The organism is Nitrosospira sp. Nsp2, assembly GCF_003050965.1.
Taxonomy (GTDB): domain Bacteria; phylum Pseudomonadota; class Gammaproteobacteria; order Burkholderiales; family Nitrosomonadaceae; genus Nitrosospira.
Map to the genome: position 1 here is coordinate 860,052 of NZ_QAOU01000001.1, position 57,671 is coordinate 917,722.

General features: G+C 54.0%; 52 protein-coding genes (1 of these 52 only partly in view). 27 read left to right on the plus strand and 25 right to left on the minus strand.

What is annotated here, in order from left to right:
* Nucleotides 1-461: 461 nt before the first annotated feature.
* From C8R31_RS03925 to C8R31_RS03945, 4 genes are all read right to left on the minus strand, one after another.
* Nucleotides 462-1,193 (minus strand): PEP-CTERM sorting domain-containing protein, encoded by a 732-nt coding sequence (locus C8R31_RS03925; protein ID WP_107692713.1) that lies wholly within the window; start codon nucleotides 1,191-1,193, stop codon nucleotides 462-464.
* 1,797 nt (nucleotides 1,194-2,990) lie between these two features.
* A complete protein-coding gene (locus tag C8R31_RS03935; RefSeq protein ID WP_107692715.1) occupies nucleotides 2,991-4,850 on the minus strand; it encodes a bifunctional diguanylate cyclase/phosphodiesterase in 1,860 nt (619 codons plus the stop codon).
* Complete coding sequence (locus tag C8R31_RS03940; RefSeq protein WP_107692716.1) at nucleotides 4,850-6,337, minus strand: ATPase domain-containing protein; 1,488 nt, start codon at nucleotides 6,335-6,337, stop codon at nucleotides 4,850-4,852. Before C8R31_RS03940 ends, C8R31_RS03935 begins: the two co-directional genes overlap by 1 nt.
* A complete protein-coding gene (locus C8R31_RS03945; RefSeq protein WP_107692717.1) occupies nucleotides 6,334-6,753 on the minus strand; it encodes a hypothetical protein in 420 nt (139 codons plus the stop codon). Before C8R31_RS03945 ends, C8R31_RS03940 begins: the two co-directional genes overlap by 4 nt.
* Before the next feature lie 498 nt (nucleotides 6,754-7,251).
* Here C8R31_RS03945 and C8R31_RS03950 point away from each other — a divergent pair, with 498 nt between their 5' ends.
* Nucleotides 7,252-7,701, plus strand: coding sequence for a hypothetical protein (locus C8R31_RS03950; protein ID WP_107692718.1), 450 nt, complete (start codon nucleotides 7,252-7,254; stop codon nucleotides 7,699-7,701).
* 446 nt (nucleotides 7,702-8,147) lie between these two features.
* Nucleotides 8,148-10,721 (plus strand): TonB-dependent receptor, encoded by a 2,574-nt coding sequence (locus tag C8R31_RS03955; RefSeq protein WP_107692719.1) that lies wholly within the window; start codon nucleotides 8,148-8,150, stop codon nucleotides 10,719-10,721.
* A gap of 114 nt (nucleotides 10,722-10,835) precedes the next feature.
* On the opposite strand, the gene C8R31_RS03960 is transcribed toward C8R31_RS03955, so the two are convergent.
* The 3 genes from C8R31_RS03960 to C8R31_RS03970 form a co-directional block, all read right to left on the minus strand.
* Nucleotides 10,836-11,021 carry a CsbD family protein gene (locus C8R31_RS03960; RefSeq protein ID WP_107692720.1) on the minus strand — a complete coding sequence of 62 codons (186 nt, stop codon included), beginning with the start codon at nucleotides 11,019-11,021 and terminating at the stop codon, nucleotides 10,836-10,838.
* Between the two features lie 454 nt (nucleotides 11,022-11,475).
* Complete coding sequence (locus tag C8R31_RS03965; RefSeq protein WP_107692721.1) at nucleotides 11,476-11,769, minus strand: hypothetical protein; 294 nt, start codon at nucleotides 11,767-11,769, stop codon at nucleotides 11,476-11,478.
* A 231-nt stretch (nucleotides 11,770-12,000) separates the two neighbouring features.
* Nucleotides 12,001-12,501, minus strand: coding sequence for a thermonuclease family protein (locus tag C8R31_RS03970; protein ID WP_258192524.1), 501 nt, complete (start codon nucleotides 12,499-12,501; stop codon nucleotides 12,001-12,003).
* 431 nt (nucleotides 12,502-12,932) lie between these two features.
* Here C8R31_RS03970 and C8R31_RS03975 point away from each other — a divergent pair, with 431 nt between their 5' ends.
* Both C8R31_RS03975 and C8R31_RS03980 read left to right on the plus strand, forming a co-directional pair.
* Nucleotides 12,933-13,343: a nitrosocyanin gene (locus C8R31_RS03975; protein ID WP_258192525.1), complete on the plus strand. Its 411-nt coding sequence runs from the start codon at nucleotides 12,933-12,935 to the stop codon at nucleotides 13,341-13,343.
* Between the two features lie 479 nt (nucleotides 13,344-13,822).
* The gene (locus C8R31_RS03980; RefSeq protein WP_107692723.1) at nucleotides 13,823-14,023 is read left to right on the plus strand and encodes a hypothetical protein; all 201 of its coding nucleotides are present in this window, start codon (nucleotides 13,823-13,825) and stop codon (nucleotides 14,021-14,023) included.
* Between the two features lie 1,138 nt (nucleotides 14,024-15,161).
* Here the strand turns inward: C8R31_RS03980 and C8R31_RS03990 are convergent.
* Nucleotides 15,162-15,581 (minus strand): nuclear transport factor 2 family protein, encoded by a 420-nt coding sequence (locus tag C8R31_RS03990; protein ID WP_107692725.1) that lies wholly within the window; start codon nucleotides 15,579-15,581, stop codon nucleotides 15,162-15,164.
* Between the two features lie 344 nt (nucleotides 15,582-15,925).
* Complete coding sequence (locus tag C8R31_RS03995; RefSeq protein ID WP_107692726.1) at nucleotides 15,926-16,192, minus strand: SinR family protein; 267 nt, start codon at nucleotides 16,190-16,192, stop codon at nucleotides 15,926-15,928.
* Nucleotides 16,193-16,674: 482 nt separating this feature from the next.
* Here C8R31_RS03995 and C8R31_RS04000 point away from each other — a divergent pair, with 482 nt between their 5' ends.
* Together C8R31_RS04000 and C8R31_RS04005 are read left to right on the plus strand one after the other, a co-directional pair.
* Nucleotides 16,675-17,424 carry a Crp/Fnr family transcriptional regulator gene (locus C8R31_RS04000; RefSeq protein ID WP_107692727.1) on the plus strand — a complete coding sequence of 250 codons (750 nt, stop codon included), beginning with the start codon at nucleotides 16,675-16,677 and terminating at the stop codon, nucleotides 17,422-17,424.
* A 1,039-nt stretch (nucleotides 17,425-18,463) separates the two neighbouring features.
* Nucleotides 18,464-19,246, plus strand: coding sequence for a PEP-CTERM sorting domain-containing protein (locus C8R31_RS04005; protein WP_107692837.1), 783 nt, complete (start codon nucleotides 18,464-18,466; stop codon nucleotides 19,244-19,246).
* 135 nt (nucleotides 19,247-19,381) lie between these two features.
* Here C8R31_RS04005 and C8R31_RS04010 read toward each other — a convergent pair whose 3' ends face one another.
* Together C8R31_RS04010 and C8R31_RS16730 are read right to left on the minus strand one after the other, a co-directional pair.
* Complete coding sequence (locus tag C8R31_RS04010) at nucleotides 19,382-19,879, minus strand: DUF899 family protein (RefSeq protein ID WP_219907437.1); 498 nt, start codon at nucleotides 19,877-19,879, stop codon at nucleotides 19,382-19,384.
* Nucleotides 19,764-20,078, minus strand: a complete 315-nt coding sequence (locus tag C8R31_RS16730) for a DUF899 family protein (RefSeq protein WP_375136106.1) — start codon at nucleotides 20,076-20,078, stop codon at nucleotides 19,764-19,766. The genes C8R31_RS04010 and C8R31_RS16730 overlap by 116 nt, the downstream gene beginning before the upstream one ends.
* A gap of 286 nt (nucleotides 20,079-20,364) precedes the next feature.
* Here C8R31_RS16730 and C8R31_RS04015 point away from each other — a divergent pair, with 286 nt between their 5' ends.
* Nucleotides 20,365-21,627, plus strand: a complete 1,263-nt coding sequence (locus C8R31_RS04015) for an ATP-grasp domain-containing protein (RefSeq protein ID WP_181320400.1) — start codon at nucleotides 20,365-20,367, stop codon at nucleotides 21,625-21,627.
* Here C8R31_RS04015 and C8R31_RS04020 read toward each other — a convergent pair.
* Together C8R31_RS04020 and C8R31_RS04025 are read right to left on the minus strand one after the other, a co-directional pair.
* Nucleotides 21,599-21,811, minus strand: a complete 213-nt coding sequence (locus tag C8R31_RS04020; protein ID WP_107692729.1) for a hypothetical protein — start codon at nucleotides 21,809-21,811, stop codon at nucleotides 21,599-21,601. The genes C8R31_RS04015 and C8R31_RS04020 overlap by 29 nt on opposite strands.
* A 119-nt stretch (nucleotides 21,812-21,930) precedes the next feature.
* Complete coding sequence (locus C8R31_RS04025) at nucleotides 21,931-22,176, minus strand: hypothetical protein (protein ID WP_107692730.1); 246 nt, start codon at nucleotides 22,174-22,176, stop codon at nucleotides 21,931-21,933.
* Between the two features lie 251 nt (nucleotides 22,177-22,427).
* Between C8R31_RS04025 and C8R31_RS04030 the strand changes: the two genes are divergently transcribed.
* Nucleotides 22,428-24,269 (plus strand): alginate export family protein, encoded by a 1,842-nt coding sequence (locus tag C8R31_RS04030; RefSeq protein ID WP_258192526.1) that lies wholly within the window; start codon nucleotides 22,428-22,430, stop codon nucleotides 24,267-24,269.
* A 102-nt stretch (nucleotides 24,270-24,371) separates the two neighbouring features.
* Here the strand turns inward: C8R31_RS04030 and C8R31_RS04035 are convergent, their stop codons facing one another.
* The 4 genes from C8R31_RS04035 to C8R31_RS15805 all read right to left on the minus strand — a co-directional run bounded on the left by C8R31_RS04035 (nucleotide 24,372) and on the right by C8R31_RS15805 (nucleotide 26,994).
* Nucleotides 24,372-25,199, minus strand: a complete 828-nt coding sequence (locus C8R31_RS04035; RefSeq protein ID WP_258192527.1) for a carbonic anhydrase family protein — start codon at nucleotides 25,197-25,199, stop codon at nucleotides 24,372-24,374.
* A gap of 305 nt (nucleotides 25,200-25,504) precedes the next feature.
* The gene (locus C8R31_RS04040; RefSeq protein ID WP_107692731.1) at nucleotides 25,505-25,777 is read right to left on the minus strand and encodes a hypothetical protein; all 273 of its coding nucleotides are present in this window, start codon (nucleotides 25,775-25,777) and stop codon (nucleotides 25,505-25,507) included.
* 390 nt (nucleotides 25,778-26,167) lie between these two features.
* Nucleotides 26,168-26,617 carry a hypothetical protein gene (locus tag C8R31_RS04045; RefSeq protein WP_107692732.1) on the minus strand — a complete coding sequence of 150 codons (450 nt, stop codon included), beginning with the start codon at nucleotides 26,615-26,617 and terminating at the stop codon, nucleotides 26,168-26,170.
* On the minus strand, nucleotides 26,614-26,994 hold the full coding sequence (locus C8R31_RS15805; RefSeq protein WP_146164547.1) for a hypothetical protein: 381 nt from the start codon (nucleotides 26,992-26,994) through the stop codon (nucleotides 26,614-26,616). Before C8R31_RS15805 ends, C8R31_RS04045 begins: the two co-directional genes overlap by 4 nt.
* 27 nt (nucleotides 26,995-27,021) lie before the next feature.
* Here C8R31_RS15805 and C8R31_RS04050 point away from each other — a divergent pair, with 27 nt between their 5' ends.
* From C8R31_RS04050 to C8R31_RS04060, 3 genes are all read left to right on the plus strand, one after another.
* Nucleotides 27,022-28,800, plus strand: coding sequence for an AarF/ABC1/UbiB kinase family protein (locus tag C8R31_RS04050; protein ID WP_107692733.1), 1,779 nt, complete (start codon nucleotides 27,022-27,024; stop codon nucleotides 28,798-28,800).
* 138 nt (nucleotides 28,801-28,938) lie between these two features.
* The gene (locus C8R31_RS04055) at nucleotides 28,939-29,322 is read left to right on the plus strand and encodes a VOC family protein (protein ID WP_107692734.1); all 384 of its coding nucleotides are present in this window, start codon (nucleotides 28,939-28,941) and stop codon (nucleotides 29,320-29,322) included.
* 184 nt (nucleotides 29,323-29,506) lie between these two features.
* The gene (locus C8R31_RS04060) at nucleotides 29,507-29,938 is read left to right on the plus strand and encodes a toxin-antitoxin system YwqK family antitoxin (RefSeq protein ID WP_107692735.1); all 432 of its coding nucleotides are present in this window, start codon (nucleotides 29,507-29,509) and stop codon (nucleotides 29,936-29,938) included.
* Nucleotides 29,939-29,978: 40 nt separating this feature from the next.
* Here the strand turns inward: C8R31_RS04060 and C8R31_RS04065 are convergent, their stop codons facing one another.
* Nucleotides 29,979-30,791: a hypothetical protein gene (locus C8R31_RS04065; protein WP_107692736.1), complete on the minus strand. Its 813-nt coding sequence runs from the start codon at nucleotides 30,789-30,791 to the stop codon at nucleotides 29,979-29,981.
* 377 nt (nucleotides 30,792-31,168) lie between these two features.
* On the opposite strand from C8R31_RS04065, the gene C8R31_RS04070 reads away from it, so the two are divergent.
* The 7 genes from C8R31_RS04070 (at nucleotide 31,169) to C8R31_RS04100 (ending at nucleotide 39,715) form a co-directional block, all read left to right on the plus strand.
* Nucleotides 31,169-31,477, plus strand: coding sequence for a hypothetical protein (locus C8R31_RS04070; RefSeq protein WP_146164548.1), 309 nt, complete (start codon nucleotides 31,169-31,171; stop codon nucleotides 31,475-31,477).
* A gap of 54 nt (nucleotides 31,478-31,531) precedes the next feature.
* The gene (gene astB, locus C8R31_RS04075; protein WP_107692840.1) at nucleotides 31,532-32,881 is read left to right on the plus strand and encodes an N-succinylarginine dihydrolase; all 1,350 of its coding nucleotides are present in this window, start codon (nucleotides 31,532-31,534) and stop codon (nucleotides 32,879-32,881) included.
* Between the two features lie 292 nt (nucleotides 32,882-33,173).
* Nucleotides 33,174-33,704 carry an NlpC/P60 family protein gene (locus C8R31_RS04080; protein ID WP_107692738.1) on the plus strand — a complete coding sequence of 177 codons (531 nt, stop codon included), beginning with the start codon at nucleotides 33,174-33,176 and terminating at the stop codon, nucleotides 33,702-33,704.
* A gap of 473 nt (nucleotides 33,705-34,177) precedes the next feature.
* Nucleotides 34,178-37,237, plus strand: coding sequence for a monovalent cation/H+ antiporter subunit A (locus tag C8R31_RS04085; RefSeq protein WP_107692739.1), 3,060 nt, complete (start codon nucleotides 34,178-34,180; stop codon nucleotides 37,235-37,237).
* Nucleotides 37,237-37,581: a Na+/H+ antiporter subunit C gene (locus C8R31_RS04090; protein WP_107692740.1), complete on the plus strand. Its 345-nt coding sequence runs from the start codon at nucleotides 37,237-37,239 to the stop codon at nucleotides 37,579-37,581. The genes C8R31_RS04085 and C8R31_RS04090 overlap by 1 nt, the downstream gene beginning before the upstream one ends.
* Nucleotides 37,578-39,230: a monovalent cation/H+ antiporter subunit D gene (locus C8R31_RS04095; RefSeq protein ID WP_107692741.1), complete on the plus strand. Its 1,653-nt coding sequence runs from the start codon at nucleotides 37,578-37,580 to the stop codon at nucleotides 39,228-39,230. The genes C8R31_RS04090 and C8R31_RS04095 overlap by 4 nt, the downstream gene beginning before the upstream one ends.
* A complete protein-coding gene (locus tag C8R31_RS04100) occupies nucleotides 39,227-39,715 on the plus strand; it encodes a Na+/H+ antiporter subunit E (protein ID WP_107692742.1) in 489 nt (162 codons plus the stop codon). Before C8R31_RS04095 ends, C8R31_RS04100 begins: the two co-directional genes overlap by 4 nt.
* 272 nt (nucleotides 39,716-39,987) lie before the next feature.
* Here the strand turns inward: C8R31_RS04100 and C8R31_RS04105 are convergent, their stop codons facing one another.
* A complete protein-coding gene (locus C8R31_RS04105) occupies nucleotides 39,988-40,914 on the minus strand; it encodes a GGDEF domain-containing protein (RefSeq protein ID WP_107692743.1) in 927 nt (308 codons plus the stop codon).
* Between the two features lie 391 nt (nucleotides 40,915-41,305).
* Between C8R31_RS04105 and C8R31_RS04110 the strand changes: the two genes are divergently transcribed.
* Entirely contained in the window at nucleotides 41,306-41,719 is a 414-nt protein-coding gene (locus tag C8R31_RS04110) for a response regulator (protein ID WP_107692744.1), read from the plus strand.
* A gap of 108 nt (nucleotides 41,720-41,827) precedes the next feature.
* On the opposite strand, the gene C8R31_RS04115 is transcribed toward C8R31_RS04110, so the two are convergent.
* The gene (locus tag C8R31_RS04115; RefSeq protein ID WP_107692745.1) at nucleotides 41,828-42,997 is read right to left on the minus strand and encodes a sensor histidine kinase; all 1,170 of its coding nucleotides are present in this window, start codon (nucleotides 42,995-42,997) and stop codon (nucleotides 41,828-41,830) included.
* A 472-nt stretch (nucleotides 42,998-43,469) separates the two neighbouring features.
* On the opposite strand from C8R31_RS04115, the gene C8R31_RS04125 reads away from it, so the two are divergent.
* The 8 genes from C8R31_RS04125 (at nucleotide 43,470) to C8R31_RS04160 (ending at nucleotide 50,343) form a co-directional block, all read left to right on the plus strand.
* Nucleotides 43,470-43,931, plus strand: a complete 462-nt coding sequence (locus C8R31_RS04125; protein ID WP_146164549.1) for a hypothetical protein — start codon at nucleotides 43,470-43,472, stop codon at nucleotides 43,929-43,931.
* Nucleotides 43,901-44,074, plus strand: a complete 174-nt coding sequence (locus tag C8R31_RS16735) for a PEP-CTERM sorting domain-containing protein (RefSeq protein ID WP_107692748.1) — start codon at nucleotides 43,901-43,903, stop codon at nucleotides 44,072-44,074. Before C8R31_RS04125 ends, C8R31_RS16735 begins: the two co-directional genes overlap by 31 nt.
* A gap of 110 nt (nucleotides 44,075-44,184) precedes the next feature.
* Nucleotides 44,185-45,960: a tetratricopeptide repeat protein gene (locus tag C8R31_RS16640; RefSeq protein ID WP_219907439.1), complete on the plus strand. Its 1,776-nt coding sequence runs from the start codon at nucleotides 44,185-44,187 to the stop codon at nucleotides 45,958-45,960.
* 152 nt (nucleotides 45,961-46,112) lie between these two features.
* Nucleotides 46,113-46,253: a Na+/H+ antiporter subunit E gene (locus C8R31_RS04140; RefSeq protein WP_107692749.1), complete on the plus strand. Its 141-nt coding sequence runs from the start codon at nucleotides 46,113-46,115 to the stop codon at nucleotides 46,251-46,253.
* Entirely contained in the window at nucleotides 46,250-46,531 is a 282-nt protein-coding gene (locus tag C8R31_RS04145; protein ID WP_107692750.1) for a K+/H+ antiporter subunit F, read from the plus strand. Before C8R31_RS04140 ends, C8R31_RS04145 begins: the two co-directional genes overlap by 4 nt.
* Nucleotides 46,528-46,875, plus strand: a complete 348-nt coding sequence (gene mnhG / locus C8R31_RS04150) for a monovalent cation/H(+) antiporter subunit G (protein WP_107692751.1) — start codon at nucleotides 46,528-46,530, stop codon at nucleotides 46,873-46,875. Before C8R31_RS04145 ends, mnhG begins: the two co-directional genes overlap by 4 nt.
* Nucleotides 46,876-47,228: 353 nt before the next feature.
* Nucleotides 47,229-47,801 (plus strand): lipocalin family protein, encoded by a 573-nt coding sequence (locus tag C8R31_RS04155; protein WP_107692752.1) that lies wholly within the window; start codon nucleotides 47,229-47,231, stop codon nucleotides 47,799-47,801.
* 139 nt (nucleotides 47,802-47,940) lie between these two features.
* Nucleotides 47,941-50,343, plus strand: coding sequence for a Tex family protein (locus C8R31_RS04160; RefSeq protein ID WP_107692753.1), 2,403 nt, complete (start codon nucleotides 47,941-47,943; stop codon nucleotides 50,341-50,343).
* A gap of 120 nt (nucleotides 50,344-50,463) precedes the next feature.
* Here C8R31_RS04160 and C8R31_RS04165 read toward each other — a convergent pair whose 3' ends face one another.
* From C8R31_RS04165 to C8R31_RS04180, 5 genes are all read right to left on the minus strand, one after another.
* Entirely contained in the window at nucleotides 50,464-53,208 is a 2,745-nt protein-coding gene (locus tag C8R31_RS04165; RefSeq protein WP_181320404.1) for a bifunctional glycoside hydrolase 114/ polysaccharide deacetylase family protein, read from the minus strand.
* Between the two features lie 90 nt (nucleotides 53,209-53,298).
* Nucleotides 53,299-54,666 (minus strand): exopolysaccharide Pel transporter PelG, encoded by a 1,368-nt coding sequence (gene pelG / locus C8R31_RS04170; RefSeq protein ID WP_107692755.1) that lies wholly within the window; start codon nucleotides 54,664-54,666, stop codon nucleotides 53,299-53,301.
* 244 nt (nucleotides 54,667-54,910) lie between these two features.
* Complete coding sequence (gene pelF, locus C8R31_RS04175; RefSeq protein ID WP_181320406.1) at nucleotides 54,911-56,419, minus strand: GT4 family glycosyltransferase PelF; 1,509 nt, start codon at nucleotides 56,417-56,419, stop codon at nucleotides 54,911-54,913.
* Nucleotides 56,419-57,435, minus strand: a complete 1,017-nt coding sequence (locus tag C8R31_RS15985) for a lipopolysaccharide assembly protein LapB (RefSeq protein WP_181320408.1) — start codon at nucleotides 57,433-57,435, stop codon at nucleotides 56,419-56,421. Before C8R31_RS15985 ends, pelF begins: the two co-directional genes overlap by 1 nt.
* Nucleotides 57,410-57,671, minus strand: the end of a protein-coding gene (locus C8R31_RS04180) for a PelD GGDEF domain-containing protein (protein WP_107692756.1). The gene runs 1,130 nt beyond the window's last position; 262 of the gene's 1,392 nt are visible here — the last part of the coding sequence; its start codon lies beyond the right edge, outside the window; its stop codon occupies nucleotides 57,410-57,412. The genes C8R31_RS15985 and C8R31_RS04180 overlap by 26 nt, the downstream gene beginning before the upstream one ends.

The window sequence follows — 57,671 nt, forward strand, 5'->3', positions numbered from 1 at the left end:
AAGCTCTTCATATATATACGGATACAAAACGTCATCGGGGGAGTTATAAATGGCGAATGAAACCCTCTCCGTATAGCCTTCTGCGGTTCGGATGTACGGAACAAACCGGCACATAGGTAACCCATTTGATAGAGAGGGGATTCATTGTATCTAACGCCTTGTTGCGAATGCATCAAGTTTTCGTAAACTTTTATTACTTTTTTATAGGATATCGCCTCGATTTATGAGCTTATTGAATGATCAGATCAGAGAAAAGCATGCGCCCCGTCCATTGACCGGCAGCGCAAGTATTGAGCATACGAAGAGGAATATCCGGTGTGGAGCATCAGGACCGAAGCGCGATTCACTCGCCATTCCGCAAGGAGGCACGGCAGTAATGCGCCCCGTCACGGAGAGAATCCTCCACCTCCATGCGGGGCATCGGCAAAATTCTGCATCAACTGCTGTGGCTGGCCGTTGATTTACCTGCTTGATGTATTGCTGCGCGCGGCTATCCTGCCGACCAGAAGAAGCCCTGCCAAAAGCATGATGTAAGTATGGGGTTCCGGGACTACTGACACCTCTGCCGGTATCGCCAAATTGGTATTGAGAGCTACATTATCGATTTCAAATCCGTATTTGGTGCTCAAGGCCACTACCCGGTTAAATGCCGTATCCGAGGTAATGTTTACGTAAAACGTGCCGGCGGCACCCTGGTTTCCATTCGCAAGTGGGTCTACGTCAAGTCCCGTGTAACTGAAAAGCAGGTTGGCGCCATCGTAAAACGACAGCCTGTTGTAGTCGTCCACGGAGCCCCACAATAGGCCAAAATAATTATGGTATTGATCCAGTTGCAGGGTGACCTCTCCAATACCTGTGCTCAGATATTGACTGACGCCGAGACCATCCGCCTGGTTATTTCCAAACAGCGCCCCATTCCCTCCCATAATATAGGGCGAAGCGTATTTCCCTACGACTTGAGGAAGGGCAATGGCGCCCGCTCCAATCCCCCTAAAAGACACGGTAATGCCTCCGTCGACTGTACCGCCTGTTGCGGCCAGGCTATCAAAATTTACATACGGCCCTGTACCGACCGGTGTCCCGCCTACTGCAGCAGTGAGAGTCGTAGCCGCTATCGAAGAAGACGATATTGCAGCGGTGTTTAATATAAAAACCATCGTGGCGCCGATAAGCCGAGCCGTTTTATTTTCCATCGAAGTCTTCGTCCTTATCTGATTAAGTTGTATCGTTATTCTCAAAACAGGTATTTGTATGACTGGTTAATAATCAAGCAATTATTATGCCTATTTAAAATATCTTTAAAGAAGAACTACTTACAATACTTATGAAGGGATGATGCTCTTGGGGCGAAAATTTTTCGACACGACGAGTTTTGCCCGACGAGAAAGGGCGTGAAGGGCGAGGGGGAATTGAAAGGAAGGTGAAAAACGCGACCGGCTGACGAGTTATAGCTGAGGATTCGAAATCATCGACGAACCGCTGAATAAGCGGCTGGCGTGGTTATGCAAAGGACGGTGAAAACCTTTGAGCGAGGGCAGTTCATCGTTTCAAATAAACAGCCCCTCGAAAAGCATTCGGGCCAAAACTTCGGCAAATCAACTATGGGTCCCGGCACCGCCTTGACGCCTGATTCTTGAATGTCTGCATCGCCTTGGATATTGGCGTGGCTGTACGGGTAAAGAAAGCTACATCAGTGCCACAAGATCAGCAATGCGGGGTGGAGCGTGAGGCGGTGAGTACACAAAGCACGCGCGCCCGCGAATGAGCCTGTTCTGACTTACTGGCAGAGAACCCTGTGCGAGTTGCTGTCAGATGGAGAGTTCGCCAGGATGCGATTCAGAGAAGCATATGCGGCAGCTCGGGAATATGCGGCTATGGCGCGCTCAACATTGGTGTTCCGTGTTTACGATACCAATGGCTTTATTTCTACCCCACCCCTAACCCGGCGGGCTTTTTTATTTCGGTGTTGCTCAAGGCGGGCTCCAGGGCCTCGATGCCGGATGAGTCTGAGGAGGAGGCGCAAACAGGCGCTAAACCATTGCTGTGTCCCTTTTCATATATCCAGAAGACCTTCGATTCGGGCCAGCCCACGAGGGGGGCTTCATGAGCATATGGGCCTAATGGCCCTTTCCAGTCAAATAAGAAATGATCGCGCTGAATGCTTCCTTTCTTGGTTCGTGTATAGAACGCATAAATAGTCATCTCTTTCCTTTATTGCTACGGAGTTTTGAGTTTTTATAGAAACCGGCTGAAGCTGGACTCGACCGTCTTGTATGGATTACGACGTCTAATTCCACTTCCTGAATGTGGGCAATTTAATATATGCACCAGGTAGAGTTCAGTGCGGTACCGCTCTTATCAACCGCTTGGATGAAACGTATGTCCGTGAACCTCAAATGAAGAGGGTGGCTAACAGCGGGCCACGAGTTGTACCTTCAATTCGGCCTTACGGGACACGCCGCGCTCGGCAAGACAGTGGGCAAAAGGCGAGATTGAGACCTTGCTTTAACTGTGCCGGCGGGTAGAGCGGGGTTTTCCATCGACGACTGCGGCAACCCTTCTCGATCCGCTGGTTGCGCTATGGAGAACAAGGACTGGATGGCAAGCCGATTGCCGAGGAGGATTTCAGCAAGCTTTGGCTTACTGCAGGATTCTCGGCTCGATAATAATACGGCGAGCGGGGCGTCACCCCCATTTAATATGTCTAACCGTAACGGGTTATATTATTTCGGTGGGTGCGTTCCTAAAGACCTCCCGAGTCTTTCCCCTTCTCAACAGATCATTTCTTACACCAAGGCCGGCGAAAAGCGGATTGCCTTGCTCGAATGGAGTCCTTTAAGCTCGACCGCGAGATTCAGCGTCCGAGGAAATCACAGTAGCCGCTGAAGCAAATGAACCCGAAGGCAGCAAACACCACTCAGTTTAAGAAACTGATCGCTCAGCGTAAAAAACGCTTAGTCGGCGGTGCGTCGTGCAGCGAGAAGGCTGGATCATGAATGCTGAACAGTGGATGAAGTGCCCGTTTGAAGCAAGGTGGCGAACGCCTCTGCCACTACCGGGCGGCTGAAATAATAGCCCTGGCCCTCATCGCAGTGCTGGGCTATCAGAAATGCACACTGCTCTGCTGTTTCCACTCCCTCCGCGATAACGCGGAGCTTCAGGCTTTTACCCATGCCGATCACGGCACTGACAATCGCGGCATCCTCTGCGTTACTGGTCATCCGGTTGACGAATGATTTATCGATCTTGAGCGTATCAACTGGAAATTGTCGCAAGTAACTCAGACTGGAATAGCCGGTGCCGAAGTCATCGATTGCGAGCTTCACGCCCAGATCCGTGAGCGCATTCAGCACCGGATTTGTCACCGTCGCATCTTTCATAAGGACGCTTTCAGTCAGTTCGAGCTCCAGGTAGCGCGGCTCTAGGCACGTATCATTGAGCGTTGTGCCTACGTATTCCGTAAAGTCTGTTGCGCTGAACTCTCGCGCGGATGTGTTCACCGCGACGATGATCGGCGGCAGGCCAGCATCCAGCCACGCTCGAGCCTGAAGACAAGCTTCACGCAGTACCCAGCGGCCTATAGGAAGGATGAGGCCGGAGTCCTCGGCGACGGGTATAAACTCAGACGGCGGCACCAACCCTCGTTCCGGGTGCTGCCAGCGAATGAGCGCCTCGACTCCAATGATCATATTGCTCTGAAGATCTATTTTTGCCTGGTAATGCAGGACGAACTCCTGTCGCTCAAGTGCCCGGTGCAGGCGGGCCTCGATCGATTGCCGTTCGACGGCTCGAACATTCATGTCCTGCACGAAGAATTTGTAATTGTTACGTCCGCTCTCCTTGGCATGATACATCGCGCTATCGGCGCTTTTGAGCAGAGTCTCCGCATCCCGTCCGTCCGAGGGATAAGTTGCGATGCCAATGCTTACCGATAAGTGAAGCTCATGCTGATCAACGTCGAATGGAACAGTTAGCGCAGCCAGTATCTTTTGCGCGCTGATCGCCGCATTTTCCGCCTGTTTGATATTTGAAAGCAGTATCACGAATTCATCGCCACCCTGGCGACTGGCGGTATCGGAGTGACGTACGCAAGCCAGCAGGCGTCGGGCGACCGATTGCAGAAGCTGATCGCCCACCGCGTGCCCCAGAGAATCATTAATGTGCTTGAATCGATCCAGATCCATGAATAACAAGGCTATTTGCGTGCCTTGACGACTGGCCAGCTCGATCGCCTGGACGAGACGGTCATGCAGGAGCATTCGGTTAGGTAAACCGGTGAGAGCATCGTGATGCGCCAGATGATCCAACTGCGTTTTAGCGCTTTCAACTTGTTCGACCAGTTTTCTCGCTTCGATTGTGGCGACGACCAAGCGCGCGTTCGCTTCCTGCAATACTTTTATACGGCCCGACGCGACTTGCGTCTCTCCTAAACGGGCTTCCCGCTCTTGGAAGGTCGCACTTTCACGCACATGGGCTTCCCCTTCCCGTATCCCGGCCGCTACCTCGCGCAGACGCGCGGCTTCTTCACGCAAGAGGGCGGCACCTTCGCGCAGGTTGGCGGCATCTTCGCGCAAATAGGCGGCATCTTCACGGAGGAAGGCGGTGTCTTCCCGCATGTTGGCCGCATCCTCGCGCGAATATGCGGTGTCTTCACGCAGATCTGCTGCCTCTTCCCGGGCAGCGACCGACGTCTCGCGGTTTGAAAGCACTGTCTCACCCCCGGCGACGGCGCTTTCCCGGCCTGTAATTGTTTCTTCGTGAATATCGGGCATCTCATCAGGCATGTCTGGTAAATCCTGTTGACCTGAGCCTTCAGTACCTGGGGTGCCTTCATTGTCATGTTTATTCATTACGGTCTTCCTGTGTCGATTCCCTGTCCAAGCGAGACAGCAGGATGCCCGGACATGATTCCGTCATATCCGGACAAGGTCTTGCCGATAACTATGCCTTCCTCTGTTACATCAAACAATCGAATGTCCTTGCTGTGCTCGCTGCCCCGGACTTTAACAACCGACAGGACACGTTTGAGCTGCCCCATGATTTCGGTATAGCGCTGCACGATAATCGCATCGGCGAGAAAAGCGCTTCCAAACGGGCTGAAGCGCAGGTCGGTGAAGCGGTCTTCCAATTCCGACGTCATCAGGATGGTCACGCCCATGCCCGTCAGCTTGCCAATCATCCTGTACAGCGATCCGCGAAAATCTTCGCTAAACTCAGGCGCGAGCGCCAACTCAAATCCGGACAGAGAGTCAATGACAAGGCGCTTCGCTCCTACCCGGTCAATCATGTCGACCATATCATGCAGGATTTCATCAATCGAATAATCCAGCGAACGTATGGCAAGCGATTCAACCTGCCCCGTGGCGAAAAGCGACGCCAGCTTGGTGCTCAGCAGCTGGCTAGGGCTCTTCTCGAACGCCGCGATAATCCCCCGTTCGCCCATGCGCGCGCCTTCAGCAAGAAATTCCGTCGCAAATATCGTTTTGCCGGACCCAGATGGCCCGACCACGAGCAACGAATATCCAGCCGGCAAACCGCCCCCCAGCATTTCGTCCAGGCCAGGTATTCCCATGGAAAGACGTTCAGCAGGGGCGAATCGCTTCTTCTGTGACTCAATCTCTTTTTTTGGTTCGATAACCGCCCGCGGGAAAATCTCGATTCCTTTGTCATTAATTCGGAACGTGTGCAGACCTTGTGCCTGAGCTTGACCCCGCATTTTGACTACCTGCAGCTTGCGTACCGCGGAATTGCGCTGCAGGTTCTGGGAAAGCCATAGGATGCCATCAGCTACGGTAAAGACAGGGCTTGACTCTGTTTCTGGCGTCAAGTATTCACCGATCAAAAACGTTGTTGCCTGCCAGCTGGTCATTTGCATGCCCAGCTGCTGGATGAACCGTTGAAGTTCGGATACGCCCTGTCCTGCGACCTTAGCTGACTCCACCACCGAGCGAAACGAATCCACGAATACGAGGCTGGGGCCATAGTTTCTTACTTCTTCGGCAATGCGCGACAAAACCCGGTCAAAATTTCCCTCGGTCAGCTCGGCAGCCAGGTTGATGAAGCGAACGCATTCATTGATTTTATTGACGTCGAAAAACTGGAATTGCTGTTGATAGCGGAGCATTTTCAAGGCGGGCTCTCCAAGTACCGTGAAAAACAATGCTCGATTATCTGAATTTGCCAGGGAGAACATGATTTGATGAGCGAGCGTCGTTTTTCCGGTGCCGGGGGTCCCCGCTATCAGGTTAAACGAGAATTCCGGCAGGCCTCCGCCTAGCAGGTTGTCCAGGCCAGGTATCCCCGTCTGAAGCCGACGTATGCTAAGCTTTTCACTCATTTTTGGAACTCCTCGCCAGTGTAATTCGAAATGTCAGTGCTCCAGGCCAAACATAAAATACGGGTTGTTAGCTGCTCGCCAATTAGTGAGGCCAGGATGTCGGTGAAAGTGATCAGCAGCAGGTTATTTGCTTCGCTAACTTGCGCGGGTGTCTGTTTCTTGAAGCTCATTTTTAATTCTGCCAACCCTTGTTTAGCCTGCAACTGATCCGAGGCGACAGAAAGCCAGGGAAATACCGCACGATGCAGGAATATGGTTCTTGCATAAAGCGAATTGAAACCGTCTTCGCCGACGATCGAAATGATTTCGCGTGCCATCGGCTCCCACAAGCTGATCGCAGCATCCGCGATCTTCTCATCGGACTCTACCAGCAGGCTTTTAATTAACTGGTGCCGCGGGAGCTCATTGGATTCCATAAGAAATATCGATAATTTGGCGGGACAATAGCGTTGATGAAAATCAGCGGCGATTTTCAGTGGTAGGGGATGAGTATATGCGACCCAACCCGAAGTGTATTAGGTAATAACGACGCGCCCTACATTTTCCTTACCGAATTGCAAGATCCTCAAACGGCAAAGGACGTCGTTACGCCTAACTAGCGCGTGCATCGAAATGGTGGATTTCGCCCACGTCCTTTGGGACGCATGAAATCCTGTTTTTGTTATTCCTTTGGGAATTTCGCCGTTAGGGCGGCGCGATCCAGGCTTATGCTCTGGATCACGCTCCGCAGGAAATTTGTTAGAAATCCTTTAGATGCAGCCGATCAAGGATGTTCGTATCCTCGGCTAATGCATTTTTTCGCATCTCATCAATGCCGAGAAGAGCAAGCGGATTTTCGGTTTGTTCCATAGATAACGTTACAAAAAAAAAGCTAGAGTTTCGATCGTTAAAACCCGTATTTTTCGAAAAAATCCATGCACACCGAAGTTGCCGCAGCCCTGAGAAGCGCAAACGTACTTGTCGAACTCTTGAGCACGACGAAGTCTCTTTCCAATTACGAGGAACTCACGGCAGCCGTTTTGGAGGTAAATTCCAGACTCATGAATGCTACCACCGTCGCGTTGGCGAGCCAGGAGGTACAGTCAAACCTGCTCTCAAGAATACGCGAGCTCGAGACGGAACTAGCGAATGTCGCGGGATGGGAGGCGCAGGCCGAAAGATACGCCTTGCATGCTTTAGCACCTGAGCGTTTCGCTTATGCGCTGAAACCCGATGCAACGAATGGGGAGCCTTTCCCCCTGCTCTGCGCAAACTGCTTCACAAAGCGTCAGAAAGCTCTGCTTCAGTTAAGGAATCACAACAAGTTGGGGCGATGGTACAGCTGCCACAACTGCAGATCCGAGATATATGTCGATTTCCCATGATGTGCTTTCGCGTTACTTGTGAACCAGGTAAAACCGGAATCTCCAGAAGATAAGAGAACGGCCGCCTCCCGAAAATTGCGCCGGCTTGCCCCCTCGATTGCGGAACTAATGTCGCGTCCACCCGCCGGTTGCGCTCTCCCAAAGACATGGCCAGGGCCTCCCTGCGACAATTTGTCGCATTCCTAGGCTGGCTGAAATAGATTATTCTCGCGCACGCTCGATCGAAAAAGCACTGCGACGGCATTGCGTGCTGCGCCGTCGATATTCCCCGGTTCCAGTTACAGATAATTCCCAGCTTTCAACGGCGAATAGAGGCTCACCATGGCAGGAGCAGGAATAGGCCCGAGAAGTTGAGAATCAGCAATTAACTTTCCCGCTCGAAACCGAATCGAGAGGCCACCTTTGAAGCAGGTGTCGTAAAAGAATAATCGGAGCATATCGATAATATGACGCCGGGCATTAAGCCAAAACTTGTCTACGCCTCCTTTAGCCTGGCAGGTCTGCTGTGGATATCTTCCAGCGCGGCCGCGAGTGCGCCGGATGGGGTGGCAAAAGATGACAAGACCAAGTGGGCTCCGCCGGTAATCAACAAGCCGGTTGCCATCGCTCCCATGCCAGAAGCTTCGCTGAATATCAATGTATCGCCTGTCGCTGCGCGAACCACTGGTACGAAACTGGCGCTTCACGAGCCAGTGGTGAAAATGCCGGAAGTGACAATTGGGGGAAAAGTGAAGCCCCCCCGCAAGCAAACTGAAGTGGAACGGTACAGGCTGCCTCAAACCACGGAAAGTATCACCCGGGAAAGAATCGACAACACGATCAATCTTGCGAATCCCGAGGACGCCATCAAGTACATGCCGTCCATACAGGTACGCACTCGCTATATCGGCGATACGAATGCGCCAGTTGGCATGCGCACCTCGGGCACGTCCGCGAGCGCGCGCAATCTGATCTATGCGGACGGCATTCTGCTGTCTTCTTTGCTCGGCAACAACAATACAAACACGGGCTCCCCCCGCTGGAATACCGTATCGCCCGGAGAAATAGAACGGGTTGATATCATGTATGGCCCGTTTTCAGCGGCCTACGCCGGCAATTCCATAGGGGGCGTAATCAATATTACGACCCGGATGCCGGAAAAATTCGAATTCGGGGCAGACGCCCAGGCGTCCTGGCAGACTTTCAATCTTTATGGCACGAAGGATACCTACGAGACGCAGCGTTATGCGGGTTACGTCGGCCACCGCTACAACGATCTGTCATTCCGTTTCGACTACAGCCATCTCAATGCCCAAAGCCAGCCCATAACGTTTGCAACCACTCTTATTTCGAACACCCTGGCGGGTGCTGGAGATACAGTGGCGACAGGTGCCTTTGCGGGCGCAAATCCCACCAACGCGCGGAACCTGACGCTGGGCGCGGGGAATATCAATCATACCGTGCAGGACAACTTCAAGTGGAAGCTTGCCTACGACATCACGCCCTCCATCCGGCTTGCGTATACCCTGGGCCTGTGGATGAACAATGCGCATGCAAACACACAAAGCTACCTGAGGGATGCGGCAGGAAATCCGCTGCAAAGCGGTTTTGTCAATATTGATGGCCGAAGGTACAACCTGTCTCCTGCCAATAGCCCCACTTTTGCCGGTAACCAGACTGATCAGACCACCTGGTCCCATGGGATCAACCTTCGATCCAATACGGGCGGGGTTTTTGATTGGGAATTGGCCGCAAGCCTGATCGAACTAGGCAAGGACACCGTTCGGGCGCCAACAGTTGACCCTACCCTCGCGTTTGCCGGCAATGCACCCGGCAGAATCACCAGCTTGAGCGGCTCTGGCTGGCATACCGTGGATGCCAAGGGTATCTGGAGGCCCAGGGTCGATCTGCTCGGTTCTCATGAAATCAGCTTTGGCTTTCACCATGATTTGTATACGCTGAAGAATCCCGTATTCAATACGGGTAACTGGCAAAGCGGCCCGGGTCAGAGTGTTTTTACCAATTCCACCGGAAAGACCCAGACTGAAGGTTACTGGATTCAGGACGCGTGGGATTTCCACGAGAAATGGAACTTTACTGTTGGTGGCCGACTGGAATCCTGGCACGCATACGACGGCGTGAACACTTCAACGGTGGGTGGGTCGCTCCAAACGGTAAATCAGGCCGACAGAAGCGCGGTCAACTTCTCTCCCAAGGGGAAGTTGACCTGGGCGCCGCTTCCGCAAGTGAGAATCGGCGCAGCCATTGGTCAGGCTTATCGCTATGCAACCGCCTCGGAGTTATTCCAGACCACTACGGTTGGGACAGGCGCGACGGCCATAGCGGTCAATGGGAACCCTAATCTCAAGCAGGAGGACGCGCTGGCTTCTGAATTATCCGGCGAGTATTTTGTAGACAAGGGGAGACTGCGGGTCAGCCTGTTTCAAGAGCGTATCAAGAATGCGATTTTTTCCCAGACCGGCCTAATCACCAATCCGATCACCAATCAAACTGTTCAATCAACCTTTATAACAAATGTTGGCGAAATCGATACCTATGGCGTTGAGGTTTCCGGGGAGAAAACCGACGCGGTGATAAAAGGGCTGGATATTATCGGCAACGTGACCTGGGTGGATTCCAGGATAGAGGATAACCGCGCGGCGGATGCGGCAGCAGCAGCGCTGGGACCGACGCCGGCGAATCCGAACGCATCAGTTCCATCGACCGGCAAGCATCAGCCCCGGCTTCCGATCTGGCGGGCGAACGCGGTAGTCACCTATCGAGCGAACGAAAATTTCAGCGCTTCCGTGAATGTTCGCTACAGCAGCGGCCAGTTCGGCCAGTTGAATAATACGGATACCAACGGCTTTGCCTATACAGGGTTAACCAGTTATCTCGTTGCCGATCTGGTCGCAAAGTATCGGATCACCAGGCAGTGGACCGCTATCGGCGGTATCAATAATGTCAATAACGACAAGTACTGGATCTTTCATCCCTTTCCCCAGCGGACCTATTTCGCGCAACTGAGGTTCAATTATTAGGTAACGCCAAGTTTTAATATTTCATGTGTCGGGGCAGCGAAAAGCGAATTCATATATCCGAGGCAATAAAAAACCCGCCGAAGCGGGTTTAAGGTATTGAAGGTGCCGTGACAGTCAGGCTTTATCTATCGCATCCTTGACGGTTTCTTTGGCGTCCCCGTATTTCTTTTGGGTTTTTCCCTCTACTTGTTTGCCGAGGCCCTTGGCTTCCTGCTCTTTATCGCCTGTTGCTTTTCCAACTCCTTCTTGGACCTTTCCGGCGATGTCTTTCGCAGTACCTTTCACTTGATCTTTATTCATGATTAATCTCCTTTAAGGAAAATCAGAATCCAACGTTGCTTGCCTCCACTGTAACCCGGTTACTGATGACGTCAGTGACATCGGAATCAGCCGGGCGGTTACAGGACCATCAGCGGCAAGAGTTGTCAGATTATTATAATGATGAGGTTAATACTGTGCGCTAAATCACATTGGGTAGAAATATTGCATATAAATAGGGGCCAACGGCCCAACAGACCCGGCTTGTTCATTTTCGGTGCGGGGGTTCTTATTTCATATGGGGAAGCAATAAGCAAAGACATCGCCGCCTGGCTCTACCTGATGTTGTCAAGCAGTTTTCTTTTATGCAGGAGGGTGGCGCAACGGGGTGACCGCAAACAGGTAGCCTGCCACGTTGGCAGTTGTTGCCAAGCGCGATGCGCCTGAGCATCGCTGCTATTGATAACATCGCCGGGAACCCAGGGACAGTACCGTTCTAATAGCGGTTTCCGTCATTGCCATAGACTGCAGGCGGATTGGTGGCATACGGATTGTTCGGGCTGTTGTTGCTGTAGCGGCTGCCGTATTGTCCGTGTGGATTATTGATGCTGTCTGCGGAGTGCTCGCTGCCGTACCTTCCGTATGGGTTACTGACCGAGTTTGCGTCGTAGGGGTTGGAGCTGAGGTTGCCGAGGTATTTTCCTGTTTGCCGATCCCGAAGTTGCGGCGGCTCGGCATGGACGATACCGGAAACAAGCAGCGCGAGAATGACAGGCACGGCAGCTTTCATGATTCACCTTTTTTTGTTGTTATGTCTTGGGATTGTTCTGCATTTGATGTATCAGATCAATGGATGAGTCAATGGTTCAAATAAAGCGGCTGCATGCATGCGGTTGGGTAGCACATGAGGGCGGTACGCGCAGGACGCTACACGGGGCCGGTACATGGCGAAATAAAAGCAGAAGACGACTCATCCGGGGTTTAGAGAAGCTGAATTTGGCGTATTTTATGGGTAGGGCGGTCATTCGGAGGGCTGAAAGTTATGGAATGAGCGCCATTCCCAGGGAGGGGTCGGCGAGTCGAAGGCCCATAATCCCCGCTTGGCCGCTTTGGCTTCTTCCTGCAGCCTGTGAAGTTTTTTATCCTTGGGAGCTTGATTCTTTACCCAGGCCAATCCGCGCCGCACCTGCTCGGCGTTGACATCCACGCCATTGCACTCGACCCTGGCCAGCGTTCGTCCATAGTAATCCCTGCTGATGGAAGTCAATTCCGCGTGAACCCATAGGCATAAGTCGAACAGCGACTGCCGGGATTCAGTTGCGAACGGCTGGTCCAGCTCCGGGGCGTCAATTTCCGCCAGCCGTACCCTGACCAGTTCGCCATCTATGGAAACGGTAACTGAGTCGCCGTCAACAATCTGCAGTATCTGGGCATGGATGGGTTCCGTGTTGGGCGCGGCGAAAGCGGCATGGGGGAGGGTGAGCCAGGTGACGAGCACGAGAACAGCGATAGCAGGGCGCATCGGTGTCTTATATCATCGGCCATCTGTTAGAGCAATACATCGTTCTTCAATAGGGCACGTGCTCGTCACAGCCATTCCAGCGGTCTATAGAGTATTACAGCCGCGCTCAGGTCGAGGGCCGGCGGCGCATACAACGCGCTTCATTACTGGCCAGGCGCAGAAGCCGCTATCTGCGCTGTTCGTTGTGATTTGTCTTGCCGGATGCGGCGGTGACAGAGAAATTGAGCAAGGATTCGGGACGCCCGACATGATCGGGAACAGGGCATGGCATTCTCACCGACACCGGGGAAAGCCGTTTGATAGCATGTCGCGGAAAACGATACGCCTGCCGTATATTCGCCGCAGCTTGGATTGACATCCATCATTATCCAATCTAGAGTATTGAGAGTAACATGATGTTTCATTAAAACTTAAATTGAATGGGGGAAAAGATGATGAAAATAAACAAAACAGTCGTGGGTCTTGCTTTTGGGTTGCTGCTGGCGGGAACAGCGCACGCAGCGGAACAAAAATTCAAGGTGGTTATCAATGCTTATGACACTAACATTCCGGAGCTTAACGTTGAAGGCGTGACAGTCAAGAATATCCGCGCGTTCAATGTTCTCAACGAACCCGAGACGCTGACTGTCAAGAAAGGGACGACAGTAAAGATTACGGTCGAGAATAAATCGCCTATCAGCGAAGGATTTTCCATTGACGAATATGGAGTCAAGGAAGTCCTGAAGGCGGGCGAAACCAAGACAATTACTATCAAAGCGGATAAGTCCGGCGCCTTCCTCGTCTGGTGCCAGCTCCATCCCAAGAACATCCATTTGCCTGGTTCCTTGAATGTGGTGGACTAGGTAGCTCTTGCGACGACAGAAGCATTACCTCGGCGCGGGATATCGTCGCCTCGGGGTCACCTGAAACCCGCCGGCTGGCGGGTTTTTTTATTTTCCGCCAGCGGGGATTTTTTTATCAGTAACTTGATTTTTTGTCGTCGGTCGTCGCAGGGACCTCCGACGCAGCTTTAATCAAAGCACCAGAGCATCAAATCATTTGCGCCAGTGCGAAATCCGGACCGAGCCGTGGCTTTCTTCCTTTTCCGGCCTTCCCCTCCACCTCTGGTCCGGAATATTTTGGGGCAACGAATTCTTTCTGCGCTGTTACGTTGGTTAGCGCACATATCTTCCTTATTGCCATGAGATACAGTTTTTACGCGGTGCTCCTCGCGGATGCGCTAGCGGCGTGTCCGGATTGTCCGGGCTGGTTCTCCATATTGCTTTCATTTAAGAAGCCGGCCCGCATTTTTTGAAAAACTCTTTCTCGATAGGAATTTCCGATGAAGAAACTCAGAAATATTGATGTATTGGGGTATGAGGCAGAAGAGTTCGATAAGTGGCTTGAGGAAAGCACGAACAAAATTTTAAAACGAACCGCCCCTAAGGTAAAACGTTCGTGGGAAGCGGACATGTCAGCGCCGTTGAAGGCGTCCCGGCAAGGCTCCAGCAAATCCAGCTATTCTCGGCAGCGCAGCCTGTAAATATCGGATAGCGGCCCGCCGGACAGCTCAGGCGTCAGGCGAGCTCAGGCTGCAACCCATCGTGGAACCCCTGAATAAGTTCCCACGTTCGGTGAGGACTTGTTCAGCGGTTCCTGATGAATTAGAAGTCCGTCGCTTAGCCGTCGCTTGGCAATTCCAATCGATTGGAAGATTGAGGGGTGGGCCAGGCGGCTGCCAGGGTCGGCCGGTTTCCTCGACAGGAAGATCTGGTGCTCGCGTGCGGGGCCCGCTGTCCTGAAAGGGGTGACGGGAACACGTCGTCCCGATTCATCTCGACCCGGGGGCGGCCAGCCGCTCATGATTCGGGATGTCTCGCGGCTAATGGCTTATCCGCGCTTTTCGCTTATCGCTTATTTTCGCGGCGGACGGGTTGAACGGGCGTCATGACCGGCGGAATACGCTAAACCGAAGGCACATGGACACGCCTCATCGAACCGAACGCTTTATTCTCTCGGTCGAAACGTGAATTCCCTTCGCTCTTTCTTTTTAAGCGCAAAGATCTATTTCAACAGGCGCCAAACCCGCGCTGTAGCCTTCCTGGTACTGCCAAAACACCTTTGATTCAGGCCAACCGATTAAGGTTTCTTCATACACGTATACGTCCGTTACTTCGAAGCCCCTGAAGCGGAAATTTTGGTGACGCGAAATTGAACCGTCGGTTTTGCGTATATAAAGAATATATATGGGCATTTACGCTGCCTCAGGTTGTGACGGTCTCTCCTTTTTTAGCTGTTTTAAAAGTGATACTAAAAAAAGCGGGAAATCTCTTCCGTGCGGTAGCCCGCGTTGGGAGTTATGGGCATGATCTTGCTGGCACTGTTGTTGGCCGGGCATATTGAAGCGCAACACCCGGATAGAGGCAAAGGTCAGGAAAGCAATGAACATTCATCCCCAGTCACAGTGTGCGTTTTCGCAGGACCCGCCCCGGTACGGCACTCCGTCACGGGAAAGTCAGTTATCCTGGGAACTGAATGGCGGTGCCTTGTAGATGGAGTGGTCTTGAGCTAGGCAGGCTGTACCCGAACGACACCCCAGTCGGCGAAAAGCGCTTGGCCTGATTAATTGTTTACCTTGACTGGCAATCTTCGCATTTATTGATTTTGATGAGCTGATCTCCTCATGGCTCCAGGCCGCGGATCGGCGTATCGAGCGCCTTGGCGGCGCGCACGGGATTAAAATATTCGCGCAGGAATGTGATCTTTTCGTTTTCGGCCCGCAGAAATAGCACGTAATTCTGGACGTAGATGCGGCGGGTCGACTTGATGAACCCTTCTCCCCTGAATTCGGCGACTGCCGCTTGCGAATCGACGAACGGGTGGACCTCGACGTCGAGGAAGCGGAAATTTTCTACCGAACTGAGAAACCACGTCACATGATTGACCACCTCCTGCCGGCCCATCAGTCGCGCGGGGTGCCCGAGGGAGGGCGCAAAAGGCAGCTCCCACAAAAGATTATCGGCGATCAACGTCTGCCAGCGCGCGTGGTCGTCGACGAACGTCTGGATATGCCGATGCAAGAGTGTGGACGCTGTTGTCATCTATACTTCTCCTTGTTGACCCGAAGCTCGGTGGCGGAGTGATCTTGGGCAGGCGCGTCGAAGCCGATTGGATGCGATAGCTATCGCGAGAGAACGGCGGCGAGAGGCGCAATCGCAAATCTCAGTATCACCCGTTCTGGCTGCTTTCCTCGACCGGGAAGACAGGCGGCGCAGGCCAGTCCGGGCAATTAACAGCTTGGATAAAGGTTGTGGCGGCGCATAAAAACCTTTCCCGAATAGAGGATTTTAAGGCAGTGCCGGACTAATTGCTTGCGGGAGTGGAGCGGTACTGGACTTGGGGTAGGCCCGGGGTCGCTTTGGAAAAGCTGCTGGCGATTTTATTATTAGAGATTAGTTAACCAATCCGAGCATTCTTTATCAAAACCCACCCAGGCGGCATTGCCGGCAATTTCAACCACTACGAGCTTATCGTTCAAGCCCATGTACTGTTGAAGATGATCCCTCACCTGATCTGCTGTTTTAGGGGAAGCAATAATCCAGGTTGATTCCAAGCAGTGCCACCACGTCTCGTAGGTTTCGATTTCCTCTATCAGAGTGGCATTGGTGTTTCCCGGGTTTTTAAGCTCGTACCCGATGCAATACATGGCCATGCGTTCTCTTTCTCCAGTTCTGTTTCATTAGAAATGTTCGAATGCGGGGATGCGTTCGACTCCGAGTTCGACCGTAACCGTAAGCGAACCCCAGTATCTACGGTAAGTAATAGCCTTCCTTTAACCCGGGAAAACCTTTCCGCTCGGGGAGCGGGCGCTCCCACCTGCTTCTTCCCCAGTTTGTTGCTAGTGGTGGTCATGTTTTTCGAAACAGACGATCTCAAGCTTGGGTGGACTCGCGGATGCTCATCTGTCGCCAATTGGCGACATTTATAACTATGTATTTTCAAGTACTTAATATTAAGGCCGGAGATAACGTCGGCTAATGGTGACTAATGTACCAGTACATCAAGCACAGCCGTATGTTCTTAAAAGAAAAAACTTCAGGCACGCTTATTGCTTTATACTCGCTATAGGCTTGCGTTATAAAAGTCTATTATTGAAGTGTCTAATAACGATATCAAGTCCTACAAGGAGGAGCTATGTCAGTACTGCACAGCCCAAAGCAAAATCAGCTATTAGCGGCACTGCCTGCAGATGAATATGCCCGCTTACTGCCACATCTGGAATTGGTGGATTTGCCATTGGGTCAAGTAATCTATGAACCTAATACTCGGATTAGCCAGCTTTATTTTCCAACAACCTGCATTATTGCCCGCATGTATGAACTGGAGTCCGGAATTTCCCGGCAGGTCTCGATGATCGGGAACGAAGGGGTCACCGGGGTATCCCTGCTATTAGGGTCGGAAACTACGCCTGCCACAGTTACGGTGCAAAGCCCCGGCTATAGCTATCGTATCAAGGCGAGCGTGCTGAAAAATGAGTTCGAGTCCGGCGGCTTCCTGCAGCACCTGATGTTGCGTTTCAGCCAGGCCCTGCTATTTCAGACTGAACAGTGTGCCGTGGACCATCGGCAAACCGTGGAGCAGCAACTTTGCCGGTTTTTGCTGATGAGTCAGGACCGTCTTGCAGTTGCATCCCTTCCCATGACGCACGAATTGGTGGGGGCGATGCTCGGGGTCCGCCGTGAAAGCGTAACCCAGGCTGCGCAGACGCTACAGGCAGACGGCGCCATCCAGTACCGGCGCGGCCATATAACGGTAGTGGATAGGGCACTGCTGGAAGAGCGAGCAAGCGATGGCTACGCCGTGGTTAAAAAACTATACCAGCGGCTGTTGCAAAGCAAACCCGCCAGCAGTACGGTCAAGGTAATCAGAGCTGTCGCCGCTTAGCGGAAAACGCTCAGCGTCGACGAGAGAAGGAAATTAAACCCGGCCGCGCCACGTTGTGGGGCGGCCGGCGCTGAGCGTCACCTGCAGGGTTGTGGTGATGCCCCGCAGCACATATCTTACCGATTTTCGCGACCTTGCCTATTGGACCAAAGTGCAGGTATGCGGTACTGAGCTAATGAAATAACGGGCTTTTTCCCGAAGCTCATGCACCAGTGCACCTGCAAGCGAAATTTCTATCCAGACCTGAACCTTCGCCGTTTATCCACCACGCATCCGCTGTCCACTCATCCGACTTATTTTTGGCAGTTTACAGCTGGCATTTAGCGACACCACGGTTCGGAATCGTGCATGGGATGCTTTATCAACCGGAGAGCCGGCTCGAAGTTTACGTTTGCGCGTCCCGGTTTTCGCCGACCGGATTGACATCAGCTAGCGACTGGAGACGGTGCCATGCGGCGGGTGAAAGGAGAAATCCCTCCCTGAAGAGAATGAGCCCGCTATGGTATTTGCGCGTTATAAACAAAAAACCCGCCGAAGCGGGTTATTGAAGTGGATTATTTAGAGTTATTGGCCAGACTCGCCAGCCATTTTTATTTCCCCGGTCCCGTTTTCTTTTTTTTTTCAGATACTCGTCAGCCGTTCGGGACTCCATTATTACTAAGCAAGAAGCGTGCTCGTCCAAAAAATATTCTAATAGACTGAATAATAAAGACAAAGTTTGGGTTTGAAAAACCGTGATCGAAAAAATGTAAAATATTTCGACACCCAAACTCTAGCGGCCGGTACTTGCGTCAGCCTCCGGTATTGTCGGCTCGGCAAGCCTTTTTCCATCAATTCAATTCCCCATGAATCGCTGTCCGAGTATTACGTACGACGGCGACGCATTTTTCCGGACCTGTAATCCGCCGCTCGTTCTCATCCGGCGAGGTTCCCAGCACCTGTACCCTGGTACAGCATGTACTTCAGTCCAATAGGCACTGCTTTCGCTATGAGTATGATGCTTTCCTTGCTGGTTCACGTTGATAACCATGGAGGGAAGATGAACAAACTAGCTAACCTGGCGGCAGCCTGCGGGATTATTGTTGCAACAATGTCCGCTGCCAACGCTATACCTATTTATATCGCCGCCGATTTCTCTGGAGGTATCTCGACAGTGAAAGATCTGGGGAGTAGCCTGGGCTTGCAAAGAACAAACACCTGCAGCGGTTGCGCGGCGGGTAGCGTAAGCGGGAACGTGCTGTTTGATAAAAGCCTTGTGCCGGGAAACGGTACCGGCGTCGTTAATGTTCCGTTAGCGGCCGTCGCAGGCGCTTCCAATAATGTTGTATTCGACATCGTTTTCGGCATTAGGCCATTGGAATTTAAGTTCGGGGATTCCGATATAGTGGGTGGACCATCCATCCAGTTCAAGAATGGCGTGTTTAGCGGTTTCTTCCTGGTGAAGGATTTTTCATATAACGGAACGCCCTTTGAACTTAGCGTGCAAGGGGGCGTGTGGGACATAAGAGGCTGGAAGAACCATTCTTACTCGGATTTGGCGGCTTCTGGCTACCTTAACGTGGGCAATAGCGGGCTGACGAATCAGACTGTATTTGATCCAGTGCAGCAGCCTGCGGAGATCGCAACGGTTCCGGAGCCCACCACCGTCGCGCTGATCGTTTTCGGGGTATGGGGGCTCATCATGGCGCGGCGCCGGGAGAGTCTGCGGGCGCGGGCCGAGGTTAACGAGCGGAGCCACACGAAGGAAGATCCGGGTCTGCCGCGTTCCAATTCCGCCCCTGAAAAAGAGTTGCCAGCTGATCGCGAACCGAACGCAAGCTGAGCGCGAGTTAAGCGACAGTCGGTCGGTGACGGCATCAGCACCGAATTATGATAATCCAGATTCAGGGCAAACCGCCTCAACGTGATCCCCGAAGACAGGAAACTTACCTCTCGCGGTCCGCGTATGGGTGTCAAGCTAATCCTGGTTCAGATAGTTTTTTTCCAGGAATTCGGACTTGAAATTCTGTGGCGGAGTGGGAATATCAGGCCGGCCCTCTGGCGTAAAGTCCATGAGATTCCAATACGCCCACACCGTGTCGACATGATTCATCGGCAGCTCACTTCCCCAGAAGTGATAAATCTTTCCATCCCGCTTCCTGAATACATGCATCATCGGCCATTGCATATCATCAGAGTCTCCCTGGCATTTGTAATCAGCCTGATAGGCAGAGCCCCCTCCGGAAACCAGTGCAATTTGCGACCATCCGCGCTGTTTTGCCCACGCATTGATTCGATCCGCCGGGGCTTTGGCAATTGCGACAAACGCGGCATCTTGAGTGACCTGATACCAGGTTCGATCAAACCCATCGACGAGCGACGTACACGAAGGACAGGGATGGTCCCAGTTCGGACCGTACATAAATGAGTAGAGCAGCAGCGTGTTTTTGTCCGCAAACAGCTCCGAGAATTTCACGCTCTCCCCCTACTTTTCCATCATTGGCCCGTTGGAAGACGTAGTTCTCTTTCAGTCGCCCGCCGAGAGGGAGATTGCGGCGTCTTTCTGCTACAGATTTTACTTTTTCGACAAGCTCTTGTTCGTCTTTGAGCAATAATTCCCGCGCATCGCGATACTCTCTACTTTCATTTGGATACCGTAGTTCGCTCATGTTCATCTCCTCTTGAACCAGTATTCGAATGTATTCCAGATGACTGCTCGTGGCACTTACCGCGAGTTCGAATCTGACATTGTTTGTCCGATCAGATCCAAACTAATACAACTAATGCGTCGACCTGCGCCATAGCGGTCGCCTTGTTTTCATGGGCATTCTCGCTGATCCTTTCCCCGACCAACCTTCTTCCTTCGTCAGCCTGTAACATTTTACAGCTACAAATTCAGCGTAGATGGTGATTTACTGCCGGGCTGAATTACATGGCCGACAGGCAGGGAGTCAGGTTCCGATGGATAAGCTTGAGGCTTTACTGATAGGTGGTTATTGGCCGGAGTTGATGGCGGTGACGCTTGGACTGCTCATCCGGGCAGGGTTTACGGTAGATGTCATCTGCAATAACACGGCGTTCAGGAGAAGCAGCGCAATACGGGATTATGTTCTGGTAAAGAAACGCGATCTCCTGGCCAGAACCGCCGCAGAAAAAATAAGGAAAGACTATTCACTGGTTGTTATTGGTGACGATGCGACGCTCGGGGTGATATTAAACTCGGATTTGACCCACGAGCAGAAGTTGCGGTTGCTGCCGATTCTGTCTGATAAAAACTTCGGCCATATTTTTTCGAAAATTGGCTTATCCCTTGCGCTGGAAGAAAACGGGATCAGCACGCCGGAGTACCGGATTGCACGCAACGAAGGGGAATTGGCTGCCGGGGCGGAAACGCTCGGCTATCCCATTCTGGTCAAGCTCGACTCCTCCGCCGGCGGCGTAGGGATATTCGAATGCCTGGACAAGGCGGACGTGGAAGATTTGCGAAAAACGCTGAAGCTTTATCCGGTTCTGGTTCAACGGAAGGTGAAGGGCGTAGAGGTGAGCCTGGAGGCTTTCTACCGGCATGGCGAATTGGTGCATTTTGCCTATTCGATTCCGGAAAAATCAAAATACCGGTTCGGGCCCACCTCAGTCAGGTCTTATCAGCAAATTGCCTCACTGGAACCACAAGTGTCTGATGAACTGCGTCGGGTTGGCAAGGCGCTTGGCTCCCACGGTTTTACCAGTGTCGGCTGTATACACGCTGAGCATGATAAGAAGCGCTACTATTTCGAAGCTGACATGCGGCCGAACCTGTGGATCGATCAGCCGAGGTACCTGGGCGAGGATTGGGCCAAGATTATTCAGCGGCACTTCGCGGAAGGCGCAGCGGGGAGGCATGCGGGCTCGTTCGACATTTCGTACCCCAACCGCGTTCTCATCCCTCACTATCTGCGGTTGACGTGGGCGGAACTGATATTCAATCGCTACGGGGTCTGGAAATATCTTCCCGAGAATTTCCTGTACGTCCTGATACATTACCGGATTCTGACCTGGGCGCGTTGGGCGGTGCGCAAGGTATACGGGTTTTTTCTGCCAAAAAAGGTACGTGTCTTTTTTAAACGCGTTCGCCTTCAAATCAGTGTTCGTTCTTCCCCGCGAACCAGGGAAGGGCAAGCCCACCAGCCAGCTGAGAGCCACGGCCCTCGTCCCTCTATGGCGCGCCTGGAGGACAGGCGGTAACAGGTGCTACTCCCACGGTCGACCCTTCGTTCCTGGCCCAGAATACCGTGGATTCAGGAAAACCGGTCACCTGCTCTTCATGTTTATAGCCGGCCAGCAGGCCGTGGGGCGCGATAGCAATCACGTTATCCAGGCGCTGGATACGCCCTTGCGTATTGCGTAGATAGTAGATGAATTTCGCCATTTGCTTGTCTCCCGCAAAAACGGCTAAAGCCGTAACGCCGCTGAAGCACTCAGCGATATTTTTTAAAATTCAGCCTGACCCGTAACCAGGGTCCCGCCGCTTACCGCCGTGTCACAATCCTAAGTGGCTGAATTCTGGTCGCGGAAATTAGCGCAAGCGTCCAGTGGGGCGATGCCTACCGTAGGGCCGATACTCCTGGCCCAAAGCACAATGTTTTCGGGGAAGCCTTCTAGCGGCTCCTCGTGGATGTACGGAGCGAGGGATCCGTATGGTGCTTGCGAAATATGGGGAAAACCACAAATAACATTCTTGGTGCGCTCGATGTCGCCTTCTTTGGTCCTTATATAGACAGCATACTGGGACATGACAGCCTCCGTTGGTGAGATCAGCTCCGGATTGTACGGATGCTTTGTTGCAGATTTTTTATGCGGCCCATATCAATTCAGCTGCTTTCATACCACGGAGCCAGTGCCCCGGGTCTTTTCCCGCCTTTCGCGATCCTTTCCGTAAGCGAAGTGAACGCCCCATATCTTTAAAATGGATAAGCAAGTGAAATAATATAATTTAATCTTATATAGAGCTTCTGCTAACCTTCGTTTGCTGAGCGGGAACGGCGATGGACCGCGCCGCAGGCGACGAAGTAACACCGACCACAAGACTGGAGGTGGAAACAGCAACCGATAGGGTCGCCGACCGGGATACCGGAGGAGCCATTCAGGGGAATGCAGTGAAATACGGGTGGCGAATCATGCTTGCAACGATAATCGGCGTATTACCGATCGGGTCAGTTCAGGCTAACGGCAGTCTATTGAATGGCTCATCGAGCGGCCCGGAGGCCCAGCCCCCGTCCGCGCGGCAACGGGCCGAACAGTTGGCGCAGGCAGCGGCACCCGGCGCGGATAGCGCGCCGGCCAAATCCTCGGATGAAAATTACAAATGGCTCATCAAGTCGCCAGACGAGGGCAATAAATGGGCGATCCCGGCGGATAAATCCGCCGCATCCGAAAAACCGGCTGGGTCACCCGAAGCCAAACCGAACGGGGATAACAAATCCACCAGCTATTATCGCCCTGCGAACAGTTATGCGACCAATCCGGACTCCGATCCGCCCCGATATGTGCGCCGGCTGAGCCAGACCGGCATTGAGGCATTCAAGGACATCCACTGGCTGGATATCGGTTTCGAGTTTCGCACCCGCTATGAAATGCGCCACGATGATTTCCGCCGTGTCGAAGCAGGATTCGACAACCCGTTTTTTATACGTTCGCGAGCCTACCTGGGCATAAGGGAAATTCTCGACCCGTTCCGCTTTGCAGTCGAGTTCCAGGACTCGCGGGTCTACAACAACCGGTTTCCGACAACTGACCAGGAAAACAACCCGTACGACCTGATCCAGGGATACGGGGAATTGAATTTTAAAAATGCGTTGGGCCAGGACGATCGCAAGCAGAACCGTCCAATCAGGTTTCGGGCAGGGCGTATGGCTTATGAAACGCTGGATCGGCGTTTTATCGCACGCAACGAATGGCGTAATACCACGAATACCTTCGAAGGCTTTCGCCTGAACCTCGGGCGGGAAGCGAATGACTGGGAAATTGATACATTTGGCTACCAGCCGGTCAAGCGCCTGCAGACCCAATTCGATGAGGCCAACGACCACCTTTGGTTTTTTGGCACAATCGGGCATTGGCGCAAGTGGTCCGATATCATCACGCTGCAACCTTATTATATGGGCCAGAAGCAGACTGCTGATCCCAACGGCCATACCGCAACCAACCGGCTTGATCGCGAGATTCACATGCCATCGTTGCGCGGCTACGGACTGATCGGGACTACCGGGCTCGATTTCGATGTGAACTTCAGCTACCAGTTCGGTACTAACGGCACCGAGCGTCATGATGCCTACGGTTATACCACCGAGGTGGGGTATAAGTTCAAGCACGCCTGGAAGCCGCGTCTCAGTGGCTTTTACGGTTATGCTACAGGTGACCGGCATCCCAATGACGGCGTGAACAATCGTTTCGACCGTTTTTTTGGCTTTGCACGCCCATGGTCGTCAGATCACTATATTATTTATGAAAACATCAAGCATCCCCGAATCAGGTTTGACCTGCAGCCGACCCAGAAACTGGGGATTGAAGCCAGCTATGCCTGGTTCTGGCTGGCGAGCAGTACCGACCGGTTGTTCGACACTTTTGATGGCAACATCAGCGTCGTCAGGGACCCCGGCTTCAATCGGGACAGGACCGGGAGAAGCGGCGACGAGGTCGGGAACGGGGTGGAACTGCGCGTACGTTATCAGATTGACCCGAGAATCAACACAGTCATTGGTTATTCGCACTTCATCGCTGGGGACTTCATCAAAAACCGGATGGCGGCGCACCCCGAGGAAATCACGCAGCGTCCGGGCTTTAGTGATTTTTTCTACGTAGAGGTGTTGGTCACGGCGTTTAAATGACCAACGAGCTCAACTTGAACTTGAACCAGCGGTTGTGTTGCCCGAATGAAAAACCCGCCTTGAGAACCAAGGCGGGTCTTCTTATTTCCCAGGCCGCTTCTTTTACGTCTGCCTGCTTCGCCGCGACATAAAACCAAGCAAACCCAATCCCGCCAGGAACATGGCATAGGTTTGCGGTTCCGGAACGTTGGTGACGAACCCTGGCACATCTGTAAGTATGATTCGATCACCGAGGGGTTGAACCGGACGCGTGTTGCCGTGGGGGAAGAGGTCTTGATAAGCCTGGATTTGGGCGGCCGCCATTTCGAGCGGCCGCGCCAGGTTTATCCAGGTTACCTCCTCGGTAAATGGGGGAGTCGTGAGCGACCCCTCGTAACGAAATGATTGTAGATTGTCGGGCAGAAGTGAATTCAGGTTAAAGTCGGACACCTGATGCGTTTCGCTTGCTGTTGGCAAGTCCGAGAAAATCGGGTCAAGCGCGCTATTGAAGCTGCCCTGGTTTATCCACCGCCCCACCACCAGAAGATTATCCGTGGAGTCGGCGAATACCATATGCAACTCCAGGGGCGTGGCCTTGCTGCTTTCCAGATGCTCAGAGGGCGTGTGAAAGTGGAATTGAGCCAGGTTATAGGTATGGCCATCAACGGTGACTGATCCTGCCCCGGGGAGAATATTTGCTTTGATGGCGCTCTCGTGGTTGGGCGAACCGGTGTTGAGTACGCTTAAGTCTGTGTCTGAACTCAAACTAAACTTCAGCGGAGTCAGTCGGCGGAAAAAGGTGTTATCCGGACGAATATCAACAGGACTTTGCTCCTCCATTCCAGCCAGTACGTCATCCATGGTGGCCGCCTTTACAGCAGGCAGACCCGTCAGAAACAGAGCCGAAGCGAGGGGTGCAACTTGCAGCAGACGAAACGATAATTTGCTCACAGTAAGACCTCCTAAAATTAAAAAATGAATATTCAAGAGTAATACAAACTGCAGAGCTATATTAGCATGACACTTTTGAACTAAGTAGCGAAATCTACAAGAACTATTTTATAAAAACAACGTTAATTCAAGGGTCTTGCGAGCGTTCGCAGAGGTGGTTGTATCGGTAAAGGAGGATGACTGAAGCAGGATAGCTGCTGATCCGGAAAGAGCCGGTTTAAAACGGCCCATCAAGCAGGTTGTTCCAGCTTCGCGAAGTACGGCGTGCGATTTATGGATGTGCAAGGTTCGGGCCGGGTTGACGATTAGTCGGGGACGGGGGAGAGAAGAGTAGCAATATCTGCTGAAGACGAAGCCTTTACGCCTCTGTCCGCGCCAGGGGTGGCGGAGAAAAGAGGGGCAATGCCTACGCTGCGCCCGGTTGCCTTTGCCCAGAATACCGTGGATTCCGGCCAGCCGCTGATGGACTGTTCGTGAACATAAGGAGCCGGCGGCTCGTCAGGGGAATTGTAAACTGCATAGGAGACCCGCTCGATAAAGCCTTCCGCAGTTCGTATGTAAGGGACATATTTGCGCATATTGTGGTATCCGCCTCGAGAGCGTGCTGAGCCATTTGATGCTGTTATTGTACTGATGACGTCGGGGCTGGGTTATATTAGTTTTATATAAGCTTATCGAGTTCTCTTGATAAACGAATCGTAGTGGACGAGAAAGTTCCTTAACCTACGTCAGCTTCGACTGGACCAAGCAAAACGCCGGAAGAGCCACCGACTTCGCTGAAGCTGAAAAGAAAAAAATCGGAGAACACATATAAAAAGCCGTTCGAGCGATTAAATGGAGGGCGTGCTCGCGTTGTCGCTGAAGAGAGTATGTCGTTCGGGAAGGTATGGGAGACGGGGCTATCCAAAAAGGGACAAGCCCTTTAGAGGCTGTCCCTTTTTTTAGCGTCGACTGAAGCGGAGGAAAGACTACGGGCGATCGACGCAAAAACCCTTGCAGTTGAGACCATCTTTTGTGGGGTCGCAGTTATCGGCAGGGTCGTCCACACAAATCATGCCACCCTGGCACACGATCATGGATGGTCCGCCGCAGGGCGCCTTGACTTTCTGTTCTTGTCCGCTACCAGCGACGCATGTGCCTGGGCAGTCGAGGCCATCCTTGGTCGGATCGCATTTGTCATGGGGGTTGTCCACGCAAGACATGCCGCGCGGACACTGAATGACGCTTGGCCCGCCGCAGGGCAGCTGTTTCTTTCCGCCGCTGGCGGATGTTGCTTGTGACCCGGATTTTTCGCGGTCCTGCCCTTGCATGCCTTCCTGGGCATTAACGGTGCCATCCAGGCCGATGCTCAAGCCTACGCTTAAGACGAGCAGCGCTAACAACCGTACAGCGCCGGAAAAAATTGAATGTGGTTTCATAGATAACTCCAAAGTAAATGGGATAATGTCGGGTGAGAAGTTTTTCCTCTTGATGTTTCCACCGGCTTTCTTTCTTGTTGATACTGAAACGTCAAGCCGGAAAAACCCACAATAATTTTGTGGATTAGGGGACCCGGTTTCTGTTCGGTGCCGAACAGAGCTTCAGGGTAGGAACCGCGTTTGCGAATTGCCGGAAAACGTGGGGAAGTCACAGAGGGGTACTTTTGATTTTTACCTTCAATGCCCTGGGCGCTTTGCCCAGCGGTTGCAGTAAAATGGGTTACAGTGGAACGGGTTGCAATAAAATCCGGGATACGGCGACTCCATTCAAGGTAATGTATAGGTCGTGTTACCGCATATGAGGCACAGATGTTCATGCATCTAATAAACTCGAGGTATTGCTGATGCTTTGGCAAGCGCTGATGGCGGCGCGCGACCTCGGCCGGCTGCACGAGATTGCATCCATCCTGATCCGTTACGGGTTTGGCGACATGGTGCGCCGGATGGGGCTCGCCAATGCGCTGGAGCGGACGGGGCGCGCATTAAGGTGGAATGAAGCCACTGAGTTGGCTCAGCTTGAGCCGCCCGCCCGAGTGCGTCGCGCCATGGAGGAAATGGGCCCGACGTTTGTCAAGCTTGGCCAGATCCTCGCTACCCGCGTCGATCTCTTCGATCCCGAGTGGATCGAGGAATTCAGCAAGTTGCAGGACAGCACGCTCCCTTCGCCCTATCCGGAGGTTTATCAGCAGCTCACGGAAGACCTGGGTGCTCCGCCGGAGGAAGTATTTGCCGCATTTGATCCGGAGCCACTGGCGGCCGGTTCCATTGCCCAGGTGCATCGAGCTCGGCTCGCGGATGGGAGCGAAGTCGTGGTCAAGGTGCGCCGGCCCGGGGTGAGGGCAGTGATCGAGGCCGATCTGCGCTGGGTCTCGCGACTGGCGGAAGCGATCGAAACCGGTAACACCGAATTGCGCCATTTTCACTGGCGGGAGGTGGTTCGGCAGTTCAACCAGTCGCTGCGGCGGGAACTTGATTTCGCGGCGGAGTGCCGGCATGCGGAGCGCATAGCGGCGAACTTTGCCGGGTATTCCGATCCTGATTCAACGGTCCCTGCGAATCAAGGTGTCGCAGGGGCAGTGGCGGAACCCCATGGCCCGCCCTCGCTTATTGTGATTCCAAAGGTATATTGGCAATGGACGGGTGAGCGGGTGTGCGTGCAGGAGTATATCGACGGCATCCCTGGTCGCGACCTTGCGGCTGTCGAGCGGGCGGGGCTTGACCGCAAGGTGCTAGCACGCCGCGGCGTGAATGCCGTGCTCAAGATGATTGCAGTGGACGGCCTGTTCCACGCTGACCCACATCCCGGCAACGTATTCTATTTACCGGGCAACCGCATCGCCTTCATTGATTTCGGCATGGTCGGCAGGCTTTCCGACGAGCGGCGTGACCAGTTGATCCATTTGCTGCTCGGCCTCGTGCAGCACGAGCCCGCGCTCGTCGCCAATGTGCTGCTTGACTGGACGGGGACCGGCATAGTAAACGAAGAAGCACTTACGGCTGAAATTCAGACGTTCGTCGACCAGCATCTCGGCATGCCGTTGAAACAACTTAAGCTGGGAACCATGCTTGCCGATCTGGTGGCAATCCTGCGTTCACACCAGCTCTCCTTGCCGCCCGATCTGGTGCTCTTCATCAAGGCATTCATTTCGCTCGAAGGAATGGGCCGGGAACTCGATCCGGAGTTGGATCTGGCGGGAGAAGCGCTACCCATGCTGCGAGAGGCGTTATTAGTCCGCTACGCCCCCGCAGCGCTGGCCAAACGCGGCTGGCACGCCGCCTCTGAGATATCCAAGCTGATGTCCGATCTGCCGCGGGATCTCTCACAACTGCTGCGGGCGGCGCGACGAGGGAGGCTGGAACTTCACATCGATGTGGGACATCTCAAGCATGTGGGCGATCAGCTGGACGGGGCGACAAACCGGCTGATCGTCGGCATCATCGTTGCCTCCATCATTGTCGGCTCATCTGTCGTGATGACGGTATCCGGTGGACCCACCCTGTTTGGGTTGCCCTTTTTCGGTTTGCTCGGCTTCGTATTCGCATCGATCGGGGGGATTTGGCTAATACTTTCTATCTCGCGCAGCAACAAGGCAGAACGGGAGAGTCGGGAGAGGAAGCCCTAGGAACTGCTCAGGGAATCCAATCCATGAGCATGAGGCAGACCGGCAGGGCGCGTCGCCAAGCTCGCTGCCGCTGATGGTTGCGGGTCAGATTAAAGGGGGGTAAGGTTAGCCTTCCTGTCACGGATGATGAGGGACGCGATGACCATCACATTGAATCACACCATCGTGCCTGCGCACGACAAAGTTGAGTCCGCCCGGTTTTATTCGAGAATATTCGGGTTCGAATATATCGGCGAGTTTTCCCACTTCATCGTGGTGAAGGTGAACGACACCTTGAGCCTGGATTTCGACAGCAAAGACAAGTACGAGTCTCATCACTATGCGTTCAAGGTGACGGAGCAGGAATTCGACGAGATATTCAAGCGCCTGCAGGGGGAAAACCTCAAATACGGCAGCGGGCCTTTCAATCCGGAAGACATGAGCATCAACCACCATTATGGCGGACGGGGCGTTTACTTCCGCGATCCCGGCGGACACCTCCTGGAAATGCTGACCACCGATTACGAAATACCCGGGAAGTAGCTGGGGGTCGCGGCGGCCGCTGGGGTGGTTCGGGTGGTTGGGTTAGTGAAGCATAACCCGACGGTACGTCTCGTCACGTACCCCATCCGAATCTATCGCGTATATTGCTGTCGGATTGCACTTCATTAACCCGCCGCAGTGAGGTGTGTTTGATCGGCTGGATGAGACGCAATGGAGATGAGCAATGAGGGGGAACGCAAGCAAACTCGATGAGCAGGGCAAGCTGCGGAATGGCGCTGCGACGTTTTTCTTCAAGGATGGGACGCTTGAATCGGCGGGGGACTTTCTCGACGGTGAAAAGCAGGGTGAGTGGAAATACTATCTAAAGAACGGCAAGTTAAAAGCTGTTGGGAAGTATGAGGCGGGGCAGCTTTCGGGTGAATGGAAGTGGTACCGCGAAAATGGCAATCTGATGCAAATCGGATCATTTGAAGCGGGCACTCAGATCGGGCTTTGGAAGCGTTTTCACCCGAACGGATCCGTCTATGACGAAGGCTTCTACGAGAACGGTAAAAAAGCTGGCGAATGGAAGGTCTTCAGCGACAAAGGGCTCCTCGTAAAGACGACCCATCATCGCATATCAAAATTTGAGGCAGGTTGGGTCAGCGAAGCGTAACGAGTCCCCATGCGATTCTGCCGAGCGCCTCATTGTCGGATTACACGTCGTTAATCCTGCCCACGGATTCTACCGCTACGGGTTCTGCCTCAAGTCGCGGTTCATCATGGCGTAGCTTTTCGCTGGGCAGCTCATCGCTGCGTAGTTCATCCACAATGTCCTGCAGCGCTGTCCGGAAGTCGGGATCCAGTAAATGGCGGATCTTCAACGCCACGATAAGCTGATGGTCGTTTCTCGTCCTGCTCCAGTTCTCCATCTGCAGACTTTTTTCCAGTACCTGCCTGCGCCGGGTATCTGCAAGAGAAAAGAAATCGCAACAGCACTTCCGTCCGCACTGCGGGGTCGGAGGCGTCCGGCAGGATGCGCAAGCGTTGAACAGCGCAGGCGAGGGCGCGGGGAGCGGCTCAAACCCTAATTCCGCCGTATTTGATGCCGAGCGCGCGTTGGCCGGTTTGACGCCGGTGATAAGCGCAGCGTAGTTTCTTGCTGCGCGATTGCCTGCGCCTTTATCAGGCACCTGACCCAGAGTCGCAGCGCAGACCCTGACGTGCAAGAGGAGCGTTTGCAACCCATAGCCCCGCCACTCCTGCCTGACGTAGCACATCCCCAGTTCTTTCTCGGCCGGGTCCGCAAGATCGAACACGCCGGCGCCGGCCATGAAGTTTCCCGTGGCGTTCTCGACGATGAAAAAAAGCCCATTTTCAACTGCTGCCTTGAACTCCCCGTAAGGGCGCCACAGCAGATTCGCCGACTCTTCTGGCGGCAGGTTGCTGATCGCGTCGCGGTATTCGGCCAAAATATGGTCCACATCGGCGAGGCCCGCCGCCCTGACTGTTGCCTGGGTGACTCTCATTGTCTCAGTTCCTCACGCGTTGTTCCTGCCGCCATTAGTGTTGCGGCCGTTGCGTCCGCGCAGGTGCTACGAACGCGCGGTATGCCAAGGCGGTACAGCCCCTGTCTGCGTTGGGTAGACCGGTTTTTCGGGCACAACGAACGCTCTCGCACCGATTTTCTGCTTCCCAGCTTTGCTCCCAACGGATAGCGCTATATAAGGGCATCAGGGTCAAAATCAATGGGAAGCAATTTTTGTTTTCACAGGGGCTTTATCGCTTTTTTGCGTCGGATTTCTTGCTTACAGCAGAGCAAGTGTTTGACAGGGCAAAGCTTCTGGAATATAAATAATTGCGGGTTGCAATTATTCTATGAACAAAAAGTGAGGATACGTCAGTCGTGGTTACGATAGAGCAATATCGCCGGATGTGCACGGAGTGGGCTGGAGATCCCGCGGAGTTTTCCTGGCTGGTCGAGCATGGCGACATCGCGGGTGCGTCGCAACGCGCCATTGCTGATGAATTCGAATTTGCGCCCTCAACGGTCTCGCGTTGGGCGGCGGGGGAAGCGCTTCCCCACAAGCGCATTCAGAAACTGGTCGTTGGCGGATTGGAGAAAAGAGCGCGGCGGCTGGAATATGCGGCCGCCAGTGCGATTCCGCCGACGAGGAAAACTTCCGGTCATGGCGATCCCGTCCCCCAAGGCTGAGGCGTCCCGAAGCCGGCATGACGTCAGCGCCTGGGGTCGCGCATGGGGCTCTTCATGAGGGCGTGGGAGGTCAATTTTGACGCTCTGGTCGGCCCAACGCATAACTACGGGGGGTTGGCGGTCGGGAACCTGGCGGCAGCGGAGAATGCTTTGACCGAATCCAATCCCCGCGAAGCCGCCTTGCAGGGGCTGGCAAAAATGAAGCGGCTGGCGGATATGGGTATCATGCAAGCGGTGCTGCCGCCACACGACCGCCCGGCAATCGGCATCCTGAAGAAGATGGGGTTCGACGGCGATGAACCTGCCATTATTCGCCAGGCGGCCGCATTGGCGCCCGGGTTGCTGCGTGCCTGCTGTTCCGCATCCAGCATGTGGGTGGCAAACGCTGCAACGATTTCCCCTGGCCCGGATACGGAGGATGGCAAGGTGCACATCACCCCCGCCAACCTGCCTTCACAATTCCATCGCAGTATCGAGCCTCCCACTACTGCGGCAGTGCTGAAGCGGGTTTTCAGCGACGAACGTTATTTCATGCACCACGATCCGCTTCCGCCGAATCTTTATTGCGCGGACGAGGGTGCCGCAAATCACATGCGCCTGTGCGTGGATCATGGGGACCGCGGTCTGGAGATTTTCGTATTCGGCCGCTCGGCCGATCCTGATCTGCCGAAACCGATGAAGTTCCCTGCCCGCCAGTCGTGGGAAGCGAGCGAGGCGGTTTGCAGGCTGCACAGGTTGGCGCCCGGAAAAAAGCTCTTCGTTCAGCAAAACCCGGACGCGATCGACGCAGGCGCATTCCACAATGATGTGCTTGCCGTATCGAATTGCAATGTCCTGCTCTATCACGAGGCGGCCTACCGCGACTGGCTGGAGATGGAAGAGAACGCGAAGGCTGCATGCGGTTGCCCCGTCCACTTCATCCGGGCCCGCGAAGCCGACCTCTCGCTTTCCGAAGCGATCAGTACTTATCTGTTCAACAGCCAGCTGATCAGTGTTCCCGATGGCGGGATGATGATCCTCGCCCCTGCGGAATGCCGCGAATCCGGGCCGGCAACTGCTTTTCTGGAAGGCATCATAGCTAACCCCGACAATCCGGTGGACCGGATCGAGTACGTGAATTTGCGCCAGAGCATGCGAAACGGCGGCGGACCCGCTTGCCTGCGGCTGCGCGTGGTGCTTGCAGAAGCGGAGTTGGAGTCGGTGCAACAGGCCAGCCGCGTCATGCTCGAACAGCCGCTCTACGATCTGCTCAAAGCCTGGATAGAACGCCACTATCGCGACCGCATCCTGCCGGCGGACGTGGCCGATCCGTCCCTGTTGAGTGAAAGCCGCACTGCGCTGGATGAACTCACCAGCATACTGTCGTTGGGGCCCATCTACGATTTTCAGAAGGAGTGGCGTTAATGGCGACATTGACGGCCACACCTTGAAAGTTGGCTTGAAGGCTTCAGGGGCCTGCCACCCGTTCGGCGGTCCACAGCGCCGTGAAAGCGTAGTTATTGCTGAGCTACTGATTGATGGATTAAAATTCGCCTGTTCCTTTGAAAAAACGGACTGACGGGCACATAACTTCGCACCCGATCGGCGCACCGAAGGATGAGGTCTAGTGGCGTCGGCGCTAGCATCGTGATGTGAAGTTACCTGGCGCGAGCCCTTTCGCGCGCTTTCGAACATTTATCATGACAGGAGCCCGCTTATGAAAAACACACTTTGGATCGCGGCTCTGATTACAGCAACGGCCCTCATGGGATGTAGCAGCGTGCCTGAAAGAGGGCAGGCGAGAGCGGGATATACGACCGGCTCCAGTGCCCGGATGAGTATAGTTCCAGGTGCGGAGATCGATCTGGGCAATGTTGAAGCGGTTAAAAACACGCTCTACGCGCAGTATGAGGAGTGGAAGGGGACGCGATACCAGATCGGGGGCATGAGCAGGCAAAGCGTGGACTGTTCCGGTTTCGTGCATATCACCTTCAAGTCCAGGCTGGGCATTGTACTTCCGAGGTCCACGGATCTGCAGGTCGAACTGGGACAGCACGTCGACAAGGACGAATTACGTCCGGGTGATCTGGTCTTTTTCAAGACCGGCAGAACGCTCAGGCATGTAGGTGTTTATCTGGAGGACGGCAGGTTTTTGCATGCCTCGTCCAAGCTGGGCGTGGCCATTTCCCACCTCAACGAAAGCTATTGGAGGTCCGCGTACTGGAAGGCGAAGCGGCTGGAGATGTGACCGGCCCAGCGTCTGGTGCCCGGCCGTCCTGTTGCCCCGCCACGCACAGCCCTACCTCTTATCCAGTCCATGCCTCATGTCGCTGCAGTGTGTGCCGTAACCACTTGTGGGAACGTAAGCGCGCGTCGGCGAGGATATGACAAGTCGCAGAAATGAGGTCAGCCCTGCTCCGATAAAATCGGCGACAACATGGCAGAGCGCATTAACGCTCCCCCGTCATGATAAGTCGTCAAAAAATATCATCAAATGATATTATTCAGGCAGCCAGTCTGACGGCGTGACTGCGCGCCTGAGCGCTGGCTGACCTGGAGATCGCCGTAATGGCTTCTTCGCGGAGCCCTGTCGCGTGCGGCTCGTGCCCAACCTGGCCGCATCCATCATGGCCGACCGCATTCCGTCCCGTAGCGTGGTTACGGCGCGGGGGGGTCAGCCGGGCTCGCTGCTTGCCTCTGAGGAAAGCCAATCAATAAGTCATGTCGCTAGTCTGGATTGTTATCCTGCCATTTGCAGGCAGCCTCTGTGCCGCGTTTCTGCCGTCCCACGCCCGGAATGCGGCGGCGGGGCTGGCTGACGTGGTCGCGGTTATCTGCATTGCCCTGATCTTTCACCATTATCCGCAAGTAGCCGCGGGAGAGGTCGTGCGCCAGTCATTGCATTGGGCGCCGGGGCTGGGCCTGGAGATTACGTTTCGACTCGACGGCTTTGCCTGGCTGTTCGCGATGCTCGTGACCGTGATGGGCGCGCTGGTGGCGCTGTATGCGCGCTATTACATGGCGCCACAGGATCCCGTTCCCCGTTTTTTCTCCTTCTTTCTGGCTTTCATGGGCGCGATGCTCGGGGTCGTGCTGTCCGGCAACCTGATCCAGCTGGTAGTCTTCTGGGAATTGACCAGCCTGACATCTTTCATGTTGATAGCATACTGGTACCACCGTGACGACGCGCGCCGCGGCGCACGCATGGCATTGACAATCACTGCGGCCGGCGGGCTTTGCCTGCTTGCGGGCGTGCTGATACTGGGGCACATTGCAGGCAGTTACGATCTCGATGTGGTGCTGGGCTCCGGCGAGTTGGTTCGCGGACATCCGTGGTATTTGGCGGTGCTGGTTCTCATCGCGCTGGGCGCGCTCACCAAGAGCGCCCAATTTCCGTTTCATTTCTGGCTCCCCCATGCGATGGCGGCGCCGACGCCCGTATCTGTTTACCTGCATTCGGCAACCATGGTCAAAGCCGGGGTATTCCTGCTTGTCCGGTTATGGCCGGTGCTCAGCGGTACCGAAGCGTGGTTCTGGATAATTGGCAGCGCGGGTCTTTTCTCGCTGGTGCTTGGCGCATACGCGGCAGTGTTTCAACGCGACATGAAGGGTGTGCTGGCTTATTCGACCATCAGCCATCTGGGGCTGATCACGCTGCTGCTTGGCTTGAACAGTCCGCTTGCGCTGATAGCGGCGATCTTTCATATCATGAACCACGCCACCTTCAAGGCTTCCCTGTTCATGGCGGCCGGTATGGTCGATCACGAGACGGGCACGCGCGATCTGTCGCGGCTGAGCGGCTTGTATCGCGCCATGCCCATTACGGCGACGCTTGCTGCGGTTGGGGCCGCATCGATGGCGGGGGTACCGCTGTTCAACGGCTTTCTTTCGAAAGAGATGTTTTTCACGGAAACTGTCTTCGTAAGCGGAAACCTGGTCACGCGCCTCGGCTTGCCGGTAATGGCTGTAATCTGGGGAACGCTGAGCGTTGCCTATTCCCTGCGTTTTATCCTTCAGGTATTTTTCGGGCCGCCAGCCCGGGACTTGCCAAGGCAGCCGCATGAGCCGCCGCGCTGGATGCTGCTCCCCAGTGCGCTGCTGGTGGCGGCCTGCCTGGTGGTCGGCGTGTTTCCCGCCGAAACCGTTGGGCCTTACCTCGATATGGCGGCACGATCAGTGATGGGTGAGAACATGCCTTCCCACAGCCTTGCAGTTTGGCACGGACTGAATCTTCCTCTGGTGATGAGCCTGGCAGCCATGGTCGGAGGAATAGTGGTGTACCGGGCGCTTGGAAAATACCAGCAGGGCGCGGCGGTGGTACCAGTAATCAATCGCTTTGATGGCAAGCGCCTCTTCGAATTCCTTCTCCTGAAGTTGGATGTGTTCGCCAGGCGGTTAATGCGATGGTTTTCCACGGAGCGTCTGCAGGTTCAGGTGCTGCTTCTGATCACTGCGGTCTTCACGTTCGCGTTGATCCCGTTATCCAGCGGAGGGCTGCCGCAGGGCGATAAACCGGTGGCGCCAATCGAGCCCGCTTTTGCCCTGCTGTGGCTGGTCGGCGCTGTCTGCGCGATTGGCGCCGCTACCCAGGCTAAGTATCATCGCCTCGCCGCGCTGAGCCTGTCAGGCGCGGCCGGACTCGCTACCTGTATGACCTTTGTCTGGTTTTCCGCGCCCGATCTGGCGCTGACGCAACTCATCGTGGAGGTGGTGACCCTCGTCCTGCTGCTTCTGGGCCTGCGCTGGCTGCCGCCGCGTTATAAGTCCGTCGACGATAAGACTATTCCACTCCAGGCGCGCGTTCGCGCGCAAACCCGCCGACTGCGGGATCTGGGCCTGGCCATTGTTGCCGGGTCCGGGATAGCCGTGTTGAGCTATTCGGTGCTGACTCGGCAGGCGGGCGAAGGCATTTCGCCATTTTTCATCGAGAATTCGCTTGCGCTGGCGGGCGGTTCAAACGTAATAAACGTGATCCTTGTCGATTTTCGCGGTTTCGATACGATGGGCGAGATCACGGTGGTGGGTATCGTGGCGTTAACCGTTTTCGCGCTGCTGCGCCGGTTTCGCCCGGCGACCGAAAGCATGGGATTGCCCATTCAGCAGCAGGAGCAGGCCCTGGAGACCGGCGCGTCGCCACCAGATCCGCACGCACTGCTGCCCGAGGGCCCGATGATGCTGCCGGCGGTGATCGTGCAGTTGCTGCTGCCGGTGTCGGGCATGGTGGCATTGTTTTTTCTGCTGCGCGGCCATAACGAGCCGGGAGGCGGTTTCGTCGCCGGCCTGGTAGTCGCGACGGCAGTCATCCTGCAGTACCTGGTGGGCGGGACTGCCTGGGCAGAATCGCGCACCCGTATATTTCCGCACTACTGGATCGCGGCGGGGCTGTTGTGTGCCGCGGGGGCAGGCGTGTCTGCCTGGCTCGCGGGACGTCCATTTTTGTCCGCTCTGGCGCGGGACGTCCATCTGCCAATAATCGGGGAGGTGCATCTTTCCACCGTGCTGCTGTTCGATCTCGGCGTTTTTCTTCTGGTGGTCGGCGCCGCCGTGCTGATTCTTGTGGCGCTGGCCCATCAATCCCGGCGCGGACATCGCCGGCCAGGCACTGCGCACATCGAAGTGGATGGAAAAATCTTGCAGCCGGGGCCGACAGTCGCGCATGGCTCGGGCGTGGCTGCCGCACCCTCCACTGTGACTGCGCAGATCCCGGACCCCATCGTCCGGGATTCCATTGTCCTCGAGCCCGGTGTCGCGGCAATGGCACCGCCAGGCAAGGAACATTGATGGAAGCGATCTACGCTCTGGCGATTGGGGTCCTGACCGGCTCGGGGGTATGGCTGTTGCTGCGCCCGCGCACGTTTCAGGTGATCGTGGGGCTCTCCCTGCTTTCGTACGCGGTGAACCTGTTCATTTTCGGGATGGGACGGTTGCTGATAGGCGGTGCGCCGATTATCGAGACGTTGAGCAAAGCCGATCCGGCGCTGTACGACGATCCCGTTCCGCAGGCGCTGGTGCTGACAGCAATCGTCATCGGCTTCGCTACCACCGCGCTGTTCCTGGTCGTGCTGCTGGCTTCCCGCGGCTTGACCGGCAACGATCATGTCGACGGCAACGGGCCGGAAGCGTGAATAGCTGGATACAGCATCTTCCGGTATTGCCCGTGGTCATCCCGCTGATTGCGGGCGCGGCAATGCTGCTGTTCGTCGAGGCCCAGCGCACGGAGCGAACGATCATTGCCTTCGTAGCCACGCTTGCGAACCTGGTGGTTGCAGGCATGCTGGCCTATGCGGCGGGCGGATCGATACCTGACATCTGGCCTGAAGGAATCGCGGTGTACATGCTGGGCGGGTGGCAGGCTCCATTCGGGATCGTGCTGGTGGTGGACCGCCTCTCGGCGGTGATGCTGATGTTGACTGCAGTGCTGGCATTGACGTCGCTGATATATGCACAGGCTCGTTGGAAGAAGATGGGGCCCCATTTTCAATCGCTGTTTCAGTTCCTGATCATGGGGGTGAACGGCGCGTGCCTGACGGGCGATCTGTTCAATCTGTTCGTATTTGTAGAAGTGCTGCTGGCCGCGTCCTATGGTCTTTTACTGCACGGGCTCGGCCAGCCTCGCGTCAAGGCCGGCCTGCACTATATCGCCATCAATCTCGCGGGCTCTTTTGTATTTCTCATCGGCGTTTCATTGATCTATGGCGTCACTGGAACGCTGAACATGGCGGACCTCGCAGCGCGTGCACCCCAACTCGCGCACGGCGATCATGTGCTGTTCGAGACTGGCGCGGCGATACTCGGCGTCGCGTTTCTGCTCAAGGCCGGGGCATGGCCTCTGAATTTCTGGCTGCCGGGCGCGTACAGCGCCGTCGCGCCACCGGTAGCAGCCGTATTCTCGATCCTGACCAAGGTAGGAATCTATGCGCTGCTGCGGCTGGGATCACTGCTGTCTGCCTCATCGGAGTCAGGGGCCCCGGCCCCATTCAATGATGGCTGGCTGTTTGGCATCGGCCTGATAACCCTTATCCTGGGCACGGCAGGGATGCTCACCGCCGTCCAGCTGCAGAGGCTGGTAGCGTATTCTGTTATCGCTTCGGCAGGCACGCTGCTCGCGGCGCTCGGGCTGGGAGGCGCGGCGGTGAAAGGTGCGGCCTTGTTCTATCTGGCCAGTTCGGTTCTGGCCACCGGCGCTTTTTTCATGCTGAGCGAGATGATTGTGCGTACCCAGCAATTCGGTGATAACGTTCCCGGTAGAGCTGAGCTGACGGGCCTCGAAGACTCGCCTCACCCCGATTTCTCGGATGAAGTGGTCGGAATCGTCATACCCGCGGCAATGGCGTTCCTGGGCATGAGTTTCCTCGGGTGCGCGCTGCTGGTGGCAGGCTTGCCGCCCCTGTCTGGCTTCATCGGAAAATTACTGATTCTTTCCGCCACCCTGGACGGCGCTTCCCCGGGGAGCGTGCCGGTCTCGGTGTGGATGCTATGGGCAGCGGTACTGGGGTCGAGCCTGGTCGGCATCGTTGCATTGTCCAGAATGGGCCTGCGGCTATTCTGGAGTTCGGAGGAGATAGTCACCCCGCGGCTGCACCTGACCGAAGCGGCGCCTGTCGCCGCGTTGCTGGCGCTGAGCGTAGCGCTGGCGGCAGGGACCGGCCCTGTTATGGATTATCTGAGCCTTGCGGGTGAATCCCTGTCCTCGCCTCAGACTTATATCGACGCCGTGCTGATCAATAATGTGCCGTCCGCTGCTTCAAGCGGCCTTGAGAGAGCCGGGCAATGAAACGTTGGCCATCACTGACATTATTTACGGCTATCCTGTTCGCCATATGGCTTCTGCTCAACGATTCCGTGACTCCCGGTCAGATTGCGCTGGCCATGATCGCGACCATCGCAAGCGCTGCCTCGACCGCCGCGATCCGTCCGCTGACCGCCCGCCCTCATCATCTGCTGACGGCTGTCGGGCTATTTTTCGTCGTACTGGTCGATATCATCCGTTCCAACATCGCGGTGGCGCGGATTATTCTCGGACCGAGAAAAAGGCATTTCAATTCGGGTTTCATGCATGTGCCGATCGACATGCGGGATCCATATGGGCTCGCGATGCTGGCTTGTATAATCACGGCAACGCCGGGCACCATTTGGGCCGGGCTCTCGCCCGACGGGCGCAGCCTGACCATCCATGTGCTGGATCTGCAAGATGAAGAGAGCTGGATCCTGATCATCAAGCAGCGTTATGAACGACGACTGATGGAGATTTTCGAATGAGCGGAATACTGCCCTGTATACAAAGCGGGTCGCGGCTGTTTCCTTGCCGTCGATGCGATGCTCGGCTCAAAGTCAGAAAAAGCGCAACCTGCTCGCCCAATTCAGGAGCATCCTAGCAAAACGCCAGCTGTTCCATGACAGGGATGCCAATGCCGGGATATTTCCCGTCCTGTAACTTCCGTGCCGTTGCGGCGCCAGGCTTGATGCTCAGGTCCTCCCGTTCGAACCTTCAGGCAGGTTTCTGCGAGAAGGGCAGCGACCGAGGGCCCGGCTTAGCCACCATCTTGCTGAACGTCATCAAAGAAGTTGAACCCCGTTTTCATTTTCTTCGCACGGTACATGGCGGCGTCGGCATTCACCAGCAGTTCCTGCGACGTCCTTCCATTACTGGGGTAAACAGCAATTCCGATACTGGGCTCAATGGAAAGCGTCAAGTCATCGATGATCAGGATTTCGGAAATGCGATCCAATACCTTACGCGCTACCCCCTCGATATTGCCCGCGCTCTGGGGGTTCACTAACAGATAAAGAAACTCGTCACCACCCCACCGGCAGATGGTGTCTCCACTGCGAACCTGTTCGTCCAATCGTTGCGCCACGGCCTGCAATACCCGGTCACCTACGGCATGCCCGTGCGTATCGTTGATCGCCTTGAAACGGTCCAGATCGATAAACATCACCCCCAGTATCCAGCCGCCCCGCTGAGCGAGCGCAATCGCCTGTTCAAGGCGGTCGTTAAACAGCTCCCGATTGGGAATGCCTGTAACAAAATCGCGCAGCGTTCGTTGGCTTGCCTGCTCCGCTGCCTCCTCCGCAACTGCCAGCACGTCCTGGGCATGGGATAGCATGTGCTGGGTAGCGGCCAGCTTCCGCCCCATTTTTTTTAATTCCCGATTAATCTCATTCCGGTCTCCGATTCCCTCTGCCAAAACCTGATTAACTTCATGGAGCTCGTCAGCGCACTCCTGCACCTTCTCTTCCACGCTTTCGCTTTGTGCCAATGCTTTTTTTGCCTGTCGTAATGTAATCCCGGTAGCCATCTCCTGCTTTACCGCTTCGTTGACGGTAGCAAGCTCCGTGACACAATCAACCATCTTTTCCTTTACATCCTCGCTTTTCTCCAGGGCTTTTTCCAGTGAAGCAGGAGTATCCGCAGGTGTCAGCGATGAACCGTGATCTGGAGTGATGATATTATTCATTGGGCGTCTGGATTATTTGAGGGGCCAACGTGGTTCAAATAGTTACGCAGATGCAGGCGCTTCCTTGCTATCAGATCAACTGAAAGAGCAGGAAAGGGGGCCGGACTGCTTATTGAGCGACGGGGAGCGGGGGGAGCAGAACCGAATGCATCGAGATTAATGTAGCCGCTCATTCCCTGAAGTGCGAGCAGGGGTAACAGATGAGGATAAGGTACTCTTAACCATGTAAAGATAACGGTTTTTTCCCGCTTATGCAACTTATGTGCCGTGCAGGTTTCTTCGCACGGGGAGATCCAAACACGGTCGTTAGCGCACGATGACTGAGTTCATTCTAGTCCTCCGCCTCGAATCGCATTTTTGTAGCTCAATTCTCAATTAAAGGAAAAGTGACGTGAGAGTTCACAACAAGCCGATTCTCGTAGTCGAGGATGATCAAGTGGATACAATGACAGTGATTCGCGCCCTTAATGAGATTCAGGTAACGAATCCGCTTGTACATGTAGAAAATGGCGAGGAGGCCCTTGATTATCTTCAAGATTCGAAGACTGAGAAGCCATGCATTATTCTGCTTGACCTGAACATGCCCATCATGAACGGCATCGAATTCCTGCAGGCAGTAAAAAATGATAAGCAGCTAAAGCGCATACCGGTGGTTGTGTTAACTACATCCGAGGAACAACAGGACAAGCTGAACAGTTTCGAGCTGGGAATTGCCGGGTACATGTCGAAGCCCGTTGATTATCGGCAATTCGTGGACGTAATACGCTCTATCGACGCTTACTGGACAATAAGTGAAATGCCATGAGCGGACTTCGCGCCGTTGTGAGACGGCACGGTTTTAATGCCGTCTCAAAATCTGCCCGACGAATGCGAAGCTATAAAATGGGGAGGGCGTTTCTCACATGACAATATTCTAATATTCGGGAGAAATGCCACTTGGCGCAGCCGGTACCTGCCGCGGCATCCGTATCGTGAAGCTGGTCCCCTTGGCCATGTTCGATGTAATGCTGATACGGCCACCATGGGCGCTGATAATTTCGCGAGTGATGTATAGACCGAGTCCCAGATTTTGTGTTTGAGCAAGCGCGCGCTCCTGGGCTGGCCGCAGCGCGAAGCGTTTAGCGGGATCGAAAATTGTTTTCAGTTTTTCCGGCGCGATTACTTCGCCTTTGTTGTGAATAGTCCATACAATCTCTTTCTCCTCTCCAGTAACTGTGATGCTCACAGGATCGGTTTCGGGGCCGTACTGTATGGCGTTGGCTATCAGGTTGGATAAAGCCTGGCTGATGCGTGCCCTATCCCAGACGACGCACAGGTCGCCAGCCATCTCCAACTCGATGACACGCTCCGGGTGAAAGGTCCGGGCCTCCTCTACTATATTGTTGCACACCTCCGCCAAATCCATTGGCGAGGGTGAAACGGGAATGCCATCACCCAGATGACTGGTCGCAAAATCAAGCAGGTCGCTGACAATCTCATCAATGCGTTTGGTACTGCTCAGGATGCGCGAGGCCATTTTCAGAGACTTGCCCGGTAGTTTCTCATCGAGCAGCAGAAACTGGGCTCCCATACTGATGGCGCCAAGCGGAGTACGTACGTCATGCCCCAGGATGGCCAAGAAAAGATTCTGTGATTCGCGCAGAATTGCTGTGTAACGTGCCACTGACTCTGTCAAGGCTTGATCAATCGCTTCATTGAACCTGACCATCTCATGGATTTCGGCCGGATCAGAAATGTTGACGCGGTCCCGCCAGAGACGCAGCACGCTGGCACGCAGCGCCCGGTATTCTGCCATCAACTGTTCTATAGTAAATCCCGATGTCAGACGAGCAACGGTATGTATCTCGGCAGCGGTGGAGTCTCTGGATTCTGGCGCAAGGCCTTGCGATTTATCGATGCCCTGCTGTGTATCTTGTGGAGTGCGCAGATCGGCTGCGATAACCTGAAGCATTTGTTTCGCATGGTCGCGCAGTTCTGTCGTGCCCATGAAGTGGGTGGAGTGGATGGTGATTTTCTTTGCAAAATCTTCCCATTCCTGGAGGATGGCTTCCATGTTTTCGGAAATAAACGTTGAGAGATTCATGGCCGCCTTATAAAAATTTTTGTGATCATGGAAATGCCACAGCGCAAAGCATAAGCCCGTCTGAAATCAAAGAGCAAGGCAATTATACGCTGTAGGAAGTCCGCACCCCCGACTCACTTTCCTGGACGAATTCGGCTAATCAGCCCCGACAACTTGCGGTCGAACCACGGGGCGCGAGGTAGCATACGGAAGCTTGCACTTATGGCCACGGCAAGGGAGCGTGTTTAAACCCCGTCGAGAAAATGTTTAACGGGAGGGAAGATGATGAATTCGAAACTGGCGTTCCTAATTGTGAGCCTCAGTATGACAATACTTTTTATATTGCCCGTAAAGGCGAGGTGACTTCATATGATCAGAATTTTGAGCATCCAGTAGCGTTTGTGAACGACGGAGGCGATGTCAACGTCTTCAATCCTGTAAATGAGCTCTATGGCAATCAGCCAACTGGGCCAGTTTTGCTCAAGCAAATACGGTGGACACGCTTCTTATCGCCGGCAATCAGGCATCTGGTCATGGCTATTCCGATCTTTCTGGCAAGGGGGAATTATGCTTTGGGGATGCTTTCACCGTAGAGAATGATTTGATAGGATTGTCGTTTAATGTTGGAAGCAATCCATTTATGAATGTGCGGGCGGAGATATCAAGTATTGATGTCAGCGTATTTGGCGGTCCATTTGTTAAACCTGGTGCTGTTCCAACTTTCAAATTCACTCTTTTCGATGATGCTAACGGGAATGATGGCCTAGGTTCTGGAAAGATGTTAGATGTAGGGCAAGTTTCCGGTATTGCGTCTTCCCGCGATGTTTTCAGTTGGACCGAGGTTACGCTGCCACCTAGTACAATAGGCAATACCGACCGGAATGTAACCGTTCGAATCGATCTGTTGAAGGTGATTATGCTGCGATGGACAACTTCCACATTACAGCTGCTGTAAGTCCTATCCCCGAACCGGAGACCTCCATTATGTTCATTGCGGGATCGGGGCTGATGGGCTTTCTGACGGCCGCAGGAAGGCTTCGGCTTGATCCCGAGAATCTTTCTGTTTCTGCTGTGGCTGAGAAATTACTTCCGGATTAAGTGAGAAGGGGATGATCTGGTTTCGTTATCAAACACAAGCTAGGCTTGCTCAATTCTGATAATCGAGCTTGGCAACGTTTCAAGGGCCTGCAAGATGATCAGTTTTTCGTTTGATACCGTTTTCGCTATCAATCGGCGATGGATTAGGTGGTATCGATAATGCAAAATTCTCTATGAGAAATATCGTTGTAATAGGGTTTCTGGTGATTTCGACCTTTTCAGAAGCGGCTATTGTCTGCCCGTCAATGCCTGGAGCAATAACAAATGTTAATCGGGATATAAAATCAGAGATAGAAGCTAGCGCAGGGAGGTTGGGACGAGTTAGCGCCGGTAACGTTGCAATTAGAACTGAAGTTGCTGCTAAAAGTCTGTTTGATAAATTCCCAAACGTGGACAGGTCCCTTGCTTTACAAACAATGGCAGCGACTTACTGTTCAATGCTTAAAAATAGCAATTTAACTGAGGTGGAAATATTGAATCGTTGGGAAACGTTCCAAGATAAAGTGTTGGATATTCGTATTAAGACCGCATCACATAAGCAGTCCTCTCAGCCAACTGCAATAGCCCCGCCTAATGTAGATAAGGAAAAAACCGTTGCAACCTCTGAGTCCTCAAAATCACTAGAATTTGAGGAGACTCGTCGTAAAGCCGAGTTGGGATATGCCGGCGCGCAAAACAACCTCGGCGTTATGTATCAAAATGGCAGAGGCGTGACCCAGGATGATGCCAAAGCCGTGGAGTGGTACCGAAAAGCCGCTTCCCAAGGACTTGCCATTGCACAAGACAACCTCGGCTTTATGTATCAAAATGGCAAGGGCGTGCCCCAGGATGATGCCATAGCGGTGGAGTTGCACCGGAAAGCCGCTGCCCAAGGACTTGCCTTAGCGCAAAACAACCTCGGTGTTATGTATCAGAATGGCAGAGGCGTGACCCAGAATGATGCCAAAGCCGTGGAGTGGTACCGGCAAGCCGGTTCCCAAGGACTTGCTAGCGCACAGCACAACCTCGGCTTTATGTATCAAAATGGCATGGGCGTGCCTCAGGATGATGCCAAAGCGGTGGAGTGGTTCCGGCAAGCCGCTGCACAGGGGAATGCCGCTGCGGAAAACGGTCTCGGGATTATGTATCAAACTGGCAAGGGCGTGCCCCGGGATGATGCCAAAGCCGTGGAGTGGTACCGGCAAGCCGCTACCCAAGGACTTGCCTTGGCGCAAAACAACCTCGGCGTTATGTATCAAAATGGCAGAGGCGTGACCCAGCATGATGCCAAAGCCCTGGAGTGGTACCAAAAAGCCGCTGCCCAAGGACTTGCCATTGCGCAAGTCAATCTCGGGTTTATGTATGAAAATGGCAAGGGCGTGCCCCGGGATGATGCCAAAGCGGTGGAGTGGTACCGGCAAGCCGCTGCCCAAGGACTTGCCTTGGCGCAAAAAAACCTCGGCTTTATGTATGAAAATGGCAACGGCGTGCCACAGGATGATGCCAAAGCGGTGGAGTGGTACCGGCAAGCCGCTGCCCAAGGACTTGCCTTGGCGCAAAACAACCTCGGCGTTATGTATCAAAATGGCAGAGGCGTGACCCAGGATGATGCCAAAGCCGTGGAGTGGTACCAAAAAGCCGCTGCCCAAGGACTCGCCATTGCGCAAGTCAATCTCGGGTTTATGTATGAAAATGGCAAGGGCGTGCCACACGATGATGCCAAAGCGGTGGAGTGGTACCGGCAAGCCGCTGCCCAAGGACTTGCCTTGGCGCAAAAAAAACTCGGCTTTATGTATGAAAATGGCAAGGGCGTGCCACAGGATGATGCCAAAGCGGTGGAGTGGTACCAGCAAGCCGCTGCCCAAGGGAATACCGCCGCGCAAAAGATTCTTGATGCAATGCATTAAGCTATTAAGAAGACTGTTAATGCTATTTGGCTCTATTCGACAATCATAATGCAGGCCGCCAGACCGATAGTGATTCCAATTAAAATGACACAACTCATAGCTATTGACTACATTTCTATCTTTCCGGCGAGTAATGCTGAAAGGGTGGGTACGTGAAAGCGGTTCGACCGGTTTGTCTCTCCCCCGTCGGACGCGGCCTGACGATCCATGTGCTGGGTCTGCAAGATGAAGAGAGCTGGAGTTCATTCATCAAGCAGCGTTATGAACGACGACTGATGGAGATTTTCGAATGAGCGCAATGCTGCCCTGGGCGATCTCTTTTGCCCTGATCGCTATCGCACTCGCCATGGTCCTTGCGGCAATCCGCCTTCTGCGTGGTCCTGCTGCGGAAGACCGGGTGCTGGCACTCGATACCTTGTATATTAACAGCATGATAATGGTGCTGACGCTCGGCATTCAGCTTGGGTCCAGGTTTTTCTTCGATATCGCCCTGCTGATTGCGCTGTTCGGTTTCGTCGGCTCGGCCGCAATGGCGAAATTCCTGCTGCGCGGAGAGGTGATCGAGCCATGACAGCCGAGAATCTTCCCGCATGGGCGGATCTGCTTGCTTCACTCCTATTGGTAACGGGCGCCCTGCTGACCCTGATCGGATCAATCGGCCTGTTAAGACTGCCTAACCTGTTTGCGCGGATACACGCGCCTACCCTGGGAAATACGCTCGGCCTGGGATGCGTGCTGCTGGCGTCCATACTGGTCGCCTCAATACAGGCTGAGCGACTTGTATTCCAGGAGGTGCTAATCACGCTGTTCGTGGTAGCGACGTCTCCTGTGACGACCACCCTGCTCATGCGCGCAGGGATGTACCGCAGACGCACGGATACGAGCAAAAAAACGGCAGAACATCGGGCCACCTGAACAGCAGACGGGGCCCGGTGCGTCGGCGCTTTTCCATGCCGCGGCCCGCTGCATGCGATGGGCCAGGATTTCATTCACGTCAAATGCCAAACGGGCTTGGCGGTAACGTCAATGGACTGGACCCCGGCTGGGTTATTGATCGGGCTTCCGGGTCGTGCCGACAGGGGTTAAGACAAGGTGTAGGGAAAAGCAGGGACAGGCTGCCAGTCGGTTAGGCTATAATCATGCAGGTTTAGGACGTAAAGACTGGTTTGTCTCCACCTTCTGTTTCCCTTCGAGGAGCGGTGGAGGAACTCCCGCTGACGAGAGTCTTTTGAAGATGGCTTTTCGAGCGGGCTTTTCATGGCGAGCGAATGCGAAAATTCTTCCTGGCAATTATCATAGCGGCATTCGGCCTGTTGGCGGGTTGCGCCGGCGTTCCCAAGGGAATTACGCCGGTCGAGAACTTTAACGCCCAGCGCTATCTTGGCGCCTGGTACGAGATTGCCCGCCTCGAGCACCCTTATGAAAAAGGTTTGCGCAACATTACGGCCCATTACCGTTTACGTGATGATGGCGGCATCGACGTCCTGAACCGCGGCTATGACGCCCAAAAGGGCGAGTGGCGAACGGCTGAGGGTAAAGCCTACTTTGTGAAAGGGCCGGATGTCGGCTATCTCAAGGTATCGTTTTTTGGCCCTTTTTATGGTTCGTACGTGGTGTTTGGCCTGGATGGCGCTGACTATCAGTATTCATACGTAACCGGCTCAGACAGGAATTCGTTGTGGCTTCTCTCCAGGACGCCACACGTGCCCGATAAGGTGATGGGCAGGTTTATTCAAAAGGCCCGTGAACTGGGCTTCGCGACCGATAAGCTGGTTTATGTCGAGCAAAAAAGCGTCAAGGCTGATAAAACCTTCCCGATGCATCCTCTAAAAACTGAGTAGACTTAACCGCTCGACCATCCTGCGTAAAAACGTCAAACGTCAGGTATCCGTATAACCCGCCCGCCGGACTCTACTGCCCATTTTACTGCCCATAACGGCAAAGTCGGCCCGGCTCGGCCCATTTTTTCATACTCTCATCATGCTGCCATCAATCGAACAACGCCTTTCCCTCGAACTCGCCGCCAGGCCCGAGCAGGTCGCGGCTGCCATCGCCCTTCTGGACGAGGGCGCCACGGTGCCATTCATCTCGCGTTATCGCAAGGAAGCGACCGGCGGGCTTGACGACGTTCAACTGCGCTTGCTGGAAGAGCGTTTGTACTATCTGCGCGAACTGGAGGACCGGCGTGCTGCGATCATTGCCGCCATCGAAGAGCAGGGCAAGATGACGCCGGCGTTGCTGGCCTCGGTTATGCAGGCGGAAGACAAGACGCGGCTGGAAGACCTTTATCTGCCGTTCAAGAAAAAACGCCGCACCAAAGCGCAGATTGCGCTGGAGGCCGGATTACAGCCGCTGGCCGATGCGCTGCTCGCAAATCCGATGTTGCAGCCGGAAGAAGAAGCGCTCAAGTATCTGAAACCCGCGTTCAAGACTGATCAGGGCGACAATCCCGGTGTGGAAGATGCCAAGGCCGCGCTTGAGGGCGCCCGTCAGATACTGATGGAGCGTTTCGCGGAAGACGCAACATTGCTTCAGTGGCTGCGAGAATATCTGCTCACGCACGGCGTGGTGGAATCCAGGATCACGGAAGGCAAGGAAGAAACGGGCGCGAAGTATGCCGATTATTTCGATTATGCCGAGCCGATCAATACGATTCCCTCCCATCGCGCCCTGGCGATGCTACGGGGCCGCCGCGAGGGGATGCTGAATGTTTCCCTGCGACTGGATTCCGAGGCCGAAAGACCCAAATGGGATGCGCCGCAGAATCCCTGCGAAGCGCACATCGCCGCGCATTTCAGCATCCGGGACCGTACCCGCCCCGCTGATAGCTGGCTGAGCGATACGGTGCGCTGGACCTGGCGGGTGAAAAGTTTTGTCCACCTGGAAACCGAACTGATGACGGGGCTGCGCAAGCGGGCCGAAACGGAGGCAATCCATGTCTTCGCCCGCAACCTGAAAGCGCTGCTGCTGGCCGCGCCCGCCGGGCCGCGCGTCACCATGGGGCTCGATCCCGGCCTGCGCACCGGGGTGAAGGTCGCAGTGGTGGATGCGACCGGCAAGGTCATGGAAACCGCGACCATCTATCCCCACCAGCCAAGGAACGACTGGGATGGATCGCTGCATGCGCTGGAAAAACTGGCGGAAAAATATGGAGTCTCGCTGATAGCAATCGGCAACGGCACCGCGTCGCGCGAGACCGACAAGCTGGCACGCGACCTGATCAAACGGCGGTCGGACCTCAAGCTGACCGCGATCGTGGTGTCGGAAGCGGGGGCTTCGGTCTATTCCGCTTCCGAATTCGCTTCACGCGAACTGCCCGCCATGGATGTCTCGCTGCGCGGCGCGGTGTCCATTGCCCGCCGGTTGCAGGACCCGCTGGCGGAACTGGTAAAGGTCGATCCCAAATCCATCGGCGTCGGCCAATACCAGCACGACGTGGGGCAGTCGCAACTGGCGCGCTCGCTCGATGCCGTGGTCGAAGATTGCGTGAATGCCGTGGGCGTGGATGTGAACACGGCTTCGCCGCCCTTGCTTGAGCGCGTTTCCGGACTCAACCACGCAGTGGCGCAAAGCATAGTTGCCCATCGCGACGACAAAGGCATGTTTACTTCACGTGGCGCCTTGCGCGAAGTGCCGCGCCTGGGCGAAAAAGCCTTCGAGCAGGCGGCAGGGTTCCTGCGCATCATGAACGGCGATAATCCCCTGGATGCCTCCGCGGTGCACCCTGAATCATATCCGGCGGTGGAAAAAATCCTTGCCGACCTCAAGCAGGATATCAAACAGGTCATCGGCAACGCGAAATTGCTGAAATCGGTGAACCCGGCAAAGTACGCGGATGAAAAATTCGGCATTCCCACCATCAGCGACATCCTTGGGGAGCTGGAAAAACCTGGCCGCGACCCGCGTCCGGAATTCACGACTGCGACATTCAAAGAGGGGATAAATGAACTCAGGGATTTGCTTCCGGATATGATCCTGGAAGGTGTCGTGACCAATGTCGCAGCGTTCGGCGCATTTGTCGATATCGGCGTGCATCAGGACGGGCTGGTCCACATCTCCGCGCTGGCCGACACGTTCGTGAAAGACCCGCATGCCGTCGTAAAGGTGGGGCAGGTGGTGAAAGTCAAGGTGGTGGAGATAGACGAAAAGCGCAAGCGCATCGCGCTCACCATGCGACTGGCGGAGGCCGCAGGCAAAGGTACACAGGGCGGGCAGCAAAACAGGAAGCCTGAACAAAACAGGAAGCCGGAACAATCCAGTGGCTGGAAAGAGCAATCATCGCGGCCCCAGCATCAGCCCCAGCAGAAAAAACAGAAACAAACAGTCGAGGCTAAACCCGATACCGCAATGGCCGCGGCGTTCGCCAAGTTGAAGGACAGGTAAAGGGCATTCGCGGCAGTCGGGAGGAATCGCACTGTCAATATGGTTACGATCAAAAAAAACGAGGACCCGGATCTCTTCCTCGTTTTTTATTTTGGTCCTGAATAATCGGACTTTTGTTGATCAGTAACAGACGAGAGTTACATTCCCGGGCTCGGCGCGTGGGAAAACAAATTTCCAGCCCTGGCCTTGTCGTTGCCCTTCCAATGTGCGGCCAGCCCAATTTATAACGCATGTCTGTTCCGGGGATGCGATAACCATTTCCAATGGTGTATGGGCATGCATCCGCAAATGAATACCGTCGGCCGATTTCTGCCATTCCTCGATCTTGCCGTTGCTGTGTAACAGATAAGGCGATGAGGGGGGTTGAGGCGTCGTATGCAACAGCACTTGCCCCTGATTAGGCAAGAGATGCAGATAGCGACCCTGATGCACATCCCGAAATCCCACTACTCCCTCGGATCTCTCCATATCAGGCCATTTTGAGGACGTTGGCAAACGCAATGTGCGCAGCGCATTCAGTCCCCTGATATCCCAAGCCCCATCCATGCGCCGTGAGAGGGTAATGCTGTGGAATTCATTTACCTTCTGCCCGTACTCGCTAACCCAGACAGCCCGATGTTCCTGTTGAAGGCTCCAGTCATACACGGCTTTCAGCGCATTGACGGATGACATCTTACTGCCTGAGTAAAAGTGATAATGAATATGCATCGGCTTCAGGCGGCGCGGACTGTCCGTGAGCCGCATCGTTTCAATCACGCGATTGAATCCGTAATAAGGGCCTTGCCAGCTATTTGTATAGATATGCTCGCTGGCAATAGGGGCATACACCTGGAGCTGATCATTAATCTTATAACCAAGCGGAGGCACACGGGTCATCGTCCGTTCAGCATCCGATATGGTCGCGCCACCGCCGTTCATATTCTCCAGTCCGAGCCGGCGCGTCAGGGCCAAGGCTTCGTTGTCCGCCAGCCCGTCGCCCGTCCAGAGGAAAACACGGGAAGGCTTATTCGCGGGCGCCAAGGTGTTATTGATGTATTCAACTGATCCGGCGATTTCCCGGTGGATGTCAAGTTGGTCGTTGTCGACAGAACGGTGATAGCCATCACCCGCATCGTCAATATTGTTTTTTTGGAACCACGCTCTTGGATGACTATAGGAATGACTTGCTACCTCAACATTGTTCAGTTTGAAAATGTCTCGCGCCACTTTCTCGACCTCGGATAACCCATCGGACCCGTCAGGTGACCCGTTTGTCGCTGTTTCCCCTTCAATCACGGAAACCGTTGCAGGAAGGTTATATCTTTGCAGGAAGTTATCCTTAACGACTTTTATTGCCAGCGGCGTCCCTGGTATTTCGGCCTTGATCCCCGCGCCGTCACCATCGACTTGTACCAGCAGCAACCGCCGGCCATTCTCGGTTGTGACATCAGGCACAGGTATTTCAGGCAAATCGAGAGCTGTCGATAAAAACTCAAACGGATTGATTATCCATCGTTGACGTCCTTTGTAACCCGGCTCTACTACATAGGGATGTAACGCGACACCACCCCAATCTCCAGAAAACACGGCAACCACAGGTCCTTCCGATTGCTCGCCGAAGCCTAGATGGGCTGCGATACGTTTATCGAATGCTTGCCACGCGATTGATCCTGGCATACCGGAACCAGGCTGCGCCTCATAGCCGATAATTTTATTCACTGGCTCGATTTTGGGCTGGCCCTCCATCGATTCCGGCTCGCTTGCCTTGACCCCCAGATGGCGCAAAAAATTGTCGTCGGCCTTGAAACCTAAGTTTCCCAGAACGGCAACTTTTACTCCGGACTCGATCTGCCGCAACAGCCAGTCCCTGTAAAGCGTCGGCCTGGGTAATGCGTCCCGGTTGAACCAGGTGACGATTCCGGCATATTGACCCGTCAATACATTACCCGGCAATCCGGCGTTCACATCCAGATAATCGACCGCATACCCCAGATATTCCAGGGGCATTGCCATTAACTTATGCACCTCCGCCTGGTGCAACCCTTCGGGGTGTTCCTGTCCATCATAGAGCGCCAAAACCCGTCTGGGGAAAATTTCCAGCTTGCCGACGCCAATAATATCCAGCCCGGGATTCGCCACCCACGGTGTGTATCCAAGGTCAGATATTCGTCGGGCAGTAACGCGCATCAGTTCCTTCTGCTTTGGGTCAACGTAATCTATGACGATTATTTGTAAACCGTACTGGTTTCGCACCTGTCTTAATTTATTCATCAACCAGACACGGTCGGGCTCGATAACGCTTTCATATTTCCGGGTGTACGAATCCCAGCTTTGGAAGAGTGACTCGGCAGCCAACGCAACGGCATACTGGCCAACTTCCGGCAGAACGTCAAACCCGCGGTTAAATATGAGTTCGACCCCTGGAAAATGTTGATGGATACGTTTAATCAGAAGCGACAAAGCTTTTTCCTGAGCCAATCGACGCTCGGGTTCAACCGCAAACCTCTGATAACTCTCGAGCCCGTCGAGAAAAAATCCGCGATAGCCTTCTTCCCATAACCGCGAAAGATATTTATCAATCAGATAGTCGTGCCAGCCTTGCTGGGTTAGATCAACAACGTTGCTTTCCCATTCTTTATTGCTGCCGACAAACCAGCTTTTGGGGATTTCCGGATACCAGCGTCTTGTTGCATTGACCTCCCCGACACTTACGTAGGCAAATACCTTGGTTCCCTGTTCCCGCAGATAATCGAGATTATCCATATTCTCAGGCTCTACCACGACTTGCGTGAAATGAGCAAGCAGATCCACCGGGGCAGGGCGGCCATAAAAAAAAGCAATGCTCGGATCAGCGTGGATAGGCAGGCAAACAGAGGAGAAAAGCATGCTAAGAACAACCCTCACAAAAGCGCCACGGTTCAAAAAAGGCAATTGGCTGATCATTTTTTATATTTTTTATATATCCCGCAAGAATGCTCAACGCAGCATGAATGTCTCGTAAACCAGCCGGCTAAGCCTTTTCGAGACAATTGTCATTCCCACCAACGTAGTCAAGACGACTGACAAGGCAAAACCGTAGCCGTAAAAGGCAGGCCCCAGATATTGACTCAGAAGTGTGAATAGAATGTTCGAGGTGACGCAAAGCAAACAGAGATACAACGCATCTTTGCGGTAGTCGAAATAAAACAATATGTTGAGAACAGCGAGCAACAGCACTTGGACACCCACGGCGACCAGATCGATATTCAGCAGCACCCTGTAGAAAGGGGATATTCCGACCCACGCGAGTAATTGATCCCCTACCGCCAGCAATATGACAACAGTCATTCCCTGGACTTTAAAGATTTCCAGAAATCCTCTTCGAATTGTTACGATCATCTCTTCATAGATTTGTAAAATACGTTTCAAAGGCGCACCGCCGTTAATCGCCGCGTAAAACTTCGTATACTGTTCTACAAAATCGGTTTCCATTCGCAATAGGAATACCGCCATACCGGGTATGATGGACAAATACGCCAGAAATATTGGGATATCATAAATTGGCGACCCTCTCAAAGGAGCAATGATCTCGACGCTGGTGAGAGGATTGAACCAGAAAATAAATTTATCGGACCAGATGGCCAGGTTATAAAGAACCCCTGTAATAGCCAGGCTTGGAAATACCTGGCCTCGCCGTAAAAAATCAAAGGCGATCAGTTTTTCACTTGAGTAGGAACGGAAAACCACAACCACGAGCATGAATAACAGGATGGCGTGGCCCAATATGAAACCGGAAAGCAGACCTTCCAGCCCGAACTCGCCGAGCTGCATGGCGGCGAGCACCGTGAACCCATAGCCCACGAGAAACGCCAGCAAAATCTCGGCGTAAGCCTTCAGTCCCGATAAAACGATCACTACGATCCAGATCGTGGAAAGGATAACCAGACCGCATAACATCAATAATTTGTATAACACCGATCCGGTAGACAGGTAAACCAGACAGAGCCCCGCAATCGTTCCGCTCACGGTTATTACTAAAAAAATGGCGCCGGTCAGATTCGGCAAAACCTGTTTATCCTGTTTTTCAAACAAGCGGTCGGCAATAAAGCGCGTAACCATCAACTGCAAGGGACTGGTCAGGATTAAGGAGCCCGCCATCAGATAGGTCACGGATATCTGAAACTGCCCAACGTAGTAGGGGGTTGCAAAGTTCTCCGTGTTGAGGATGCCGATCAGGAGGATGCCAACGATGGATAGAACCCATGGCCCTGAACCGATGACGCCCGCAAAGCCATACGCCAGCAGCAGTCCCGACCAAGTATCGGTCTTGGTGAGTTCACGCAGTCTGAAGCCGATGCCAGCCATTACTGTGGCGTTACCCGGAGTTTATGCCGGGCGGGAGCCGCGGAAACGTGCCCCAGCATATCAGCCGAGCGTGCCGACATGCTTCTCATGCGTGGGGGAAGCGCAACAAGCGGTTGGGGGAAATTTGAACGGGGCCTTGCCATTTGCCGGCAATGACTTCGGACATACGGTCTAAAAAAGACGAGACGGAAGAGATCAGGAAAGTGGCTGCATGATGCCTGTTGCATATGATGCCCGAGCGTGCTCACTGGGCGAGCGCCTGGTCATAAACCCGTTTATAGCTGTCGAGCATCCTCGATTGGGTATAATAGTTTTCGACGCGTTGAATACCGGCTTTCTGTGCGGCATACCAGCGGTCATCATCCGTCAATAGCGCGATTACCCCTGCAGCAGTTGCTTCCGGATCAGCTATGGGCGTCACGATACCGGCGCATCCCAAGGCACGGTCTTCTTCACTGCTTCCTTCCAGAATTTCCCGACAAGCTCCCACATCAGTCGTCACCACTGGCAAGCCACTGGCGAAAGCTTCGAGCAGCACCAAAGGGAAGGCTTCGCTGATGGATGTCAATACCAGCAGACCCAGGCGAGGGAGTATGTCGCTGATCTTCTGGAACCCCAGGAAGCGCACTTTTCCTTCCAGCCCCAGCTCCTGAACCAGACTTCTGCATTCCTCCACGTATTCCTTATCCTCATCTTCCGGACCGATCAGCCAGCCTTCCGCTTCGGGAAGCTGAATCACAACCGTGCGCATGGCACGGATAAAAGTCTTGATATCCTTTATCGGTACGATCCTGCCAAGCAATCCGATTACCCGGGGAATTTTTACCGGTCGTTCCGCGCGCAAAGAAAGGAAGCGTTCAATTTGCATGCCGTTTGGAATAACTTGCGTCCGTTCGCTATCTGCGCCATCGGCAATTTGACGCCTTCTGTTGTTTTCATAAAGGCTTATGACAGGATTTGAGGCTTTATAGATAAGCCGGCCCAGGGATTCAAAATATCTTATCCACAATATTTCCTGATATTGCATTCCCATATAGAGCGCGTCATTCAATGAATCGTGATGCTCTCTAATGAAAAGGGATTGCAAGTCTACTTTCCTCTCTTTGGTGTAAATGCCGTGTTCGGTCAGAATAAGCGGACGTCCGGTCTTGTAATGCAGTAATACCCCAAGAAAACCTGCATAGCCGGTGGATACCGTATGAAATGCGCCTGTCTCCACCGAGAGTTGATGGGCGACGCTGGCAAGCCTGAACAATGGCGCATGTGTTGCTTTAATTGACCAAAGGTAATGAATGAATGAGTTCTCCGCGTTATATTTGTTGTAATACTCGCAGATCTGCTGCCATGTTCCATCGCTGAAAAAAAATTCCTCTGCAGTAAAGCCGGAAGGCTGCCCTAAGGAAACTAATAGTTTCTCCAGGGCGGCCTCGTCAAATTCCGGACATGGATTTCGGAACCAGTCATGAAGCTTCCCCGAGTTTTTAATGTATTCTTCGTTGCCTTTGCAGGTTTTTGGCTTGAATGCGGTTACCCGGTCCCACAAATAATGGCATTCCATGTGAACGACATTCTCGGGAAGGACATATTTTTGTTCGTCATAATCACTCTTCCTGGATCCCAGGAAAATGAGGGAGAATGTGCGCTCAGGCAGCGCTTCCAGTATCTGGTGTACCCAGCCTGAAACTCCACCCCTGATAAAAGGGTAGGTGCCTTCCAGCAGGAGCGTGATGTCTGCGTATCGCTGCTGCGGCATCAGATCTCTTTCCGCCAGAAGCGTGCTGCCGTTGTCAACAAGGGATAGGCCGCGGGGAGTTCTATTGCCGTCATCAATTGCTTCACTTCTTGATAACGGCCGGTATAAAAGGCTATTTCGGCGTAGTAAGTCTGCAAGCAGATAAACTCCATCCCAAGCATTTCGGCCTTTTTGAATTCCTCCAATGCCTCCTGATATTTTCCCAGCCTCAACAGGATTTGAGCATACTGAAAGAGGAGGCCCGAATCTTGGGGAGAACATATGAGACTCAGTTCAATGTATTTGTACGCCATGCCAAGAACATAGTTTTTCGCCTCTCCCTGAACCAGGCCGAGATGCGCCAGTTCCCAATAGTCGTTGGCAATCTGGCGGCATAACTGTTTTCTCATGGACGTTTCCTGTTTTTCAAGATCGCGCTTGGATTGCTCTATGTGCTTGCTCAGCCTGTACTCTTTACGATCCAATAAAGCATAAGCCAGCAACCGGATATCATCCGTCGCGTCGCCGAGCGCCATGCGCAGTAATGGAATTGCGTCCCGGTCATTCAGTTTTAACGTCGCATACACAGCTTGCAGCCTTCTGTCGGGATCCCTCGATTGGTATAAATCGTACAGGCTGTGCGAGTTAACCGATTGACCGTCCGACCCGGCGGTCTCGGAAGGAAGATCCCGGATTTTGTTTACCCTCACGGGCGAAATTGATCCTTTCGATTTTATGAATGACCCGCGCGCTACCAACGGCATTGCCAAAATCAGCCCCGTCAATCCGAGCACAGGCAGATAAAAAACCATCATGAAGAAAAAGAAGCCATTTTTCCGCTGAGCCTCATATTGCTCAGGGATAATAATTTTGGGGAAAATATAAGCAGCGACGACACTGGCCATAAAATGACAAGCGCCGGCGGTTATCAGGGGCTGCGCCGACATGGGCTCGAGAATCAACCGCAGCCCATATGCTTCCAGCCCCACGGCCAGAGAGATCAGAACCAGTTCAGGCAAAATTGGAAATACTCGCATTGGGGTTCGCCATTATGCTGATGTGAATGAATTCATTCTTGCAAAAGCGATCCATTCCCAATAAAACTTTTTCGTACGAAGTCTTGTTATCCAAAACCCACGTACAAACCTTGATATCTCCCCCTCGAAAGCCGAAAGCCATTCCATTCGGGCCATCAAGCGCGACTTCAGCCGATGATTTCGATAATCCAACGCGATTCAGGAATTCGTTGGCACCATGCTCATCCGTATAGGGC

Bases quoted from the DNA above. Each gene is read 5' to 3' on its own strand.
- C8R31_RS03925 (WP_107692713.1), bottom strand. From the start codon at position 1,193: ATGGAAAATAAAACGGCTCGGCTTATCGGCGCCACGATGGTTTTTATA.
- C8R31_RS03935 (WP_107692715.1), bottom strand. From the start codon at position 4,850: ATGAATAAACATGACAATGAAGGCACCCCAGGTACTGAAGGCTCAGGT.
- C8R31_RS03940 (WP_107692716.1), bottom strand. From the start codon at position 6,337: ATGAGTGAAAAGCTTAGCATACGTCGGCTTCAGACGGGGATACCTGGC.
- C8R31_RS03945 (WP_107692717.1), bottom strand. From the start codon at position 6,753: ATGGAATCCAATGAGCTCCCGCGGCACCAGTTAATTAAAAGCCTGCTG.
- C8R31_RS03950 (WP_107692718.1), top strand. From the start codon at position 7,252: ATGCACACCGAAGTTGCCGCAGCCCTGAGAAGCGCAAACGTACTTGTC.
- C8R31_RS03955 (WP_107692719.1), top strand. From the start codon at position 8,148: ATGACGCCGGGCATTAAGCCAAAACTTGTCTACGCCTCCTTTAGCCTG.
- C8R31_RS03960 (WP_107692720.1), bottom strand. From the start codon at position 11,021: ATGAATAAAGATCAAGTGAAAGGTACTGCGAAAGACATCGCCGGAAAG.
- C8R31_RS03965 (WP_107692721.1), bottom strand. From the start codon at position 11,769: ATGAAAGCTGCCGTGCCTGTCATTCTCGCGCTGCTTGTTTCCGGTATC.
- C8R31_RS03970 (WP_258192524.1), bottom strand. From the start codon at position 12,501: ATGCGCCCTGCTATCGCTGTTCTCGTGCTCGTCACCTGGCTCACCCTC.
- C8R31_RS03975 (WP_258192525.1), top strand. From the start codon at position 12,933: ATGATGAAAATAAACAAAACAGTCGTGGGTCTTGCTTTTGGGTTGCTG.
- C8R31_RS03980 (WP_107692723.1), top strand. From the start codon at position 13,823: ATGAAGAAACTCAGAAATATTGATGTATTGGGGTATGAGGCAGAAGAG.
- C8R31_RS03990 (WP_107692725.1), bottom strand. From the start codon at position 15,581: ATGACAACAGCGTCCACACTCTTGCATCGGCATATCCAGACGTTCGTC.
- C8R31_RS03995 (WP_107692726.1), bottom strand. From the start codon at position 16,192: ATGGCCATGTATTGCATCGGGTACGAGCTTAAAAACCCGGGAAACACC.
- C8R31_RS04000 (WP_107692727.1), top strand. From the start codon at position 16,675: ATGTCAGTACTGCACAGCCCAAAGCAAAATCAGCTATTAGCGGCACTG.
- C8R31_RS04005 (WP_107692837.1), top strand. From the start codon at position 18,464: ATGAACAAACTAGCTAACCTGGCGGCAGCCTGCGGGATTATTGTTGCA.
- C8R31_RS16730 (WP_375136106.1), bottom strand. From the start codon at position 20,078: ATGAACATGAGCGAACTACGGTATCCAAATGAAAGTAGAGAGTATCGC.
- C8R31_RS04015 (WP_181320400.1), top strand. From the start codon at position 20,365: ATGGATAAGCTTGAGGCTTTACTGATAGGTGGTTATTGGCCGGAGTTG.
- C8R31_RS04020 (WP_107692729.1), bottom strand. From the start codon at position 21,811: ATGGCGAAATTCATCTACTATCTACGCAATACGCAAGGGCGTATCCAG.
- C8R31_RS04025 (WP_107692730.1), bottom strand. From the start codon at position 22,176: ATGTCCCAGTATGCTGTCTATATAAGGACCAAAGAAGGCGACATCGAG.
- C8R31_RS04030 (WP_258192526.1), top strand. From the start codon at position 22,428: ATGGACCGCGCCGCAGGCGACGAAGTAACACCGACCACAAGACTGGAG.
- C8R31_RS04040 (WP_107692731.1), bottom strand. From the start codon at position 25,777: ATGCGCAAATATGTCCCTTACATACGAACTGCGGAAGGCTTTATCGAG.
- C8R31_RS04045 (WP_107692732.1), bottom strand. From the start codon at position 26,617: ATGAAACCACATTCAATTTTTTCCGGCGCTGTACGGTTGTTAGCGCTG.
- C8R31_RS15805 (WP_146164547.1), bottom strand. From the start codon at position 26,994: ATGAACATCTGTGCCTCATATGCGGTAACACGACCTATACATTACCTT.
- C8R31_RS04050 (WP_107692733.1), top strand. From the start codon at position 27,022: ATGCTTTGGCAAGCGCTGATGGCGGCGCGCGACCTCGGCCGGCTGCAC.
- C8R31_RS04055 (WP_107692734.1), top strand. From the start codon at position 28,939: ATGACCATCACATTGAATCACACCATCGTGCCTGCGCACGACAAAGTT.
- C8R31_RS04060 (WP_107692735.1), top strand. From the start codon at position 29,507: ATGAGGGGGAACGCAAGCAAACTCGATGAGCAGGGCAAGCTGCGGAAT.
- C8R31_RS04065 (WP_107692736.1), bottom strand. From the start codon at position 30,791: ATGAGAGTCACCCAGGCAACAGTCAGGGCGGCGGGCCTCGCCGATGTG.
- astB (WP_107692840.1), top strand. From the start codon at position 31,532: ATGAGGGCGTGGGAGGTCAATTTTGACGCTCTGGTCGGCCCAACGCAT.
- C8R31_RS04080 (WP_107692738.1), top strand. From the start codon at position 33,174: ATGAAAAACACACTTTGGATCGCGGCTCTGATTACAGCAACGGCCCTC.
- C8R31_RS04085 (WP_107692739.1), top strand. From the start codon at position 34,178: ATGTCGCTAGTCTGGATTGTTATCCTGCCATTTGCAGGCAGCCTCTGT.
- C8R31_RS04090 (WP_107692740.1), top strand. From the start codon at position 37,237: ATGGAAGCGATCTACGCTCTGGCGATTGGGGTCCTGACCGGCTCGGGG.
- C8R31_RS04100 (WP_107692742.1), top strand. From the start codon at position 39,227: ATGAAACGTTGGCCATCACTGACATTATTTACGGCTATCCTGTTCGCC.
- C8R31_RS04105 (WP_107692743.1), bottom strand. From the start codon at position 40,914: ATGAATAATATCATCACTCCAGATCACGGTTCATCGCTGACACCTGCG.
- C8R31_RS04115 (WP_107692745.1), bottom strand. From the start codon at position 42,997: ATGAATCTCTCAACGTTTATTTCCGAAAACATGGAAGCCATCCTCCAG.
- C8R31_RS16735 (WP_107692748.1), top strand. From the start codon at position 43,901: ATGGACAACTTCCACATTACAGCTGCTGTAAGTCCTATCCCCGAACCG.
- C8R31_RS04145 (WP_107692750.1), top strand. From the start codon at position 46,250: ATGAGCGCAATGCTGCCCTGGGCGATCTCTTTTGCCCTGATCGCTATC.
- mnhG (WP_107692751.1), top strand. From the start codon at position 46,528: ATGACAGCCGAGAATCTTCCCGCATGGGCGGATCTGCTTGCTTCACTC.
- C8R31_RS04155 (WP_107692752.1), top strand. From the start codon at position 47,229: ATGCGAAAATTCTTCCTGGCAATTATCATAGCGGCATTCGGCCTGTTG.
- C8R31_RS04160 (WP_107692753.1), top strand. From the start codon at position 47,941: ATGCTGCCATCAATCGAACAACGCCTTTCCCTCGAACTCGCCGCCAGG.
- C8R31_RS04165 (WP_181320404.1), bottom strand. From the start codon at position 53,208: ATGCTTTTCTCCTCTGTTTGCCTGCCTATCCACGCTGATCCGAGCATT.
- pelG (WP_107692755.1), bottom strand. From the start codon at position 54,666: ATGGCTGGCATCGGCTTCAGACTGCGTGAACTCACCAAGACCGATACT.
- pelF (WP_181320406.1), bottom strand. From the start codon at position 56,419: ATGCCGCAGCAGCGATACGCAGACATCACGCTCCTGCTGGAAGGCACC.
- C8R31_RS15985 (WP_181320408.1), bottom strand. From the start codon at position 57,435: ATGCGAGTATTTCCAATTTTGCCTGAACTGGTTCTGATCTCTCTGGCC.